This window comes from Streptococcus cristatus (assembly GCF_003943505.1).
GTDB lineage: Bacteria > Bacillota > Bacilli > Lactobacillales > Streptococcaceae > Streptococcus > Streptococcus cristatus_E.
Window position 1 is genome coordinate 1 of record NZ_RJPS01000011.1, and the last position, 53,900, is coordinate 53,900.

At 43.1% G+C, this 53,900-nt stretch carries 54 protein-coding genes, 1 tRNA gene and 6 pseudogenes; 49 read left to right on the forward strand and 12 right to left on the reverse strand.

The genetic code is table 11. The annotated features are described in order from the left end of the window. From D8792_RS09070 to D8792_RS09195, 25 genes and pseudogenes are all read left to right on the forward strand, one after another. Positions 1 to 289 (forward strand): annotated as a pseudogene (locus tag D8792_RS09070) (ABC transporter ATP-binding protein); the annotation flags it as partial. Beyond that, complete coding sequence (locus D8792_RS09075) at positions 282 to 2,270, forward strand: ABC transporter permease (protein WP_125373748.1); 1,989 nt, start codon at positions 282 to 284, stop codon at positions 2,268 to 2,270. The pseudogene D8792_RS09070 and the gene D8792_RS09075, both read left to right, overlap by 8 nt. Positions 2,271 to 2,401: 131 nt before the next feature. After that, the gene (locus D8792_RS09080) at positions 2,402 to 3,802 is read left to right on the forward strand and encodes an APC family permease (protein ID WP_125373749.1); all 1,401 of its coding nucleotides are present in this window, start codon (positions 2,402 to 2,404) and stop codon (positions 3,800 to 3,802) included. Positions 3,803 to 3,843: 41 nt separating this feature from the next. Further along, the gene (locus D8792_RS09085) at positions 3,844 to 4,113 is read left to right on the forward strand and encodes a hypothetical protein (protein ID WP_125373750.1); all 270 of its coding nucleotides are present in this window, start codon (positions 3,844 to 3,846) and stop codon (positions 4,111 to 4,113) included. Between the two features lie 157 nt (positions 4,114 to 4,270). Beyond that, entirely contained in the window at positions 4,271 to 4,696 is a 426-nt protein-coding gene (locus tag D8792_RS09090) for a GNAT family N-acetyltransferase (RefSeq protein ID WP_125373751.1), read from the forward strand. 15 nt (positions 4,697 to 4,711) lie between these two features. Then, positions 4,712 to 5,170 carry a GNAT family N-acetyltransferase gene (locus D8792_RS09095; RefSeq protein WP_125373752.1) on the forward strand — a complete coding sequence of 153 codons (459 nt, stop codon included), beginning with the start codon at positions 4,712 to 4,714 and terminating at the stop codon, positions 5,168 to 5,170. A 62-nt stretch (positions 5,171 to 5,232) separates the two neighbouring features. After that, positions 5,233 to 5,469 carry a DUF2829 domain-containing protein gene (locus D8792_RS09100; RefSeq protein WP_002899859.1) on the forward strand — a complete coding sequence of 79 codons (237 nt, stop codon included), beginning with the start codon at positions 5,233 to 5,235 and terminating at the stop codon, positions 5,467 to 5,469. Then, the gene (locus tag D8792_RS09105) at positions 5,462 to 6,160 is read left to right on the forward strand and encodes a 3-oxoacyl-ACP reductase (RefSeq protein WP_125373754.1); all 699 of its coding nucleotides are present in this window, start codon (positions 5,462 to 5,464) and stop codon (positions 6,158 to 6,160) included. The genes D8792_RS09100 and D8792_RS09105 overlap by 8 nt, the downstream gene beginning before the upstream one ends. Positions 6,161 to 6,366: 206 nt before the next feature. Further along, entirely contained in the window at positions 6,367 to 7,752 is a 1,386-nt protein-coding gene (locus D8792_RS09110) for an amino acid permease (protein WP_185758435.1), read from the forward strand. 148 nt (positions 7,753 to 7,900) lie between these two features. Then, the gene (locus D8792_RS09115; protein WP_125373755.1) at positions 7,901 to 8,434 is read left to right on the forward strand and encodes a YceD family protein; all 534 of its coding nucleotides are present in this window, start codon (positions 7,901 to 7,903) and stop codon (positions 8,432 to 8,434) included. 112 nt (positions 8,435 to 8,546) lie between these two features. Further along, complete coding sequence (gene gmk / locus D8792_RS09120; protein WP_185758436.1) at positions 8,547 to 9,182, forward strand: guanylate kinase; 636 nt, start codon at positions 8,547 to 8,549, stop codon at positions 9,180 to 9,182. Between the two features lie 23 nt (positions 9,183 to 9,205). Further along, entirely contained in the window at positions 9,206 to 9,520 is a 315-nt protein-coding gene (gene rpoZ / locus D8792_RS09125) for a DNA-directed RNA polymerase subunit omega (RefSeq protein WP_005590937.1), read from the forward strand. A gap of 65 nt (positions 9,521 to 9,585) precedes the next feature. Beyond that, the gene (locus tag D8792_RS09130) at positions 9,586 to 11,991 is read left to right on the forward strand and encodes a primosomal protein N' (RefSeq protein WP_125373756.1); all 2,406 of its coding nucleotides are present in this window, start codon (positions 9,586 to 9,588) and stop codon (positions 11,989 to 11,991) included. A 100-nt stretch (positions 11,992 to 12,091) separates the two neighbouring features. Further along, entirely contained in the window at positions 12,092 to 13,030 is a 939-nt protein-coding gene (fmt, locus tag D8792_RS09135) for a methionyl-tRNA formyltransferase (protein ID WP_125373757.1), read from the forward strand. Beyond that, positions 13,020 to 14,336 (forward strand): 16S rRNA (cytosine(967)-C(5))-methyltransferase RsmB, encoded by a 1,317-nt coding sequence (gene rsmB, locus D8792_RS09140; RefSeq protein ID WP_185758437.1) that lies wholly within the window; start codon positions 13,020 to 13,022, stop codon positions 14,334 to 14,336. Before fmt ends, rsmB begins: the two co-directional genes overlap by 11 nt. A gap of 18 nt (positions 14,337 to 14,354) precedes the next feature. After that, complete coding sequence (locus tag D8792_RS09145; protein ID WP_125373759.1) at positions 14,355 to 15,095, forward strand: Stp1/IreP family PP2C-type Ser/Thr phosphatase; 741 nt, start codon at positions 14,355 to 14,357, stop codon at positions 15,093 to 15,095. After that, positions 15,092 to 16,969, forward strand: a complete 1,878-nt coding sequence (gene pknB / locus D8792_RS09150; RefSeq protein WP_125373760.1) for a Stk1 family PASTA domain-containing Ser/Thr kinase — start codon at positions 15,092 to 15,094, stop codon at positions 16,967 to 16,969. The genes D8792_RS09145 and pknB overlap by 4 nt, the downstream gene beginning before the upstream one ends. Before the next feature lie 146 nt (positions 16,970 to 17,115). Further along, complete coding sequence (gene rimP, locus D8792_RS09155) at positions 17,116 to 17,604, forward strand: ribosome maturation factor RimP (RefSeq protein WP_185758438.1); 489 nt, start codon at positions 17,116 to 17,118, stop codon at positions 17,602 to 17,604. 63 nt (positions 17,605 to 17,667) lie between these two features. Beyond that, the gene (nusA, locus tag D8792_RS09160; RefSeq protein ID WP_312023820.1) at positions 17,668 to 18,906 is read left to right on the forward strand and encodes a transcription termination factor NusA; all 1,239 of its coding nucleotides are present in this window, start codon (positions 17,668 to 17,670) and stop codon (positions 18,904 to 18,906) included. Positions 18,907 to 18,917: 11 nt separating this feature from the next. Continuing rightward, positions 18,918 to 19,214, forward strand: a complete 297-nt coding sequence (gene rnpM / locus D8792_RS09165; RefSeq protein WP_045498837.1) for an RNase P modulator RnpM — start codon at positions 18,918 to 18,920, stop codon at positions 19,212 to 19,214. Beyond that, positions 19,207 to 19,506, forward strand: coding sequence for a YlxQ-related RNA-binding protein (locus D8792_RS09170; protein ID WP_125373763.1), 300 nt, complete (start codon positions 19,207 to 19,209; stop codon positions 19,504 to 19,506). The genes rnpM and D8792_RS09170 overlap by 8 nt, the downstream gene beginning before the upstream one ends. A gap of 16 nt (positions 19,507 to 19,522) precedes the next feature. Further along, entirely contained in the window at positions 19,523 to 22,324 is a 2,802-nt protein-coding gene (gene infB, locus D8792_RS09175; RefSeq protein ID WP_125373764.1) for a translation initiation factor IF-2, read from the forward strand. 328 nt (positions 22,325 to 22,652) lie between these two features. Beyond that, positions 22,653 to 23,003: a 30S ribosome-binding factor RbfA gene (rbfA, locus tag D8792_RS09185; RefSeq protein ID WP_125373765.1), complete on the forward strand. Its 351-nt coding sequence runs from the start codon at positions 22,653 to 22,655 to the stop codon at positions 23,001 to 23,003. Positions 23,004 to 23,133: 130 nt separating this feature from the next. After that, a tRNA-Leu gene (locus tag D8792_RS09190) sits at positions 23,134 to 23,219 on the forward strand. A 182-nt stretch (positions 23,220 to 23,401) separates the two neighbouring features. After that, positions 23,402 to 24,283 (forward strand): class II fructose-bisphosphate aldolase, encoded by an 882-nt coding sequence (locus D8792_RS09195; protein ID WP_125373766.1) that lies wholly within the window; start codon positions 23,402 to 23,404, stop codon positions 24,281 to 24,283. A gap of 83 nt (positions 24,284 to 24,366) precedes the next feature. Here D8792_RS09195 and D8792_RS09200 read toward each other — a convergent pair whose 3' ends face one another. Beyond that, positions 24,367 to 24,549: a tyrosine-type recombinase/integrase gene (locus D8792_RS09200; RefSeq protein ID WP_312023821.1), complete on the reverse strand. Its 183-nt coding sequence runs from the start codon at positions 24,547 to 24,549 to the stop codon at positions 24,367 to 24,369. 203 nt (positions 24,550 to 24,752) lie between these two features. Between D8792_RS09200 and D8792_RS09205 the strand changes: the two genes are divergently transcribed. The 3 genes from D8792_RS09205 (at position 24,753) to D8792_RS09215 (ending at position 26,415) form a co-directional block, all read left to right on the forward strand. After that, positions 24,753 to 25,517, forward strand: a complete 765-nt coding sequence (locus tag D8792_RS09205; RefSeq protein WP_125373767.1) for a class I SAM-dependent methyltransferase — start codon at positions 24,753 to 24,755, stop codon at positions 25,515 to 25,517. A gap of 141 nt (positions 25,518 to 25,658) precedes the next feature. Further along, a complete protein-coding gene (locus D8792_RS09210) occupies positions 25,659 to 25,877 on the forward strand; it encodes a transposon-encoded TnpW family protein (RefSeq protein WP_260470283.1) in 219 nt (72 codons plus the stop codon). A 199-nt stretch (positions 25,878 to 26,076) separates the two neighbouring features. Continuing rightward, positions 26,077 to 26,415 carry an inorganic diphosphatase gene (locus D8792_RS09215; RefSeq protein WP_125373794.1) on the forward strand — a complete coding sequence of 113 codons (339 nt, stop codon included), beginning with the start codon at positions 26,077 to 26,079 and terminating at the stop codon, positions 26,413 to 26,415. Positions 26,416 to 26,641: 226 nt separating this feature from the next. Here the strand turns inward: D8792_RS09215 and D8792_RS09220 are convergent. Beyond that, positions 26,642 to 27,091, reverse strand: a pseudogene (locus tag D8792_RS09220) (LPXTG cell wall anchor domain-containing protein); the annotation flags it as partial. A 227-nt stretch (positions 27,092 to 27,318) separates the two neighbouring features. On the opposite strand from D8792_RS09220, the gene D8792_RS09225 reads away from it, so the two are divergent. The 7 genes from D8792_RS09225 (at position 27,319) to D8792_RS09255 (ending at position 33,209) form a co-directional block, all read left to right on the forward strand. Next, the gene (locus D8792_RS09225) at positions 27,319 to 27,585 is read left to right on the forward strand and encodes an ACT domain-containing protein (protein WP_005590918.1); all 267 of its coding nucleotides are present in this window, start codon (positions 27,319 to 27,321) and stop codon (positions 27,583 to 27,585) included. An 11-nt stretch (positions 27,586 to 27,596) separates the two neighbouring features. Then, positions 27,597 to 28,934, forward strand: a complete 1,338-nt coding sequence (locus D8792_RS09230) for a PFL family protein (RefSeq protein WP_125373768.1) — start codon at positions 27,597 to 27,599, stop codon at positions 28,932 to 28,934. A 108-nt stretch (positions 28,935 to 29,042) separates the two neighbouring features. After that, the gene (locus D8792_RS09235; RefSeq protein ID WP_125373769.1) at positions 29,043 to 29,735 is read left to right on the forward strand and encodes a histidine phosphatase family protein; all 693 of its coding nucleotides are present in this window, start codon (positions 29,043 to 29,045) and stop codon (positions 29,733 to 29,735) included. A 117-nt stretch (positions 29,736 to 29,852) separates the two neighbouring features. Then, entirely contained in the window at positions 29,853 to 30,542 is a 690-nt protein-coding gene (locus D8792_RS09240) for a histidine phosphatase family protein (protein ID WP_125373770.1), read from the forward strand. 104 nt (positions 30,543 to 30,646) lie between these two features. Beyond that, entirely contained in the window at positions 30,647 to 31,279 is a 633-nt protein-coding gene (locus tag D8792_RS09245; RefSeq protein ID WP_376739444.1) for a M15 family metallopeptidase, read from the forward strand. Between the two features lie 264 nt (positions 31,280 to 31,543). After that, a complete protein-coding gene (locus D8792_RS09250) occupies positions 31,544 to 32,548 on the forward strand; it encodes an NADP-dependent oxidoreductase (RefSeq protein WP_125373771.1) in 1,005 nt (334 codons plus the stop codon). A gap of 16 nt (positions 32,549 to 32,564) precedes the next feature. After that, positions 32,565 to 33,209 carry a TetR/AcrR family transcriptional regulator gene (locus D8792_RS09255; RefSeq protein ID WP_125373772.1) on the forward strand — a complete coding sequence of 215 codons (645 nt, stop codon included), beginning with the start codon at positions 32,565 to 32,567 and terminating at the stop codon, positions 33,207 to 33,209. A 22-nt stretch (positions 33,210 to 33,231) separates the two neighbouring features. Here D8792_RS09255 and D8792_RS11470 read toward each other — a convergent pair whose 3' ends face one another. From D8792_RS11470 to gdhA, 3 genes are read right to left on the reverse strand one after another with little or no spacing between them, the layout of a single operon-like run. Next, a complete protein-coding gene (locus tag D8792_RS11470) occupies positions 33,232 to 33,414 on the reverse strand; it encodes a hypothetical protein (RefSeq protein ID WP_125373773.1) in 183 nt (60 codons plus the stop codon). After that, positions 33,415 to 33,900: a GNAT family N-acetyltransferase gene (locus D8792_RS09265; RefSeq protein ID WP_125373796.1), complete on the reverse strand. Its 486-nt coding sequence runs from the start codon at positions 33,898 to 33,900 to the stop codon at positions 33,415 to 33,417. It abuts the gene before it with no gap. Between the two features lie 31 nt (positions 33,901 to 33,931). Continuing rightward, a complete protein-coding gene (gene gdhA / locus D8792_RS09270; RefSeq protein ID WP_125373774.1) occupies positions 33,932 to 35,278 on the reverse strand; it encodes an NADP-specific glutamate dehydrogenase in 1,347 nt (448 codons plus the stop codon). Between the two features lie 223 nt (positions 35,279 to 35,501). Here gdhA and D8792_RS09275 point away from each other — a divergent pair, with 223 nt between their 5' ends. Continuing rightward, complete coding sequence (locus D8792_RS09275) at positions 35,502 to 36,437, forward strand: dihydroorotate oxidase (protein ID WP_125373775.1); 936 nt, start codon at positions 35,502 to 35,504, stop codon at positions 36,435 to 36,437. Positions 36,438 to 36,707: 270 nt separating this feature from the next. Here D8792_RS09275 and yidC read toward each other — a convergent pair whose 3' ends face one another. Continuing rightward, positions 36,708 to 37,628, reverse strand: a complete 921-nt coding sequence (gene yidC / locus D8792_RS09285; protein ID WP_125373776.1) for a membrane protein insertase YidC — start codon at positions 37,626 to 37,628, stop codon at positions 36,708 to 36,710. Positions 37,629 to 37,709: 81 nt separating this feature from the next. Next, positions 37,710 to 37,988 (reverse strand): acylphosphatase, encoded by a 279-nt coding sequence (locus D8792_RS09290; RefSeq protein WP_125373777.1) that lies wholly within the window; start codon positions 37,986 to 37,988, stop codon positions 37,710 to 37,712. 141 nt (positions 37,989 to 38,129) lie between these two features. Between D8792_RS09290 and D8792_RS09295 the strand changes: the two genes are divergently transcribed. From D8792_RS09295 to D8792_RS09320, 6 genes are all read left to right on the forward strand, one after another. Then, on the forward strand, positions 38,130 to 38,870 hold the full coding sequence (locus D8792_RS09295; RefSeq protein ID WP_125373778.1) for a TrmH family RNA methyltransferase: 741 nt from the start codon (positions 38,130 to 38,132) through the stop codon (positions 38,868 to 38,870). Between the two features lie 44 nt (positions 38,871 to 38,914). Continuing rightward, a complete protein-coding gene (locus D8792_RS09300; RefSeq protein WP_041826827.1) occupies positions 38,915 to 39,406 on the forward strand; it encodes an HDIG domain-containing metalloprotein in 492 nt (163 codons plus the stop codon). A 19-nt stretch (positions 39,407 to 39,425) separates the two neighbouring features. Then, positions 39,426 to 40,109: a Bax inhibitor-1/YccA family protein gene (locus D8792_RS09305; protein WP_125373779.1), complete on the forward strand. Its 684-nt coding sequence runs from the start codon at positions 39,426 to 39,428 to the stop codon at positions 40,107 to 40,109. Between the two features lie 181 nt (positions 40,110 to 40,290). After that, the gene (locus tag D8792_RS09310; protein WP_125373780.1) at positions 40,291 to 41,754 is read left to right on the forward strand and encodes a flotillin family protein; all 1,464 of its coding nucleotides are present in this window, start codon (positions 40,291 to 40,293) and stop codon (positions 41,752 to 41,754) included. Between the two features lie 162 nt (positions 41,755 to 41,916). After that, positions 41,917 to 43,341 (forward strand): NADP-dependent phosphogluconate dehydrogenase, encoded by a 1,425-nt coding sequence (gnd, locus tag D8792_RS09315; RefSeq protein WP_048766212.1) that lies wholly within the window; start codon positions 41,917 to 41,919, stop codon positions 43,339 to 43,341. A gap of 9 nt (positions 43,342 to 43,350) precedes the next feature. Next, positions 43,351 to 44,040, forward strand: coding sequence for a response regulator transcription factor (locus tag D8792_RS09320; RefSeq protein ID WP_125373781.1), 690 nt, complete (start codon positions 43,351 to 43,353; stop codon positions 44,038 to 44,040). Positions 44,041 to 44,135: 95 nt separating this feature from the next. Here D8792_RS09320 and D8792_RS09325 read toward each other — a convergent pair whose 3' ends face one another. Next, positions 44,136 to 44,618, reverse strand: coding sequence for an S-ribosylhomocysteine lyase (locus D8792_RS09325; protein WP_005590897.1), 483 nt, complete (start codon positions 44,616 to 44,618; stop codon positions 44,136 to 44,138). 276 nt (positions 44,619 to 44,894) lie between these two features. Here D8792_RS09325 and D8792_RS09335 point away from each other — a divergent pair, with 276 nt between their 5' ends. From D8792_RS09335 to D8792_RS09355, 5 genes and pseudogenes are all read left to right on the forward strand, one after another. Further along, on the forward strand, positions 44,895 to 46,508 hold the full coding sequence (locus D8792_RS09335; RefSeq protein ID WP_005590895.1) for a ribonuclease Y: 1,614 nt from the start codon (positions 44,895 to 44,897) through the stop codon (positions 46,506 to 46,508). Between the two features lie 98 nt (positions 46,509 to 46,606). Then, positions 46,607 to 46,717, forward strand: a pseudogene (locus tag D8792_RS09340) (SAM-dependent methyltransferase); the annotation flags it as partial. Positions 46,718 to 46,947: 230 nt separating this feature from the next. After that, positions 46,948 to 47,544, forward strand: a complete 597-nt coding sequence (locus D8792_RS09345; protein ID WP_125373783.1) for a TetR/AcrR family transcriptional regulator — start codon at positions 46,948 to 46,950, stop codon at positions 47,542 to 47,544. Continuing rightward, the gene (locus tag D8792_RS09350) at positions 47,544 to 48,497 is read left to right on the forward strand and encodes an ABC transporter ATP-binding protein (RefSeq protein ID WP_125373784.1); all 954 of its coding nucleotides are present in this window, start codon (positions 47,544 to 47,546) and stop codon (positions 48,495 to 48,497) included. Before D8792_RS09345 ends, D8792_RS09350 begins: the two co-directional genes overlap by 1 nt. Further along, a complete protein-coding gene (locus tag D8792_RS09355; RefSeq protein WP_125373785.1) occupies positions 48,484 to 49,260 on the forward strand; it encodes an ABC transporter permease in 777 nt (258 codons plus the stop codon). The genes D8792_RS09350 and D8792_RS09355 overlap by 14 nt, the downstream gene beginning before the upstream one ends. Positions 49,261 to 49,541: 281 nt before the next feature. Here D8792_RS09355 and D8792_RS09360 read toward each other — a convergent pair. Together D8792_RS09360 and D8792_RS09365 are read right to left on the reverse strand one after the other, a co-directional pair. Beyond that, a pseudogene (locus D8792_RS09360) lies at positions 49,542 to 49,748 on the reverse strand (hypothetical protein); the annotation flags it as partial. 50 nt (positions 49,749 to 49,798) lie between these two features. Beyond that, entirely contained in the window at positions 49,799 to 50,593 is a 795-nt protein-coding gene (locus D8792_RS09365; RefSeq protein ID WP_125373787.1) for an ABC transporter ATP-binding protein, read from the reverse strand. 151 nt (positions 50,594 to 50,744) lie between these two features. Here D8792_RS09365 and D8792_RS09370 point away from each other — a divergent pair. Continuing rightward, positions 50,745 to 50,924 (forward strand): annotated as a pseudogene (locus D8792_RS09370) (hypothetical protein); the annotation flags it as partial. 196 nt (positions 50,925 to 51,120) lie between these two features. After that, positions 51,121 to 51,501, forward strand: a pseudogene (tnpA, locus tag D8792_RS09375) (IS200/IS605 family transposase). A 48-nt stretch (positions 51,502 to 51,549) separates the two neighbouring features. Here the strand turns inward: tnpA and D8792_RS09380 are convergent. Together D8792_RS09380 and trkA are read right to left on the reverse strand one after the other, a co-directional pair. Further along, the gene (locus D8792_RS09380) at positions 51,550 to 52,989 is read right to left on the reverse strand and encodes a TrkH family potassium uptake protein (RefSeq protein WP_125373789.1); all 1,440 of its coding nucleotides are present in this window, start codon (positions 52,987 to 52,989) and stop codon (positions 51,550 to 51,552) included. A gap of 4 nt (positions 52,990 to 52,993) precedes the next feature. After that, positions 52,994 to 53,900 (reverse strand): Trk system potassium transporter TrkA (trkA, locus tag D8792_RS09385; protein ID WP_125373790.1); only part of this gene is annotated, 907 nt, incomplete at its 5' end.

Genomic DNA, 53,900 nt, shown 5'->3' on the forward strand with positions numbered 1-53,900 from the left:
TATCACCGAGCCTGAGATTTTGCTGGCAGATGAGCCGACAGGAGCCTTGGACTCTAAGTCCTCGGCAGCTCTCTTNGATGTCTTTGANGATATNAATGACCGGGGCCAGACCATTCTCATGGTAACCCACTCGACTTCGGCAGCTAGTCGGGCCAAGCGGGTGCTCTTTATCAAGGACGGGATTCTCTACAATCAAATCTTCCGCGGCAACAAGACTGAGCGGCAGATGTTCCAAGAGATTTCCGATACTCTGACAGTTATGGCAAGTGAGGTGGAAGCTCATGCTTAGATTAACTAGTAAGCTTGCGCTTTCTAACTTAATCAAAAATCGTAAGCTTTATTATCCTTTCGCACTGGCGACCTGTCTGGCTATCGCCATCTCCTATATCTTTTTCTCCCTGACTTTTAATCCCAATTTAGTAAAAATGACCGGTGCAAGTGCTGTTTCTATGGTGCTATCTTTTGGGATGGTGATTGTCAGCATCACGACCAGCATTATCGTCTTTTATGCTAATAGCTTTGTTTTCAAGAATCGCTCCAAAGAGCTGGGGCTCTACAGTGTGCTAGGACTCAATAAATTCCACCTCTTTGTCATGGTGGTAATTGAATTACTAGTATTTGGTCTAGTCACCCTTATCCTTGGACTAGGGATTGGGCTCTTATTTGACCAGTTGATCTATGCTCTCTTGCTCAAAATCATGGCGATAAAGGTCGTCTTGGTGTCAACTTTTCAGCTTGCTGTCGTTATCGCGGTTGCTGTTTTCTACGCTTTTGTCTTTTTCTGCTTGATGATTAGCAATGGTCTGCGCCTGAGAAAGCTTGATGCGCTGCAATTGGTCAAAGAAAAGAATAGCGGAGAAAAGAAAAGTCGCTTTTTATTCCTGCAGACACTACTTGGGCTTGCAGCCTTGGCTTATGGTTACTTTCTTGCACTAGGAGTGACCAATCCTCTATCAGCAATTTTTACATTCTTTGTCGCGGTACTTTTTGTGATTCTGGGAACCTACCTGCTCTTTAATGCTGGAATTACGGTCTTTCTGCAATTTTTGAAAAAGAGGAAGTCCTATTATTACCAACCCAATAATATGATTTCCGTTTCCAACCTGATTTTCCGCATGAAGAAAAATGCGGTGGGTCTTGCGACAATTGCTATCCTATCAACCATGGTCTTGGTGACCTTATCTGGCGGGGCTAATATCTATGCCGGTGGTGACTACATGCAGAAAGCTATGTTTCCTCATGATTTTAGCATTCAAGGAAAAGGAACCACAGGTGAGCAGATGGACCAAGTGCTGACAGAGTTTGTGAATGAGCAGCAGTTACCAGTCACAAAGAAAGGTGTCTATCCATACTATACGATGGGAGTGACAAGTCGTGCTGGCAACCAGCTTGATATCAACGCTGCTGCTCAAAAATTTGTCACACCGAAAACGTATATTTTGGCTATTTCAGAAGCGGATTATCAGAGTATGACGGGGAAAACTCTTGATCTTGGAGATGATGAAGTGGCACTCTACCAGCAAGGTGTGAAGTTAGATTCCAAGCAAGACTTGCAGCTGGCTGGTCAGACCTTTAAAATCAAGGAAGAACTCAAAGAAGACTTTATCTTTGGTCATTTACCTGATCAGATGAACATGATCGTTCCAGAGAAAATCTACATGGTTCTTAAAAATCCTGACCAAATATTCTCTACACTGATGGACAAATACGCTGTGAACCTTAATTATTATGGCTGGCTTGATACAAAGTTATCAGCAGAAGAACAGAGCAATCTGAGGGATGCTTACCAAGAAAAATTGCAGCAGTTTAATCAGACCTTGCCTGAAAATCAGGCGGTCTATGGTTCGGTAACAGCTTTTGATAAGCAAGAAATCAAAGGCATGCTGGGTGGCATGTTCTTCATCGGCATCTTCCTGTCAATTGTCTTTATGCTGGGAACCATCCTCATCATCTACTACAAGCAGATTTCAGAAGGGTACGAGGATCGGGATCGCTTTGTGATTCTACAAAAGGTTGGTCTGGATGAGAAGCAAATCAGACAAACCATTCGGAAACAGATCTTGATTGTTTTCTTCCTGCCGCTGGCCTTTGCCTTTATCCATCTGACCTTTGCCTATCATATGCTGAGCTTGATCCTGTCTGCCCTCGGTGTTCTTAATTCAGTTCTCATGCTGGCTGTGACGCTAGGTGTCTGTGCGATCTTCTTTATCAGTTATGTGATCGTCTTCATGATTACTTCCCGCAGTTATCGTAAAATTGTTTCTATGTAAGAAGTTGGGTTTTCCCAGCTTTTTATTTTGCTTTTCTTTGCCTGATGAAAAAGGGGCAGATAAAATGAGACTTTGGTAAATCCAACAATCTATGATATAATAAACCATCTATGCTTTGGAGGGAGATTGCTATGAATATTTTTCGAAAAAAAGATGCCAGTAAAAACAGGACGGGAATGCGGCGGCATCTGAAACTGATGGATTTGATTCTTTTGGGAATCGGGGCCATGGTTGGTACAGGGATTTTCACGGTTACGGGAATTGGTGCAGCGACTTATGCTGGTCCAGCTCTGATTGTGTCGATTGTGATTTCTGCCCTATGTGTCAGTATCTCTGCCCTATTTTATGCGGAGTTTGCCTCTCGAGTTCCGGCTAATGGCGGAGCTTACAGCTATATTTACGCTGTTTTAGGAGAATTTCCGGCTTGGCTGGCTGGTTGGCTGACCATCATGGAATTTATGACAGCTATATCAGGTGTAGCTTCTGGCTGGGCTTCTTACTTGAAAGGGCTTTTGAGCGGCTTTCATATCCAGCTACCGACAGCCTTGAATGGCACATTCAATCCAAAAGCAGGGACTTATGTGGATTTGTTACCTATTCTGGTTTTGGTCTTTGTGACAGGCGTGGTACTTCTAAACTCAAAAGCAGCCCTGCGCTTTAATTCAGCCTTGGTTGTCCTCAAATTCTCAGCCTTGGCTCTCTTTATTCTCGTTGGGCTTTTCCATCTCCGACCTGAGAATTGGTCCAACTTTGCACCTTTCGGCTTTGGTCAGATCTATGGCGGACAGACGGGGATTATGGCTGGAGCTTCTCTGATGTTCTTTGCTTTTCTAGGCTTTGAGTCGATTTCCATGTCTGTGGATGAGATTAAAGAGCCACAAAAAAATGTGCCGCGCGGAATTGTCCTTTCTCTTGGTATCGTGACCATTCTCTATATCTTGGTAACCTTGGTCTTGACAGGCTTGGTCCACTACACCAAGCTAAATGTCCCAGATGCAGTAGCCTTCTCCCTTCGCAGTATTGGGCTGGATTGGGCGGCTAATTATGTCTCTATCGTCGCTATTTTGACCCTGATCACGGTCTGTATCTCCATGACCTATGCCTTGTCTCGGATGATTTACAGCATAGCGCGTGATGGACTTTTACCGCGGTCTTTCAAGGAATTGACTGCTACTAGCCGCGTGCCTCAAAATGCTACTGTCTTGGTGGGGATTGCCTCGGCTATCTGTGCGGGTATCTTCCCTCTTGCCAGCATCGCTTCTTTCCTCAACATCTGTACTCTGGCTTATCTGATTATGCTGGCCTTTGCCATTTTGAAGTTGCGCAAGGAAAAGGGGCAGCCCAAGGCAGGAGAGTTTAAAACTCCGCTGGTGCCTCTAACTCCGATTTTGTCCATTGTCATCTGCCTTTCCTTTATGACTCAGTACACCTGGGACACTTGGTTGGCCTTTGGAATCGCTCTTCTTTTAGGAATTTTGATTTACTTTGGCTATGGCTATCGTCATTCAGAAATAGAAGTGAAAGAAAAGTAGTGTAAAGAGTTGTTTTAAACAGAAAGTAGAAGGAGAAAAGAATGAAGAATGTTAACCTAACCAAAAAGAAGAAAGTTTGGCTGATTGCGCTTGCTTTACTTGCCCTTATCTTACTAGCCATTGTGATTAATATTCAGATGAATCAACCCGAACATATGGGCGCTGACTATGTTGGCCTTTGGAAGTCAAGATGGCATGAGGAAAATAAAGACTGGCTCTATCCCCTGAAAAATATCTGTCTTGTCATTTTAGCGGTTCTAGCTGGTTCTGGTCTCATGATTGCGTTTTCCAAGAGTGAAAGATGGAAATGAGCTTTTGAAAATGAGGCAATTCAGCCCGATGTCCTAACAGATCAGCCTTTTAGAAGAGGCGGAATCTTGGTTGAAGGGACAGATAGGAGAATAGTTCATTGAAAGCAGTCAAAGAGACTGCTTTTCTGCTATAATAAAGAATAGAACGAGGTGACAGATGATTCGTAAAGTAAAACTAAGTGACGCCGCAGCCATTCAGCGACTTAATGCTGAGTGTCTGGGCTATGACTTTGATGGGGAAGCGACGAAGGCTCAACTGAAGAGGCTGCTAGAGAATGACCAGCATTTGATTTTGGTAGTTGAAGAAGACGGTCAGGTCATAGGCTACGCTCATGCGGCTAGCTACGACTGTCTCTATTTCCCGTCCTTGCTCAATCTCTTGGCTTTGGCCGTCGCTCAGGATTTTCAAGGGCAGGGACATGGCAGAGCGCTGATGCAAGCTTTGCGTGAAGAGGGAAAAGCAGCAGGCTACACAGGGATTCGAATTAATTCAGGCATTTCCCGCTCATCAGCCCATGAATTTTATCGCAGCCTTGGCTGCAGCAAAAAAGCAGACCAGAAACGATTTTATTGGGGATTTTAGAGAAAAGAGGACTAGATGATGATTGAACCACTAACTCAGCGGCATGCTTTGGAAATTGCTAAGGACTGGCATTACGAGGCGCCTTATGATTTTTATGATATGAAAAATGACCTGGAAGATTATGAAGAAATAGTTTCCCCTGAAGCGCGTGGGGATCGTTATTATCAAGTCCTGCGAGAGGGGAAGCTCTATGGATTTTTCTGTTTGGAGCAGAAAGGAGAGCAAACTTTGGAGCTTGGTTTGGGGATGAAGCCGGAGCATTGCGGAAAGAGTCAGGGTGCTTCATTTCTGCAGGAAATTCTGGACTTTATCATGGAAAATTTTGCGCCCCAAGTCATAAGGCTATCCGTAGCTGACTTCAATCATCGAGCCCAGCAGCTTTATCTCAACATGGGCTTTGAAGTGGTGAGACGCATTCCGCAGGAAAGCAATGGCGATATTCACCTCTTTGTGGAGATGGAGAAGAAGCCTTAACTTAGCTATGACTGCTAACAGCAAATTTGTAAATGAATACTAATAAACAAAAGGAGAAAACCATGACATTTGAAGAAATTTTACCAGGCCTTAAGGCCAAGAAAAAATATGTTCGTACAGGCTGGGGCGGGGCGGAAAACTACGTCCAGCTCTTTGACACGATTGAGCAGAATGGGGTGGCTCTTGAAGTGACACCATATTTTCTCATCAATGTTTCAGGTGAGGGGGAGGGTTTCTCCATGTGGAGTCCGACTCCTTGTGATGTGCTCGCGACAGATTGGGTAGAAGTGGATGACTAAGACAGTACTGGTGACGGGAGCCAGCTCGGGCATCGGCCGAGCTCAGGCTCTGACCTTTTTGGAAAATGGCTACCGGGTTTATGGGGTGGACAAGGCTGAAAATCCGAGGTTTCTAAATGAACTACGTTTTTTTAAAATGGATTTGACGGAGGATTTGACACCACTTTTCACTAGCTTGCCTGAGGTGGACATTCTCTGTAATACGGCCGGTATTTTGGACGATTATCGTCCCTTGCACGAGACCAGTGACGAGGACTGGGAGCAGATTTTTGCTCTCAATCTGACCGCTACCATGAAAATCACCCGCTTTTACCTGCAGAAAATGCTGGAAAAAAAGTCTGGAATCATCATTAATATGTGCTCGATTGCTAGCTTTTTGGCTGGTGGCGGTGGTGCTACCTATACAGCCTCTAAGCATGCTCTGGCTGGTCTGACCAAGCAGATAGCCCTGGACTATGCGGATCAAAATATCCAAGTCTTTGGCCTGGCACCAGGCGCTGTCAAGACAGCCATGACTGCTGCGGATTTTGAGCCAGGCGGGCTGGCAGACTGGGTTGCTGAGGAAACGCCGATCAAGCGCTGGCTGGATCCTCAGGAAGTGGCTGATGTCAGCCTCTTTCTAGCCAGTGGTAAGGCAGCTGCTATGCAGGGCGAGATTATCAAAATCGACGGTGGTTGGAGTTTGAAGTAGGGATTTGCTGATTTTTAAATTCCTTTGGCAGTCAAATCTAAAAGAGGGAAGACGATTTTAAGGGTGTGGGCTGGAGACTAGAGAAGTTGACCATTGTTTAATAAATGAAAATTTTTTCTAACTTTTATAGATAAAAATAAAAGAATTTCTAGCAGAATTGTCTGAATTATGATACAATAAAGCGATTTGCGAAAGGAAATGATCGAATGAGTGAAAATGAATTGAAAAATAATGAAAAAACAGAAAAGAATGGGATGGAACGCGGCTTACAAAATCGGCATGTTCAGATTATAGCCATTGCTGGAACCATCGGCACGGGTCTTTTCTTGGGGGCGGGGCGCTCGATTAGTCTGACTGGTCCGTCTATCATCTTGATTTACATGCTGACGGGCCTTTTCATGTATCTGATGATGCGGGCGATTGGGGAAATGCTTTACTACGACCCTGACCAGCATACCTTTATCAACTTTATTACCAAATATTTGGGAACTGGCTGGGGGTATTTTTCTGGTTGGTCCTACTGGATTTCTCTGATTTTTATCGGAATGGCTGAGATTACGGCTGTTGCCCAGTATGTGCAGTACTGGTTTCCTGACTGGCCAGCTTGGATGATTCAGCTTGTCTTTCTAGCCCTTCTTAGCTTGGTCAATCTGATAGCGGTTCGAGTCTTCGGCGAGGTCGAATTTTGGTTTGCGATGATAAAGATTGTAGCCATCATTGCTTTGATTGCAACGGCTGTCTTTATGGTATTGACAGGCTTTAAAACGCCTCACGGAGTAGCTAGTCTTGGGAATATTGGCCGAGGTTTTCAGCTTTTCCCTAATGGCTTTGTAAGTTTTGTCATGGCTTTCCAGATGGTCTTCTTTGCCTATCAGGCCATTGAATTTATCGGGATTACCACTTCTGAAACGGCTAATCCACGGGCGGTCTTGCCAAAGGCCATCAAAGAAATTCCTTTGCGGATTGTCTTATTTTACGGGGGTTCTCTCCTTGCCATTATGGCTATCATTCCTTGGGAAAAACTAGCAACGGCTGACTCTCCCTTTGTTATCGTTTTTAAGTTAGCTGGGCTCAAATGGGCGGCAGCCTTGATTAACTTCGTGGTTCTGACCTCAGCGGCCTCCGCACTGAACTCGACCCTTTACTCAACGGGTCGCCATTTGTATCAGATTGCCCATGATACGCCAAATCCTTTTCTTGAGGCAATAGGAGCTGGGAAGCTGTCTCGGCAAAACGTTCCGCAGAATGCGATTTTGACTTCGGCGGCTGTCATTGCCTTTGCGGCCTTCATCAAGATTCTGCCGGGAGTATCAGATTCCTTTGCTCTGATTACGGCTTCCTCGTCTGGTGTCTACATCGCCATCTATGGTTTGACCATGCTGGCCCACCTCAAATATCGTAAGTCACCAGATTTTATGGCAGATGGTTACCTTATGCCAGCTTACAAGTTTCTCAATCCTTTGACCATGCTCTTCTTTGCCTTTGTCTTTGTTACTCTTTTCTTACAAAAGTCAACGGTAGTGGGAGCAATCGGATCAGCTGTTTGGATCATCGTCTTTGGTCTTTACAGCCAGTTCAAATTCCGAAAATAAACAAAGCTTTTTAGGAAGCAGCATATTTTCTCTCAGTCTAAGTGGCTGAGAGATTTTCTTTTTCTTGTCTCATTGGCTGTTTGGGGTATAGGTATTTGGTCGAGAAAATGGTATAATGAAGAAAGAAATAATGTAAAACGAGGCTGAAATGTTAAATATTCAAGAAATTAAGAAGAATGCTGGCGGCTTGCAGTTTGACCAAGAATTTGATTTGGCGCAAGAGCTAAAAGAACGTAATCGTGAAGTGCTAGATATCCAGAAGATCGTGGCTAGAGGTCAGGCTCAGTATGAAAATGGGCTTTATTTTTTGGATTACACCTTGACCTACCAGATTACCCTGGCTTCTAGTCGCAGTATGGCTCCAGTTGATAGGGAGGAAGCTTATACGGTTCATGAAGTCTTTGCTTCCGTCGAAGATGGCTCTGTGCAAAAAGATTTGCTGGAAGATGATTTGGTTCTGCCATTTGAGGGGGATACGATCGATTTGGCAGCCAGTGTGGCGGACAATATTTTACTTCATATTCCGCTGAAAGTTTTGACTCCTGCAGAGGAAGCCGGCGAGACCATGCCTATGGGAATTGACTGGCAGGTGCTGACGGAGGAAGACTATCAAAAGCAGCAAATGGAAAAGAAAGAAGCCAACAGTCCTTTTGCCAGCCTTCAAGGTTTATTTGATGAATAAAAGTGTCTGAAATCTAGCAGGATTCAGGAGGATTATCAAGGAAATCTCTGTGAATCTTCTTGAAATATAAGCGCAATTTTGTTACACTAGATAGAAAGATTGTGAAGGAGATATGATGGCAGAACGAGGCTTGTTAATTGTCTTTTCTGGCCCCTCAGGCGTTGGAAAAGGAACAGTAAGACGGGAAATTTTTGAGAGTACGGACAATCAGTTTCAGTATTCTGTATCTATGACGACTCGTCCGCAGCGTCCTGGAGAAGTTGATGGTGTTGATTATTTCTTTCGCACTCGTGAAGAGTTTGAGGAGTTGATCCGTCAAGGGCAGATGCTCGAGTATGCAGAGTATGTCGGCAATTATTACGGGACTCCGCTCACTTATGTCAACGAGACCTTGGATAAGGGGATAGATGTTTTCTTGGAAATCGAAGTCCAAGGAGCACTCCAAGTCAAGAAAAAAGTGCCCGATGCTGTGTTTATCTTTCTGACTCCGCCAGACTTGGAAGAGCTGAAAGACCGTTTGGTTGGCCGTGGTACAGACAGTGCAGACGTTATTGCTCAGCGGATTGAGAAAGCAAAAGAAGAAATTGCCTTGATGCGTGAGTATGACTATGCTGTTGTCAATGACCAAGTACCTTTGGCAGCTGAACGTGTGAAACGTGTGATTGAAGCCGAGCATTTTCGTGTGGACCGTGTCATCGGTCACTATCAAGACATGCTTCCTAAGGATGAAGCAGTCGTCCGTCAATAAAGTTAGAAATTAGGTAAATAATTATGATGTTAAAACCGTCTATTGACACCTTGTTGGACAAGGTACCGTCAAAATATTCTTTGGTTATCTTAGAAGCTAAGCGTGCCCATGAGCTAGAAGCTGGCGCTAAGCCAACTCAGGACTTCAAGTCAGTGAAGTCAACGCTACGTGCTTTGGAAGAAATTGAATCTGGTAATGTTGTGATTCACCCAGATCCAGAAGGAAAACGCGAAGCAGTTCGCCGACGTGCGGAAGAAGAACGCCTGCGCAAAGAAGAAGAAGAGCGCAAGATCAAAGAACAAATTGCCAAAGAAAAAGAAGAGGGTGAGAAAATTTAAGGTTGGGGCTACTCAATCTTATTTTTTTCTATGAATATGGCGTTTAGGGAAAGCGGGGTGAGAGTGTGAAAATTGCCAAGATTATTGTCGATGTTCCTCTGATGCAGACGGATAAACCATACAGCTATGCGGTTCCAGAGGAGTTTTCTGGGATGCTACAAGCTGGGATGCGGGTGCATGTGCCTTTTGGTAAGGGCGGTCGATTGATTCAGGGGCTGATTGTTGGCTTGTCTGATGAGAAAGCTGAAGATTTGGCGGGGCATATCGGAGAATTGAAAGATATTGCAGAAGTTCTGGACTTTAGGCCGGTTCTCAATGCCGAGCAGCTCTGGTTGGCTTACCAGTTGCGCCAGTCTGTCTTTTCCTATAAAATTTCCATCCTGAAGGCTATGTTACCAAGTCTTCTTAATTCCAGCTATGACAAGTTGCTTTATCCAACGGAGCAGCTTTCAGCTGAGGAGCGGCAGGCCATTTTTGGTCAGGAAGCTAGTCTTCGTTTTTCTGATTTGGACAAGAAAAGTCAGTCTAAGCTCATGCGGTTGACTCAGGCTGGTAAGATTCGCTTGGAATACCAAGCGACGGACCGTAAGCATATCAAGACAGAAACCTGGTATCAAGTTGATAGAGAGCAATTGGCTCAGTTTCTGCCTTCTGCCCGAGCGAAAAAGCAGCAGGAGCTTCAGACATTTCTGCTGGAGAATCCGCAATTAGGTCTTCTCAAAGACTTACGCAAACTCTTTTCACCTGCAGTAGTCAACATTTTCTTAGAAAAGGAGCTTCTTCATACAGAGGAGAGAGAGGTCAGCCGGTCTGCAGCGCATTTCCAAAAGGAGCGACAGGATAAAAAGCTGGTTCTCAATGAGGAGCAGGCAGCCGCGGTCGCTGCGATTTGTGAAAAAATCGGCCAAGCTGACGCTCAGCCTGTTTTGCTAGAAGGAGTGACGGGGAGTGGCAAGACCGAAGTTTATCTCAAGGTGATTGAGGAGGCTCTAATCCAAGGAAAGACCGCGATTATGCTGGTTCCGGAAATTTCTTTGACTCCTCAGGTGACCGACCGTTTTATCTCGCGCTTTGGCGACAAGGTGGCTATTTTGCATTCAGGCCTATCTGACGGTGAGAAGTACGATGAATGGCGCAAGGTGGAGCGGGGAGAGGCTCAGGTCGTTGTTGGTGCGCGTTCAGCCATCTTTGCTCCGCTGACAAATATCGGAGCTATCATCATTGATGAGGAGCATGAGTCCTCCTACAAGCAGGATTCCAATCCTCGCTACCATGCCAGAGAGGTGGCTCTTTTGCGAGCTCGTTACAATCAAGCTGTCTTGGTGCTGGGTTCGGCGACTCCGAGTTTGGAGAGCAGGGCCAGAGCCAGCCGTGGCGTTTATGACTTTTTGCAGCTGACCAAGCGGGCTAATCCGCTGGCGCAGATTCCTCAGGTTCAAGTGGTGGACTTCCGAGATTATATCGGGCAAAATGAAGCTAGTAATTTCACTCCAGTCCTGCTAGAAGCTATTCAGGATCGTCTGAATAAGGGTGAGCAGACGGTTCTCATGCTCAACAGGCGAGGTTATTCCAGCTTTGTCATGTGTCGGGAATGCGGCACGGTGGACACCTGTCCCAACTGTGATATTTCTCTGACCCTACATATGGATACCAAAACCATGAACTGCCACTACTGTGGCTTTACCAAAGAAATTCCACCAACCTGTCCTAATTGTGCCAGTCGCAGCATTCGCTACTATGGTACAGGAACGCAGAAAGCCTATGATGAGCTGGCGACTCTCTTTCCAGAAGCTCGTATTCTGCGGATGGATGTGGATACGACTCGTAAGAAAGGCAGTCACGAAGAAATCCTAGAGGCTTTTGGTCAGGGACAGGCAGACATTCTGCTGGGAACTCAGATGATTGCCAAGGGCTTGGATTTCCCTAATGTGACCTTGGTCGGTGTCCTTAATGCAGACACAGCGTTGAATTTGCCAGATTTTCGCTCTTCAGAACGAACCTTTCAGCTGCTGACTCAGGTAGCAGGTCGGGCAGGTCGGGCTGAAAAAGCTGGGCAAGTCTTTATCCAGTCTTACAACCCGCATCACTATGCCATTGACTTTGCTAGAAAGCAGGATTACGAAGGCTTCTACGCCTATGAAATGGGAATTCGTCGGCAGTTGGGCTATCCGCCTTATTACTATACAGTCGGGCTGACCCTATCACACAAGGATGAGGAAACGGTAGTCAAGAAATCTTATCAGGTCATGGATATTTTACGGAGTGGCCTGTCGGACAAGGTGCAAATTTTGGGTCCCACACCCAAACCCATTGCTCGAACCCACAATCTCTACCACTATCAGATTTTACTGAAGTATCGCTTTGAGGATGACCTACAAACTACGCTCAATCAGGTCTTGGAACTAACGCAGCAAGCGGAAAACAAGGACCTGCGGCTCAGTATTGATAATGAACCCCAGAATTTTATCTGATGGCAAAAGTGAGCGAGAGCTATCAGCTTTGCTCGCTTTTTTGATATAATAGAAAGAAAAATAGTCGTAGGGGACAGGATCCTGCGACAGATTTGAGGAAATGACAGTGAAATTAATTTTTATGGGAACGCCTGACTTTTCAGCAACGGTCTTAAAAGGCCTGCTGGAAAGCGAACAATATGAAATTTTAGCAGTGGTCACTCAACCAGACCGAGCGGTGGGCCGCAAGAAGGAAATCCGCATGACACCGGTCAAGGAAGTGGCTTTAGCTAATGGCTTGCCAGTTTATCAACCAGAAAAGTTAGCTAAAAGCGCTGAGTTGGAAGAGATGATGAACTTGGGCGCTGACGGAATCGTGACAGCAGCCTTTGGCCAATTTCTGCCTAGCCGTTTGCTGGACAGTGTTAACTTCGCAGTGAATGTCCATGCGTCTCTCTTGCCAAAATACCGTGGAGGAGCGCCTATTCATTATGCCTTAATAAATGGTGACCAAGAAGCAGGTGTGACCATTATGGAAATGGTCAAGGAGATGGACGCTGGTGATATGATTGCCAGTCGAGCGACAGCTATTGAAGAGTCTGATAACGTGGGAACTCTCTTTGAAAAACTAGCTGTGATTGGTCGCGATCTTCTTTTAGAAGTCTTGCCAGCCTATGTAGCGGGAGAGATTCAAGTTCAGCCTCAAAATCCAGAGCTGGTGACTTTTTCACCGAATATCAGCCCAGAGCAAGAGCGGATTGATTGGACAAAGACCAGTCGTCAGATTTTCAATCAGGTTCGGGGCATGAATCCTTGGCCGGTAGCCCATACCCTGCTAGCTGGCCAGCGCTTCAAGATTTATGAAGTTAGCCAAGTGGAAGGCAGCGGTCGTCCAGGTGAAATCTTGACAATCAGCAAGAAAGAATTAGTGGTCGCAGCGGGGGAGGGAGCTCTTTCTCTAAAGACGGTGCAGCCATTCGGCAAGCCCAAGATGGACATCAAGGACTTTCTTAACGGTCTGGGCCGGAACTTAGCGGTAGGTGATGAATTTGGAAAGTAAGCAAAAAAGAGCCCGCGAGCTTGCTCTGGAAATTCTGGAAGAAGTCTTTGAAGAGGGAGCTTATTCCAATATTGCCCTCAATAAGGCTCTGAAACAGAGTGCCCTCAGTTCAGCTGATAAAAGCTTGGTTACGGAGCTGGTCTACGGGACGGTCGCTCGCAAAATTAGTCTGGAATGGCAATTGGCTCATTTTGTGGAGGATAGAGACAAGCTGGATGCTTGGCTTTACATCCTGCTTGAGCTCAGCCTCTATCAGATGCTCTATCTGGATAAAATCCCCCAGCATGCTGTCGTCAATGAAGCTGTTGAGATTGCCAAAGGCCGCAAGCGTGGCAGTGAAAAATATGTCAATGCGATTCTGCGGAAGATCGAGCGGGAAGGCGCAGCCGATCCGACCAGTATAAACCGCAAGAATAAGCGCTACTCAGTCCAGTATTCTCTACCAGTCTGGCTGGTCAAGGTGTTGATTGACGAATACGGGGAAGAACGCGCGGAAGCTATCTTTGCTAGTCTCTTTGAGCGCAACAAGGCCAGCATCCGAGTGACGGATTTGGCTCGAAAGGAAGAAGTTAAAGCGGTTTTGGGTGCGGACGATTCGCTCTTGGCTTCTTCAGCTTTGGTCAAGAAGCAAGGCCATTTTGCTGGTCATGAGTTCTTTGAAAAAGGTTTGATTACTATTCAAGACGAGTCTAGCCAGCTGGTTGCTCCGACCTTGCAGATTGAAGGGCATGAGCAGATTTTGGATGCTTGCAGTGCGCCGGGTGGCAAGGCTGTGCACATGGCTTCCTATTTGACGAGTGGTCAGATTACAGCCTTAGATCTTTACGATCACAAGCTGAACTTGATTCGGCAAAATGCGGAACGTCTAGGCTTGGCAGATAAAATTACCACTAAAAAACTGGATGCGACCAAGGTATTTGAGACTTTTGGTCCAAATGCTTTTGATAAAATCCTAGTGGACGCTCCCTGCTCTGGCATCGGCTTAATTCGCCGCAAACCAGACATTAAGTACAATAAGGAAAACGCCGATTTTGAAAATTTACAAAAAATTCAGCTGGATATATTAGACAGCGTTTGTCAAAGTCTATGTAAAGGTGGTATAATAACTTATAGTACTTGCACGATTGTGTCTGCAGAGAATTTTGAAGTGGTTAAGAAATTCTTAGAAAGGCATCCAAACTTTGAGCAAGTTAGACTAGAACATGAAAGAGAAGATATCGTGAAAGACGGCTGTATCTTGATTACGCCGGAATTATACGGAAGCGATGGATTTTTTATCAGTCAATTTAGGAAGATATCGGACTAAGAGGAGGAAACTGACAGTATGGAAATTTCAATATTAACAGATGTTGGTCAAAAGCGGACAAATAATCAAGATTATGCCAATCTTTTTGTAAATCGGGCTGGCAAGACCATGATTATCTTGGCCGATGGTATGGGTGGCCACAGAGCTGGTAACATTGCCAGCGAAATGGCTGTAACAGACCTGGGTGCTGCATGGGTTGATACTCAGATTGACTCAGTGAACCAAGTCCGTGAATGGTTTGCAGAGCATTTGGAACAAGAAAATCAGCGCATCCACCAATTTGGTCAGGACGAGGAATACAAGGGTATGGGCACGACGCTAGAAGCCTTAGCCATTATTGATAATCAAGCTATCTATGCTCATATTGGTGATTCTCGAATTGGCTTGATTCGCGGTGAGGAATATAGCCAATTAACCAGTGACCATTCACTTGTTAATGCTTTGCTCAAGGCTGGACAGATTACACAAGAAGAGGCAGAACGCCATCCGCAGAAGAATATTATCACTCAATCTATCGGTCAAAAAGACGAAGTGCAGCCTGATTACGGCATGATCACATTAGAAGCTGGTGATTACCTTCTGCTCAATAGTGACGGTCTGACTAATATGATTTCAGACAGCGAAATTTATGATATTGTCACCAGCGATATCAGCCTATCTGAAAAAACTGAAACCTTAATTCGCTTTGCCAACAATGCTGGAGGGCTGGATAATATCACAGTTGCTCTGGTTCGTTTTGACAAGGAGGAACAGGAATGATTCAAATCGGCAAGATCTTTGCCGGGCGATATAAAATCATCAAACAGATTGGCCGTGGAGGCATGGCAGATGTCTATCTGGCGCGAGATCTGATACTTGATGGTGAGGAAGTTGCTGTAAAGGTTCTTAGAACCAATTATCAGACAGATCCTATTGCAGTTGCCCGCTTCCAAAGAGAAGCCAAAGCAATGGCGGACTTGGATCATCCTTACATTGTCCGGATTTCCGATATTGGAGAAGAAGATGGTCAGCAATATCTGGCCATGGAATATGTGTCTGGGCTTGACCTCAAACGCTACATCAAAGAAAATTCTCCACTTTCAAACGAAGAAGCAGTCAGAATCATGGGGCAAATCCTACTGGCTATGCGCCTGGCGCATACACGCGGGATTGTCCACCGTGATCTGAAACCACAAAATGTCCTCTTGACACCAGATGGCGATGCTAAGGTAACAGACTTTGGAATTGCCGTGGCTTTCGCAGAGACCAGCCTAACCCAGACCAATTCGATGCTGGGCTCGGTGCATTATCTCTCGCCAGAGCAGGCACGGGGCTCCAAAGCCACTGTTCAGAGCGATATTTATGCCATGGGGATTATTTTCTATGAGATGCTGACAGGGCATATCCCTTATGATGGAGATAGTGCTGTGACGATTGCTTTGCAGCATTTCCAAAAGCCCCTGCCTTCAATAATCGCAGAAAATCCGAATGTTCCTCAGGCCTTGGAAAATGTGGTCATTAAGGCAACGGCTAAAAAGCTGAGTGATCGCTATCAATCCGTTGCAGAGATGTATGTTGATTTGTCCAGTAGCTTATCTTATGACCGTCGAAATGAAAAGAAACTGGTCTTTGATGATGGGGCAAAGGCAGATACTAAAACTTTGCCAAAAGTTCCTCCAATTCCTCAATCAGCTCCAAGTCCTGTCGCAGAAGCAGTGGCTCCTAAAGCTACGGCTGATGTGAAGAGAGAGGCCCCTGTTTTAAAAGCTCCAGTCAAAAAGCCGAAGAAACGTCATTTAAGAGCTAGATACAAAGTTCTGTTCTTAGCTATTCTCTTAGTTTTTGCAGCTTTCTTCTTTCTGATTTACAAGAATCCTGCCAATACTACAGTTCCAGATGTAGCAGGTCAAACAGTGGCGGAAGCTCGTTCGACCATTACTGCTAAGGGCCTTGAGGTAGGAGAAATCAAGGAGGACTACAGTGATAAAGTGGCGGAAGGTAAGATCATCAAGACAGATCCACCAGCTAATAGTCAACGTCGTGAAAACAGTAAAGTGAATTTGATTGTCTCCAAAGGAACAAAAACCTTTACGGTAGAAAATTACGTCGGTAAAAAGTCCTCAGAGGCGATTGAAGATCTGAAAAGCACTTACAATATTCCTGAGAAGCTGATCAAGATTGTAGAAGAAGAAAGTTCTGATGCTGAAGAAGGAGTGGTCATCAGCCAAACCCCAGCTGCAGGCTCTTCTTATGATGTGACGTCAAATAAACAGATTACTCTGACCGTTGCTAAAACAGTGACTACTGTTCCAATGCCGGACTTTGGTCATCTCCAAGTTTCGTATGCCTATGCGCGGTCCTATCTGATAGAGATGGGAATCGCTTCGTCTCGTATTGAGCGAGTGATTGATCGCTCCGTGGAGTCCAGTCAAGCTGATTTGGTGACAGCCCAGTCTCCAGCAGCTGGTCAAGGTATTAAATTGAAATCAAATACCAAGATTACTTTCTACGTGACAGACGGTACGGTGACAAGTTCTTCTAGTACAAGCGAACGTTCATCGTCTTCATCGCCTTCCAGCAGCACCACGAGTGAGAGTGAAAGTCATTCTAGCTCTTCTAGCAGCTCTACAACGGCATCGACGGACCATCAATAAGGCGGCTAGCTACAGTTATCCTATCTAGTCTATTTTAGACTTTGTAGAGAAATAGAAGTATATCCCTTGATTTTCAAGGCAGACTATGCTATAATCATTTTAGTGAATATAAAAGAGAGGCGAGGAAGTATCTTCGCCTCTTGTCTGTGAGGAGGTGCAGTCTTATCGCAACAATTGTTGAATTAGTAAGAGAAGTCATTGAGCCAGCCATACAAGAACCCTATGAATTGGTGGATATTGAGTATGGCAAGATGGGCGGTGACTATGTTCTCAGTGTTTTTGTAGACAAGCCCGAGGGAATTTCGGTCAACGATACAGCAGATTTGACCGATATTATCAGTCCTCTGTTGGACTCTATCAAGCCCGATCCTTTTCCTGACCAGTATTTTCTGGAAGTGACTAGCCCAGGCTTGGAGCGCCCGCTGAAGACCAAGAAAGCTGTGGCAGCTGCAGTTGGAAGCTATATCCATGTCAGTCTTTATAAGGCACTGGATAAAAACAAGGTTTTCGAAGGAACTTTACTTGGATTTGAAGATGATGTCTTGCTCATGGAATATATGGATAAAACACGCAAAAAAGAAGTTGAAATTCCATATAATCTAGTGTCAAAAGCAAGACTGGCCGTTAAATTTTAGTAACAGATCGCAATAATATAATGAAGAAAGGAATACTTTTGCTTCAGCAAAAGTTACATGAAGATGAGTAAAGAAATGCTAGAGGCCTTCCGTATTTTGGAAGAGGACAAAGGTATTAAAAAAGAAGATATTATCGAAGCAGTGACAGAATCCCTTCGCTCTGCTTATCGTCGTCGTTACGGTCAGGCAGACAGCGCAGCCATTGAGTTTAATGAAAAAACAGGTGATTTCCATGTCTATACTGTCCGTGAAGTCGTGGACGAGGTCTTTGACAGCCGCTTAGAAATCAGCCTCAAGGACGCCTTAGCTATCAGCTCTGCCTATGAGTTGGGAGATAAGATCAAGTTTGAAGAAGCGCCAGCTGAATTTGGCCGCGTAGCAGCTCAATCTGCTAAGCAGACCATCATGGAAAAGATGCGCAAACAAACTCGTGCCATCACTTACAATACCTACAAAGAACATGAAAATGAAATCATGTCAGGAACAGTGGAGCGCTTTGATAATCGCTTTATCTATGTCAATCTAGGCACGATTGAAGCACAATTATCTAAACAAGACCAGATTCCTGGTGAGGTCTTTGCATCTCACGATCGCATCGAGGTTTTTGTCTACAAGGTAGAAGATAATCCGCGTGGTGTCAATGTTTTTGTTAGCCGTAGCCATCCAGAGATGATCAAGCGCTTGATGGAGCAGGAAATTCCTGAAGTTTACGACGGAACTGTTGAAATCATGAGCGTGTCTCGTGAAGCGGGCGATCGGACCAAGGTAGCGGTTCGCAGCCACAATCCAAACGTGGATGCGATCGGAACCATCGTCGGACGTGGTGGTGCCAATATCAAGAAGATTACCAGCAAATTCCACCCAGCCAAATACGATGCCAAAAGTGGCCGTATGATTCCGACTGAGGAAAATATCGATGTTATTGAGTGGGTCGCTGATCCAGCCGAGTACATCTACAATGCCATTGCTCCAGCAGAGGTCGATCAAGTTATCTTCCATGCAGAAGACAACAAGCGAGCTTTGGTTGTCGTACCGGATAATAAGCTTTCACTGGCTATCGGCCGTCGTGGTCAAAACGTTCGCTTGGCAGCACATTTGACTGGCTTTAGAATTGATATCAAGTCAGCTAGCGAATTTGAAGCAATGGAAGCAGCCAACGAGCTTGGTGGATTTGGCCAAGATTACGTACCAGCCGAAGTAGATGCTCCTTCAGCAGAATTTGAAGCAGAAGAGCTGGCAGATGGTACAGAAGTGGCAACTGAAATCGAACTCGAAGAAAGTGAAGCAGTAGCCACAGAATAAGGGAGGCAGATATGGCAAAAACAAGAAAAATCCCTTTAAGAAAATCAGTTGTATCAAATGAAGTGATTGACAAGCGTGATCTGTTGCGCATCGTCAAGAATAAAGAAGGTCAGGTATTCATTGATCCGACAGGCAAGGCCAATGGGCGGGGCGCTTATATCAAGCTAGATAATGAAGAAGCTCAGCAAGCCAAGAAAAAACGGGTATTTAACCGTAGTTTCAGTATGGAAGTAGAAGAAAGCTTCTACGACGAGCTGATTGCCTATGTCGATCACAAGGTCAAGAGAAGAGAGTTGGGTCTTGAATAAAGAAAAACTAGCAAACTTGCTGGGTTTGGCCCAGCGGGCTGGCCGCGTCATTTCAGGAGAAGAATTGGTCATCAAAGCCATCCAAGAAGGCAAGGCTCATCTGATCTTTCTAGCTGAAGATGCAGGACCAAATCTGACGAAAAAAATGACTGATAAAAGCCATTATTACAAGATAGAAGTGTCAACCGTGTTTTCAACACTGGAATTAAGCACTGCGATTGGCAAAGCTCGTAAAGTAGCTGTCGTCACAGATGCTGGTTTTACAAAGAAAATGAGGTCTCTTATGCAATAGAAGAGGAGGACAAGAATTGTCTAGAATTAGATTGTACGAAATCGCAAAAGAACTGGGGAAGGAAAGTAAAGAGGTAGTAGCTCGGGCTAAGGAATTAGGCCTAGAAGTCAAAAGCCATTCTTCCAGCGTAGAAGAAGAAGCGGGTCAGCGCATCAAGGCTAGCTTCGCGACTAAAGAAGTCGCTAAGCCCCTTCCAGAGAAAGAAGCGGCTGTCCAGCCCGCACCAAATAAAGTAGCTGAAAAACCAACTGCTCCAGTCCAAAAGAAAATGGCCTCTGCTAAAAAAGAAGAGCCAAAAGTTGCCGACGCACCAGCAGCTGAGGCTCCAGCTAAACCGGCTCCAGCTCGGCCACAAAGTCGAAATTTTAAGGCAGAGCGTGAAGCACGTGCTAAGGAACAAGCAGAGCGTCGTAAGCAGCAACAAAATCGGAAACCACAAAATTCTGACCAGAAGGAAGGCAGTGAGCGTGATCGTCGTGACCGCAAGGCCAACAATGATCGCCAAGAGCGTCGCAATGACCGTCGTGATAATCGTGGTCAAGATGGTCGTCGGAATGGTCAGAATCATCAAGGATTCAACGGTCAAAACCGCCAACAGCCTCAAGGGCCGAAAATTGACTTTAAGGCTCGGGCAGCAGCTCTGAAAGCAGAGCAAAATGCGGAGTATGCACGTTCTAGTGAGGAGCGTTTCAAACAGGCTCAAGTAGCCAAAGAAGCGCAGGAACGCCAGAATAGACGGAAAGAGTCGGTTCAAGCAGAGGCGACAGTTGCTGAAGTAGTCAAGCCTGCTCCAGCTGAAGCTGTCCAAACGGCCGCTCCTACGCCAGCACAAGCTGCAGTAGACACTCGTCGTAAAAAACAAGCTCGACCAGATAAGAAGCGTGACGAATTTGATCACGAAGAAGATGGTCCAAGAAAACAACAAAAGAATCGAAGCAGTCAAAATCAAGTGAGAAATCAAAGAAACAGTAACTGGAATAACAATAAGAAAAATAAAAAAGGAAAAGGTAACCAGAATCAGGTTCCAAAACCTGTTACAGAACGAAAGTTCCATGAGTTGCCAAGCGAATTCGAATATACGGATGGCATGACCGTTGCGGAAATCGCAAAACGGATCAAGCGCGAGCCAGCTGAAATCGTTAAGAAGCTCTTTATGATGGGCGTGATGGCAACGCAAAACCAATCTCTTGACGGTGATACTATTGAGCTCCTCATGGTGGATTACGGTATCGAAGCTAAGAAGAAGGTGGAAGTTGACACAGCTGACATTGAGCGCTTCTTCGTAGAAGAAGGTTATATCAACCAAGATGCCTTGGTAGAGCGTCCGCCGGTTGTCACTATCATGGGACACGTTGACCATGGTAAAACAACCCTCTTGGATACTCTACGTAACTCTCGTGTTGCGACAGGTGAAGCGGGTGGTATCACTCAGCATATCGGTGCCTACCAGATTGAGGAAAATGGCAAGAAGATTACCTTCTTGGATACGCCTGGACACGCGGCCTTTACATCGATGCGTGCGCGTGGTGCTTCTGTTACCGATATTACCATCTTGGTCGTAGCAGCTGATGACGGTGTTATGCCTCAGACTATTGAAGCGATCAACCACTCTAAAGCCGCTAATGTGCCAATTATTGTGGCTATCAACAAGATCGATAAGCCAGGTGCCAATCCTGAGCGCGTAATTGGTGAATTGGCTGAGCATGGTGTTATGTCAACTGCTTGGGGTGGAGATTCTGAGTTTGTTGAAATCTCAGCTAAGTTCAACCAAAACATTGATGAACTCTTGGAGACGGTCCTTCTTGTAGCTGAAATTCAAGAACTCAAGGCAGATCCGACTGTTCGTGCTATCGGTACTGTTATCGAAGCCCGTTTGGATAAAGGAAAAGGTGCAGTTGCAACCCTTCTTGTCCAACAAGGTACGCTGAATGTCCAAGATCCAATCGTTGTCGGAAATACCTTCGGACGTGTCCGTGCTATGACCAATGACTTAGGTCGTCGTGTCAAAGTGGCAGGTCCATCTACGCCGGTTTCTATCACAGGTCTTAATGAAACTCCGATGGCAGGTGACCACTTTGCCGTCTATGAAGATGAAAAAGCTGCGCGTGCAGCTGGTGAAGAACGTGCTAAACGTGCCCTTCTTAAACAACGTCAAGCTACTCATCGTGTCAGTCTAGAAAATCTCTTTGATACCCTCAAAGCTGGTGAAGTGAAGTCTGTTAACGTCATTATCAAAGCCGACGTACAAGGTTCTGTAGAAGCCTTAGCTGCTTCCTTGCAGAAGATTGAAGTGGAAGGCGTTAAGATTACCATTGTCCACTCAGCGGTTGGTGCTATCAATGAATCCGATGTAACTTTGGCAGAAGCTTCAAATGCCTTTATCATTGGATTTAACGTTCGCCCTACACCGCAAGCTCGCCAGCAAGCAGAAGCTGATGATGTAGAAATCCGTCTTCACAGCATTATCTATAAGGTTATCGAAGAAATGGAAGATGCCATGAAAGGAATGCTGGACCCAGAATACCAAGAAAAAATCATCGGGGAAGCCCTTATCCGCGAAACTTTCAAAGTTTCCAAGGTTGGTACTATCGGTGGATTTATGGTTATCAATGGTAAAGTTACTCGTGATTCCAAGGTTCGTGTCATCCGTGATGGCGTCGTGATTTACGACGGTCAATTGGCTAGCTTGAAGCACTTCAAGGATGATGTGAAAGAAGTTACTAACGGCCGCGAAGGTGGTCTCATGATTGACGGCTATAACGATATCCAAGTGGATGATACGATTGAAGCCTATATCATGGAAGAAATTAAGAAATAAGAGAAATACGTCGAAAACTCTCAGTGAAAAGCATATTGGGTGGAAGTCGATACTTCTATCCCAAGCACCTTTTCACAAAGAGTTTAGAGCGAATTTCATTCAACTAAAACTAAAAATATGAGAGTGGGACAGAAATCGGTAATTCGTTAGAATTCGATTTCGTCGTCCCACCTCCGCACAGTTGAGCAGGGCTGTAAAAGCTGATGAAATCAGCGTAATAGAGCCCACTCAACTACTGCGTCTTACTCGATAATCCAAAGACAATTGAGAGGCTAGGACTTTTGTCCCAGCCTCATATTGCAGAAGAAAAAATTAGAAAGGAAATCCTATGGCAAATCATTTTCGTACCGACCGTGTAGGAATGGAAATCAAACGTGAAGTCAATGAGATTTTGCAAAAGAGAGTCCGTGATCCACGTGTTCAAGGTGTGACCATTACCGATGTCCAAATGCTGGGCGATCTGTCTATGGCCAAGGTCTACTATAGTATCATGAGTGACTTGGCTTCGGACAATCAAAAGGCGCAGCTGGGCTTGGAAAAGGCAACCGGCACCATTAAGCGTGAATTGGGTCGAAACCTCAAGATGTATAAGATTCCAGATTTGACCTTCGTCAAAGACGAGTCTATTGAGTACGGTAACAAGATTGACCAGATGCTACGCAATCTGGAAAAACATTAATGAAAAGAGTGAGATGGGACAGTGTTTACGAGTTCTGTCTCACTTTTATTTTTGAAAATACTTTTTAAAAGTTTTGAAAAAGGTGTTGACAAGTGGAGATTATCCTGTTATACTAGTAAAGTACTCAATCGCGGGGATGGCGGAATTGGCAGACGCGCAGGACTAAGGATCCTGTGACCGCTTTAGGTCGTGAGGGTTCAAGTCCCTCTCTCCGCATAGGATTAGCTGACTTCGGTCAGTTTTTTTGTTTTCTCAAAGAAGCTGAAGATGCCTGAATTCAAAAATTGCTTGGGAATTACTTAAAATTTCAGGAAAAACTAGCAATTTTAGTGAAAAAGTGATAAAATAAACAATGTAAGTGGTTCATTCCACAAAAAATAAGAGGAGGCCTATTACAAATGGCAATCGTTTCAGCAGAAAAATTTGTCCAAGCAGCTCGTGACCATGGTTATGCAGTTGGTGGATTTAACACAAACAACCTTGAGTGGACTCAAGCAATCCTGCGTGCGGCAGAAGCTAAAAAAGCACCAGTTTTGATCCAAACTTCAATGGGTGCTGCTAAATACATGGGTGGTTACAAAGTTGCTCGCAACTTGATCGCTAACCTTGTTGAATCAATGGGTATCACTGTACCAGTAGCGATCCACCTTGACCACGGTCACTACGAAGATGCACTTGAGTGTATTCAAGTTGGTTATACTTCAGTTATGTTTGACGGTTCACACCTTCCAGTTGAAGAAAACCTTGAAAAAGCTCGTAAAGTTGTAGAATTTGCTCACGCAAATGGTGTATCAGTAGAAGCTGAAGTTGGAACTATCGGTGGTGAAGAAGACGGAATCATCGGTGATGGTGAATTGGCTCCAATCGAAGATGCTAAAGCAATGGTTGCAACTGGTATCGACTTCTTGGCAGCTGGTATCGGTAATATCCACGGTCCATACCCTGCAAACTGGAAAGGTCTTCATCTTGACCACTTGCAAAAATTGACTGAAGCTGTACCAGGATTCCCAATCGTATTGCACGGTGGTTCAGGTATCCCTGATGACCAAATCCAAGCAGCTATCAAACTTGGTGTTGCAAAAGTTAACGTTAATACTGAATGCCAAATCGCATTCGCTAACGCAACTCGTAAATTTGCTCGTGACTACGAAGCAAACGAAGCAGAATACGACAAGAAGAAACTCTTCGACCCACGTAAATTCTTGGCTGACGGTGTAAAAGCTATCCAAGCATCAGTTGAAGAGCGTATCGATGTATTCGGTTCAGAAGGTAAAGCATAAGAAGCTTGTAAAAGCTTAATATAACAGGGTTTATCCGATTTGGATAAACCTTTTTTCTTTGTTTTGCCACAAATTTGCCACACTTATTTAGTTAACGAATCTAATACAGGAATAATGAGATCTTTTGTTTTTTGTGTAAGGTGCAAATAGATATCTGTAACACGACTTCCTCGTGTGTACCCAACACGATCTTGAATTGCTTCGAGTGGAATTCCTTGCTCAGCTAAAAAACTGATACGTGTGTGACGAAAAATGTGAGTTGAAATAGATCATCATTAGTACGAGAGTTTGAGCGCCGACGTTTAACGTTTGAATTAGAATGACAGGAATAGCTAGTACAAAAGCTTCAAATATTTTAAAGATGGCATAAAAATAGTAATTGAACATATGGTATAATATAATGAAATCAAGTAATGGCAACACATCTAACTTAAATCGAAATAGTATAAAATTACGAGGAGATTATAAGATGAACGATTATATAAAATTCAATGAAGATAGATGGAATAATATAAAAAATGACTATACTGAACCATTGACACATGAAGAATTAGAAGAAGTTAGAAAACATCCAATTTCTGTTGCCTTAACTGTTGGAAAAAAAGTTCCGAAAGAATGGTTTGAAAAAGCCAACGGAAAAAAGATATTAGGTTTAGCTTGTGGTGGTGGACAGCAGGGACCCGTTTTTGCTGCAAAAGGTTATGATGTAACCATCATGGATTTTTCTAAATCACAATTAGAAAGAGATGAGTTGGTTACTAAAAGAGAAGGTTTAAAGATCAATACAGTTCAAGGCGATATGACAAAACCATTTCCATTTGAAAATGAAACGTTTGATATTATTTTTAATCCAGTTTCAAATGTATATATAGAAGATTTAGAAAACATGTATAAAGAAGCCTCTCGAGTATTGAAAAAGGGCGGATTGTTAATGGTCGGGTTTATGAACCCTTGGATATACATGTATGATGCTGACATTGTATGGGACAAACCCGATGAGGAATTACTTTTAAAGTTTTCACTACCTTTTAATTCAAGAGAGCTTGAAGAGAAAGGCAAAATAACTATAAATCCGGAATATGGATATGAATTTAGCCATACCTTAGAAACTCAGATTAGAGGACAACTTAAAAATGGTCTCGCTATGATAGATTTTTATGAATCGTGTGACAAAAGAAATCGATTATCACGTTATGGAAATGACTATATAGCTACACTCTGCATTAAACTATAATCTTATAGAGCATACTTTAGGAGAATAGCCCGTTTTGTTTTCCGTAAGGGTTAAAATCTAAATCTCAGTTTGTCAAAGTAAAACAATTAAATAAAATTAAAGAGAGGAAGTAAAAGCAAATAGTCGCTACTTCCTTTTTTGGTGTCAAAAATTCAAAAACGGAAAGGAAAATTTATAGAAGAACTGAAAAATACAGATAAAAAAGGCATTAGCACAAAGAGAAAGATTGGAAAGACCAGCGATGAGGTTGTTGTCCATTTCAATGAAAATGCAACTGAAACAATGCAAGATAAACTTACAAGAATAATGCTGAGGGAGCTTAGGAGAAAATTGGACGAAAAAAATGATGATTTTGATTAAAAAGTCCTTGACAAGTAGCAACAGGAAAAACAGCGAAGTTTATTCTAATTTCATGTAGTGCAAGGCTTGAATAATATAGGAAATATAAACGAATAATCAGGCTATAGATAGAAAATCTCGCTCCGGCGGGATTTTTCTTGTATAATGAAGCTAGAAAGTAGCTGATGGAGGTAAAGAAAGGGTGAAATACAAGGAAAAAATGTTTAGTGCTATTATTGATCGGCCGGTCGGTTTTGAAGATTCTTTTGGGAATGTCTATCCGATTAATTATGGTTATATCCCTGAGATGATCGGTGGAGATGGCGAAGAGCAGGATGTGTATATTATTTCCCATGACCCGCAGCAGCCTCTGGAAAATTTTACAGGAAAGTTGGTTGCTATCATTCATCGGCGTGATGATATAGAAGACAAGTGGATCTTGGCTCCTGTTAATGAGGAGATTAATAAAACTTTGATAGCGGAGCAAACTCATTTTATGGAGCAGTATTTTGATTCTTGGATTGAGATGGTGGAAGAGAGCAATGATTCAAGGCTCTAAAATCCCTGATAAAGATCAGAAAACGGCTCTTGTGATCGCTATTCTAACTGATTTAGGTTAATAATGAAAGTCTATATTCGATTGAGCTTTCTTCAATATCAGATCAAATTGCGAGATCATAAGTTACGAAAAAATCGCATGGGTGAATCTGAAATGATTTGTCCATGCGATTTTTGTATTTAAGAGGCTATCGTAAGCAAAGGTTTATCTAGCAGAATAGAAATGTTTACGCTTCTTTCTTTTTAAGTAAGAAGAGACCACCGCTTGTAGCTAGAAGAATCGTTGCAACTGTAAAGAGAGCAGAGTTTTCTTTGCTTCCTGTTTGTGGGAGCTGGGCCTGCTGAGTATTTGTTGCTTTTTGAGCTGTAGCGGTAGGCTGTGCTTCGCTTGTTTTCTGAGCTAGGCTTTCTAATTGCTCTTCTTTTGCTTTCGGAGCTGTCGGTTTGTCGACTGTTTTGCCTGCTTGTTTTGGCTGAGGTTTTTGGTTCAAAATTTCTACAATTTCGACACTTGGTTTGTGAGTGATAGGCATATCTTTAAGCTCAGCCAATTGATTGCCAAAGACAGCGTTCGATACCCAACGGTAGAAGTGGATGGTGTGCAGACGATTGGTTGGATTTCCAGCGTAAACGAAGAGCGGATGTTCCTTGTAATTACCAGAAATAGCAACGATTTTAATGTGTTCTTAAATTTAGTATAACAGAGTTTGAAACCGTTTATAAATAAAAATATAGATAAAAAACAAACTTCTAACAAAAAAGAGAGATGTGTGTAATTTCTGAAGAGTATTTGAGTCTGATATTTAAACAGCCCGCAAGATTCGCAGCTTGGATTTCTGCAAATTCATGCAAAAACCAAGCATTTATGCTACAATATTAGCAATAAAGATGATTGGAGCAAACGATGAAAGCGATTATTACGGTTGTTGGAAAAGATAAGGCAGGGATTGTGGCTGGTGTAGCTAGTAAAATTGCCGAGCTGGGACTGAATATTGACGATATTTCACAAACGGTTTTGGATGAGTTTTTTACCATGATGGCTGTCGTGTCTAGCGACGAAAAGCAGGATTTTGCAGCACTTCGTAGTGAATTTGAGGCCTTTGGTCAGACCCTCAATGTCAAAATCAATATTCAAAGCGCAGCCATTTTTGACGCGATGTACAATATCTAAGGAGAGGTCGCATGGATATTAGACAAGTTACAGAAACTATTGCCATGATTGAGGAGCAGAATTTTGATATTCGGACCATCACCATGGGCATTTCACTTTTAGACTGTATTGACTCGGATATTGAGCGGGCAGCGGATAAGGTGTACCAAAAGATTGCGACCAAGGCTAAAGATTTAGTTTCAGTCGGGAATGAGATTGCAGCCGAGCTGGGGATTCCTATCGTCAACAAGCGGGTCTCAGTGACTCCGATTTCTCTGATTGGGGCAGCGACGGATGCTACGGACTATCTGCCTCTGGCTCATGCTCTGGATCGGGCAGCAAAAGAAATCGGTGTGGACTTTATCGGTGGCTTTTCTGCCTTGGTACAAAAAGGCTATCAAAAAGGCGATGAAATTCTCATTAATTCTATTCCACACGCTTTGGCTGAGACGGACAAGGTCTGCTCCTCTGTCAATATCGGCTCAACTAAGACTGGCATCAATATGACGGCAGTTGCGGATATGGGACGGATTATCAAGGAAACAGCCCAACTTTCTGACATGGGGGCAGCCAAGCTGGTCGTCTTTGCCAATGCAGTCGAGGACAATCCTTTCATGGCGGGTGCCTTTCATGGTGTCGGTGAAGCAGATGTGGTCATCAATGTCGGTGTTTCTGGGCCGGGTGTTGTCAAGCGGGCTCTGGAAAAGGTCCGTGGTGAGAGCTTTGACGTGGTCGCTGAAACAGTCAAGAAAACGGCCTTCAAAATCACTCGTATCGGTCAGTTGGTCGGTCAGATGACCAGCGAGCGTCTAGGCGTCAAGTTTGGGATTGTTGACTTGAGTCTGGCTCCAACACCGGCAGTCGGGGATTCAGTGGCCCGTGTCTTGGAAGAAATGGGCTTGGAGACAGTCGGCACTCATGGTACGACAGCAGCGCTTGCTCTGCTCAATGACCAAGTCAAAAAAGGCGGTGTCATGGCCTGCAATCAAGTGGGCGGTCTGTCTGGTGCTTTTATTCCTGTGTCAGAAGATGAGGGCATGATTGCGGCTGTGCAAAATGGCTCGCTTAATCTAGAAAAGCTAGAAGCTATGACAGCTATCTGTTCGGTCGGTTTAGATATGATTGCCATTCCAGAGGCGACGCCAGCTGAGACCATCGCAGCCATGATTGCAGATGAAGCAGCGATTGGCGTTATCAATCAAAAGACGACAGCTGTGCGGATTATTCCAAAGGGCAAGGAAGGCGATATGATTGAATTTGGCGGGCTCTTGGGAACAGCTCCTGTCATGAAGGTCAATCAGGCTTCGTCAGCTGCCTTTATCGCACGAGGTGGTCAGATTCCAGCACCGATTCACAGTTTTAAAAACTAAGTATATAGGGGGTCTGTTTAACAGACCCTTTCCCTCTGTCTTGCTCAGTCAAGTGTGAGACAAATAAGCCACTCTTAGACAAGTGGCCTTAATTAAAAGGAGACATTCATGGCAAAAACGAAATTATACATTATCCGGCATGGCAAGACCATGTTTAATACCATTGGTCGAGCTCAAGGCTGGTCGGACACTCCCTTAACTGAAGAAGGGGAACGTGGCATCCGTGAGCTAGGGATTGGGCTGAGAGAGTCTGGCTTGGAATTTACCAAGGCTTTCTCGAGCGACTCTGGTCGAACTATTCAGACCATGGGGATTATCCTAGAAGAGCTGGATTTGGTCGGGAAGATTCCTTATAAATTTGACAAGCGCATCCGAGAGTGGTGCTTTGGCAGCTTTGACGGGGCTTATGGTGGCGATCTTTTCCGTGGAGTGATTCCAAGGGTACGTGATACCGATAATTATAAAGAGCTGACTTTCCCAGAATTGGCAGACGGCTTGGTTGAAGTGGATACGGCTGGCTGGGCTGAGCCATGGGAGCAACTCAGTGGGCGGATTTTAGCTGGATTTACAGCTATTGCTCAAGAAGTGGAGGCCGCTGGTGGAGGCAATGCTTTGGTCGTCAGCCATAGTATGACCATCGGGACTTTTGCTTATCTGATTGATAAAGCCATTAGCAAAAATCCTGAGGTTGATAACGGCAGTGTGACAGTCGTCGAATATGAAAAGGGACAATTTACGATTCAGATTTTGGGGGATGTATCCTACCGTAAGGTTGGTGCTAAAATGCTGGACGCTAAATAAACCGTTAAAAGAAAGCAGGGCAATGATGGAGGATTGTTACGCTGTTTTCTTGCTATCTTATAGACCGCTTTTTTTCAGAAACGTGATATAATGAGAGGAGAATAAGGGGGGAAGTGTATGGCAAAAACAAGATTATACCTCATCCGGCATGGCAAAACGATGTTTAATACAATCGGACGAGCTCAGGGCTGGAGTGATAGTCCATTGACGGCAGAAGGCGAACGTGGCATCCATGAATTAGGGATTGGTTTGCGAAAAGCGGGTATTGATTTTAAACTAGCTAGATCCAGTGATTCGGGTCGAACCATTCAGACCATGGGAATTATTCTGGAAGAGCTGGGCTTGACTGGAAAGATTCCTTATAGGTTTGACAAGCGCATTCGAGAGTGGTGTTTTGGCAGCTTTGATGGTGGCTATGATGGCGAGCTCTTTATGGGGGTCATGCCTAGGGTCTTTAATATCGACCATGTCCATCAACTCAGCTATGCCGAGCTGGCAGAAGGCTTAGTAGAAGTCGACACGGCTGGCTGGGCTGAGAATTGGGAAAAACTCAGTGGCCGAATTTGGCAAGGCTTCTCAGAGATTGCTGAAGAGTTGGAGGCTGCGGGTGGTGGCAATGCCTTGGTGGTTAGTCATGGAATGACCATCGGAACCTTTGTCTACCTGATTAATCGCATGCAACCTCATGGTCTAGGCAATGGTAGTGTGACCATCGTAGACTATGAAGATGGTCAATTTTCAGTTGTTTCCATCGGTGATATGTCCTATCGTGAAGTTGGAGCGAAAGAGCTGGAGGACAAGGCTTGAGAAGACGTCGTCGCGAAAGAAGGAGAAAACTCTCCCTATTTCGACTGATAAATAGGCTCTTATTTCTAGGAATTGCCATTAGCTTGTTTTTTGCTCTATTGCGAGTGCAAGATATGGATGAAGACTTGCCAACTTTCATTAATCATGGTTTTGGAGTCCAGAGTTCTGACTTACCCAAGGTGTCAGTTGATGATTGGGAATTGATTTTGGTCAATCGTAGTCATTTACAGGAAGAATCTCATCCTAGGTTGAGCCAAATTGATGATATTCAGGTAGATAGTCGGATTGCTGAAAACACTAGACAATTTTTAGCTGCAGCTCGAACTATTGCACCGGGAGAAACCTTGATTTCGGGCTATCGTAGCCGAGCAGAGCAGACAGAGCTCTATGAAGAAGCCCTAGCCTTGGCCGAAGAAGAAGGCTTGTCTCGGCAAGAAGCAGAGCAAGAAGTGCAAAAACGGATCCAGCTACCAGGTGCCAGCGAGCATCAGACAGGCTTGGCGATTGATATGAGCGAGCCAGAAGGTCAGAATGATGAAGTGGCACATAAGATTGCGGAAATTGCCCCTAAATACGGCTTTATTCTGCGCTATCCTGAAGGGAAAAGCGATATTACTGGTGTTAATTTTGAAAATTGGCACTATCGTTATGTTGGCGTAGAGTCGGCACAATATATGCAAAAACATCACCTAGTTTTAGAGGAATATCTGGCCCTTTTGAAAGAGTCGGCTCGGTAAGCATTTACAGTCGATGAATAGACAAAAAATCAGCTGCTCAAATGAACAAGCTGATTTTTAAATAAACAATAGTTCTGGAGTTGCGGCTGCTGCTTTTAATACATGTTAAGAGATAGAAAGTAATATCGCTTTATTAAGAACCTGATTATTTAAGCAATCTATAGAAATACAAGTTCGTAGATTGACATATTTGGGAAATGAGCGTATAATCGCAATGTGATTGAGCGCTCACTCAATTTGTAGACGAAAAAAGGAGTTCATAAAATGGTTGTTCAAGCAATACAATATAGTCGTTTCGGTGATGAAGAAGTGTTAGATTTGGTGAATATTAAATCTGATTCTTTAGAAGCGAATCAAGTCAGGGTAGAAGTTCATGCTGTTGGTTTAAATCCTATTGATTACAAGACTTTTGAGGGTGCAAAACCACTTAGATTTCTATCTTTTACGGCGAAACTAAGGAATCCCAGTCGTTGGTTTGAGTCGAAATCATCTCTTTTTCCAAGAGGTGTTGGTAGGGATTTTGCTGGAGTCATCACAGAAATTGGTGAAGGAGTAAATACCTTTGCAGTAGGGGACAAGGTTTTTGGAACAATGATCAGTGACCCTGGATTGGGAACCAAGAGGGGAGCTTTGGCAACAGAAATTTGTGTCAATGAATCGGAAGTCGTATTGAAACCAGATATGATTGATATGAATCATGCTGCTACTATGGGAGTAGCCTCTCTAACAGTGGGAGGTGCTTTTAGAAAAATTGAGTTAAGTTCTAAGGATATTGTAGTTATTTCAGCAGCGGCAGGTGGTATTGGAAGTATTGCAGTACAGTATGCAGTTGCTAAGGGTGCAACGGTTATCGGAATTGCAAGTAAGAAGAATTCAGAATATCTGAAGTCCTTAGGTGCCATACCAGTAGCTTACGAAGAGAATATTCAAAATGCTCTTCTATCAGCAAGTCCAAAGCCGATTACAAAATTCTTGGATTGCTATGGAAGTGATTATGTTAAATTGGCTTTCAGTTTGGGATTGAAGGGCACGGATATTGGAACGCTAGTACCTTCACCATATGTTATGATAAGAGGAGCTCAGTTCACGGGTCCGAGACATTCCACATATGATGATTTGAACACTCTAGCGGAAATGGTCTCAGATGGGAAGGTTCGGCTGAATATTGATCAGGTGTATGATTTTTCTCTAAAGTCAGTTAGAGAGGCATATCGTAGTCTGAAGTTGGGGCACACTCGAGGTAAAAAAGTCGTAAAAGTAAGAGAGTAGAAGAGAGGTGCTAGCAATGGATAGTTTAGAACAAAAGTATGCACAGACATTAGAAAATAGCAACTTGAGTATAAAACAACGTCAAGTATTATTATCAAGTCTAAAGTTATTTTCAGAAAATGGTTTTGAGAATACAACAGCAAGCCTTATTGCTGAGGAGGCTGGAGTTTCAGAAGGAACCGTTTTTAGTTACTTTAAAACCAAGGAAGGAATACTAGAAGCTATTCTGTCGACTTTTCTCGAACAAGTTATTCCAGATGTGATTGCTGATTTTTCTGAGAAGAAATTTACAGCAAATCAAGAGTCTTTTCCACTATTTTTAAGAAGTATTGTCCGAGATAGACTAGTTTTTATTCAGGAGAATCAAATGCAAGTTAAAATTCTCTTGAGTCGTTCTTTTATTGATAAAAATATTTCTGACCAGTTAGGGAATGTTATTATTCACTCTATCATTAAGCCAATTAGTCCAGTTCTGAATCAGTTTAAAGAAAATGGTGTTATCCGAGATTGGTCAAACGAAAGAATCGTTCGTTATATTCTAGCCTTGAGTCTTTCTTATGCTCTTCCAATGATGTTGAATGATAATGAGGACCTAGACATAGATGAAGCAGTAAACGAAATAGTTGAATGCCTGTCTTTTGCCTTAGTAGAAGTAAAGTGAATTTTGATTTTTAAGCTTACTATTAAAAATAGTGAGCTTTTTTAAAACCAATATAAAAATCCCCAATCAGAGCGATTGAGGATTGAAAAATAAATTGAAACAATACCTTAACTATCATAGCCTTGGCTACATTTTTAAAAGTTGTTTTAGCTGTGTTGAGGAGCTTGGTACTGATGCCCTCGATTCGACCATAGTATATTACCATCTATTCATCTGATGAGAGGGATTTTATCATCCAGATATTCATAGCTGGGTGGCCAACGGCGTTAGTAAGTGGTTGTTGCAATGCTGTGAAACTATAGTGTTGATAGATGGCCACGGCCGTAGCCAGTTCAGTAGAGGTTTCTAGATAAAGCTGTTCATAACCTGCTAGGCGGGCTTCCTGGAATATCCGCTTTATCAACCTGCTGGAATAACCTTTGCCACGGCTATTTTTAGTGACATACAGTTTTTGTAATTCAGCAATTTTATCGGACACAGGTGCAAAGCCACCACAGCCAACCAGCTGTCCTTCATCTTCCAGAACAAAGTAAGCCGCCCTCTCTTGATGTTGATAATAGTCGGCCAAATGATCTAGATGAGAATCAAAGTAGACAGTTCCTGGTTTGTCAAGCCCGAATTCTTCTAGGCTGGCTCGAATGAGCTGCGCTACAGCTGGATTGTCTCTCACTTCCATTGGCCGTAAGTTCATCATTTGTCCTCCGATAGGATGTATCGACTAGTTAAACAATACCTTGGGCAATCATAGCGTTTGCTACGTTTTCGAAGGCAGCGATGTTTGCTCCTGCAAGGTAGTCTGTACCAAGTCCGTATGTTTCAGCAGTTGTTTTAGCTGTGTTGAAGATATTGGTCATGATGTCTTTGAGACGGCCGTCAACTTCTTCACGTGTCCAAGAGAGGCGAAGGCTGTTTTGGCTCATTTCAAGTGCAGATACAGCTACACCACCAGCGTTGGCAGCTTTGGCAGGTCCGTAAAGGATTCCGTTTTCTTTGTAAACTTTAATCGCATCAAGGTCGCTCGGCATGTTGGCACCTTCTGATACGCAGATAACACCTTGGGCAACCAAGCGTTTAGCTGCGTCACCATTGATTTCGTTTTGAGTCGCACATGGCAGAGCGATGTCGTAGTTACCAGCGTAAGTCCATACAGAACCTTCATGGTAAGTAGCAGTTGCTTTCTCAGCTGCATACTCAGTCAAACGAGCACGGCGTTTTTCTTTGACATCTGTAAGAAGATTGAAGTCGATACCATTTTCGTCGATGACATAACCGTTTGAGTCAGATACTGAGATAACAGTTGCACCAAGTTCAGTCGCTTTTTGAAGAGCGTATTGAGCAACATTACCAGAACCTGAAATCACCACTTTCTTACCAGCAAAGCTGTTACCATTAGCTTTGAGCATTTCTTCAGTATAGTAAACTAAACCGTAACCAGTTGCTTCTGGACGAATCAAGCTACCACCAAATCCAAGAGGTTTACCAGTCAAGACACCAGCATCAAATTGGTTCAGGCGTTTGTATTGACCGTAGAGGTAGCCAATTTCACGTCCACCAACACCGATATCACCGGCTGGAACGTCAAGAGATGGTCCGATGTATTTTTGCAATTCAGTCATGAAGCTTTGGCAGAAGCGCATGACTTCAGCATCAGTCTTTCCTTTAGGATCGAAGTCTGATCCACCTTTACCTCCACCAATTGGAAGTCCGGTCAAGACGTTTTTAAAGATTTGTTCAAATCCGAGGAATTTCAAGATCCCTTGGTTTACAGTTGGGTGGAAACGAAGTCCGCCTTTATATGGTCCAACAGCTGAGTTGAATTGAACACGGTAACCACGGTTGACTTGCACTTTTCCATCACGGTCAACCCAAGGAACACGGAAAGAAATCACGCGCTCAGGCTCGGTGATACGTGCCAAGATGTTTTCTTCGATATACTCAGGGTGTTTTTCAAATACAGGTTCTAGAGTGCTGAAGAATTCTTCAACCGCCTGGAGGAACTCAGCCTCATGCCCGTTACGAGCTTTTACAGTTTCAAACACGCTTTGGATATATTCTTTAGCAGATGTCATATCGTTCTCCTTTTTGTTGTTATATTTTATTACACGAGCCATTATAGCAGAATTTTTTTTGGGTGTAAAGAAAAAAGTTGAATTTTCTGAAAATTTCCATAATATCTTTTTGAAGATTCTAGGTGCAAATACCGAACCTTTTATTGGAAAAATGGGATAACCTTTTTATAGGAAGAACTTTAATGCTATAATAGAAGAAAATAAGGAATATGAGGTCAAGATAATGACGACAACCAAGACAAAAATTGCAGGTTTTGATTTTGATAACTGTCTGATGAATGCAGCAGGAGTGGCTTGTATGACAGTGGAAGAGTTAGAAGAGGTCAAAAACTCTGCTGCAGGAACTTTTGTGACTAAGACGGCAACGCTGGACTTTCGTCAAGGTAATCCAGAACCTCGCTATCAGGATGTGCCATTGGGTTCTATCAACTCCATGGGCCTGCCCAATAATGGTTTAGATTATTATCTTGATTACTTGCTAGAGCTGCAAGAAAGTGAACCAAATCGGACTTTCTTCCTCTCTTTGGTCGGTATGTCACCAGAAGAAACCCACACCATTCTTCAGAAAGTGCAGGCAAGTGACTTTAAAGGGATTACTGAGCTCAATCTTTCTTGTCCAAATGTTCCAGGTAAGCCACAGATTGCTTATGACTTTGAAACGACAGAAAAGATTTTGTCAGAGGTTTTTGCTTATTTCACGAATCCATTGGGAATCAAGCTGCCGCCTTACTTTGATATTGTACATTTTGATCAGGCTGCTGCGATTTTTAACAAATATCCGCTCAAGTTTGTCAATTGTGTCAACTCTATCGGAAACGGTCTTTATATAAAAGATGAGTCAGTGGTCATTCGTCCTAAAAATGGTTTTGGCGGTATTGGCGGCCAGTACATCAAACCGACGGCTCTGGCTAATGTCCACGCCTTTTACCAACGCCTGAAACCAGAAATCCAAATCATTGGAACTGGTGGTGTCCTGACTGGCCGCGATGCCTTTGAGCATATTCTCTGTGGTGCCAGCATGGTGCAGGTAGGAACAACCCTTCATAAAGAAGGAGTGGTAGCCTTTGAGCGTATCACCGCCGAACTCAAGGCGATTATGGAAGAAAAAGGCTATGAAAGTCTAGAAGATTTCCGTGGAAAGCTGAAGTATATTGATTAAACGTTTAAGAAAGAGAGAGTGGGACAGAAATCGGTCATTCGTTAGAGTTCGATTTCGTCGTCCCACCTCCGCACAGTTGAGTAGGACTGTAGAAGTTGATGAAATCAGCGTAGTAGAGCCCACTCAACCACTGCGTCTTGCTCGACAATCCAAAGACAATTGAGATGCTAGGACTTTTGTCCCAGCCTCTCTTTTAGTATTATTAGGGCGAGTAGAAAAAAAGCCCTCCAAGATTAGATAGGAAATCTCAGAGGGAAATGGATAGTTTATTTATCTAGAACGTTGTTTACCAGCGTTGCGATTCTTTTTCTTTTTATTGTTTTGAGTGATTGCTTGGCTCGCTTTTGGTGTCACATCTTTGATGCGGCCTGCATTGCTCATGGCTTTCGGAGGATTCTTTTTGTATTCTTCTGCTACTTGCTTTCTGATCCGAGGACGCATTAAGTAGTTAATGATGAATTGTTGGATGATTTGGATGAAACCACCGACTACCCAGTAGAGGGTCACAGCCGCTGGTGACATGAAGGAGAAGACAACAATCATAATCGGACTCATGTAAGTTGCACTCTTCATCTGCGCTTTTTGGGTTTCATCTTCGATCCCATGTAGGGAGAGAATTGACTGGATGTAGTAGAGTACACCGACAATGAGAGTCAAGGCCAGACTAGGTTTTCCAAGATTGATGCCAAGGAAAGTACTGCTGGCTACACCGTCTGTGTATTGGGCAGCAAAGAAGAGAGCTGAGAAGAAAGGCATTTGAATGAGTAGAGGGAGGCATCCGATACCGCCAAACATACTCAGACCATTTTCTCTTTGAGCAGCCATAAGTTCTTGCTGGGCCTCTAGTTTTTCTTCTTGAGTTTCGGCATTATTGATTCGTTCTTGAATAGGGGCAAAGATGGGCTTGAAGTAGTTCATCTTTTCTGACTGAAGAGTAGCCTTCCAAGATTGATAGATTCCCAATGGGAAAATAATCAGCCGCACGATGAGTGTAACGATAATAATCGCTAGACCATAACCAAGACCTGAATTCTTGGCAAAGAACTGGATGCTATCTGCCATAGGACGACCAAGTACATCCCAAATGATACCAGAAGGATTGCCAGCCTTGTCTCGTCCGACACACCCTGTCAATAATAGAAGGAGGGACAAGCTCATTCCAGAGAATAAAATACGTTTAAATGTTTTCACGAGTTCATTTCCTTTGTTTCTAAAAAATAATACCTATCTATTCTACTGTTTTTTAAGGAAATATACAATAGTTCTCCAGACCTAATTTGCAATTTTAAAGTCAGTATAGGACTCAAAATTGGCCATGGTGACATCTAAATAGCTGACTTTTGAAAAAGGAGTTGGTCCCTTGCGGATTTCTTGAATGAACTTGGCCATGAGGGCAGAGCTTTCGGCTTGAGCTAAAATTTCGACTGTACCGTCGTCATTATTCCAGACGCGACCGGTAATCCCGCCGATTTGCAGAGCGAGGGAGTAAACGCCCCAACGAAAGCCGACGCCTTGGACTCTTCCTTGCGCAATCATTCTTACTTTTTGCATAGATACCTCCTTTTGTAGCGGTTTGAAACTCGCTTCTCAGCCCATAGCGCAGCGAGCAGTTGCTTGCTGGAGATAAGATTTTCTCTGAGGATAAGTCTAGAGGATGAGTTCAAAACTGCTAGATTGTGTTATAATGTATTTATGAATATTATAACCTCAAAAGCCAATAATGTGGTAAAAAAAGCTAAAAAGCTGCAGCAAAAAAAATATCGTAGCGAGTCGTATTTGATTGAGGGCTGGCATCTTTTTGAGGAGGCTCTGGCCAGTCAGGCACGGATTCTTCGAATTTTTGCCTTGGCAGAGTACGAAGAGCGNTTGGCAGCATTTTCNCAGACGATTTTTGTCAGTCCNGAGNTTCTNAGTGATTTGGCAGATAGNAAGACNCCTCAGGGAATCGTTGCAGAATTAGCCTTTGAGGAGCAGAATATTCCAGAAAAGCTGGAAGGTACCTACCTCTTTTTAGAAGATGTGCAGGATCCGGGCAATGTCGGAACCATCATCCGAACAGCGGATGCGGCAGGTTATCAGGGAGTATTCATTTCTAGCCACTCCGCTGATATTTACAATCTAAAAACCTTGCGTTCTATGCAGGGTAGCCATTTTCATCTGCCCATTTATCGCGTGAGCAGAGAGGATATGCTGGCCCTAGCTCGTCAAAGTGACCTGCAAATTCTGGCTTCGACCTTATCAGAAGATTCTGTTGATTATCAAAAAGTCGAAAAAAATGAGAATTTCCTCCTAGTTATGGGCAATGAAGGTCAGGGAATCAGCCAAGAAATGACGGATGCGGCTGATGTTTTGGTTCATATTTCCATGAAGGGTCAGGCTGAAAGTCTGAACGTAGCTGTGGCAGCCGGCATCCTGATGTTTGCTTTAAGCTAACTTTTAGAAATTTCTCTATAATAAAACTAAATGGAGGTGATGACATGCCTTACAGAGAAGATGATGAATTTATGGCTTATGTGGGGCATTTGATTGAGAAGCCCAGCGTTCAACGCTTAAAAGGGATTACCCATCATATTCATTCCAATCGGCTTGAACATTCGATCAATGTCAGTTATACTAGTTATAAGATTGCTAAAAAATTTGGCTGGAATGCCCGCAGTACAGCACGGGGCGCTCTATTGCATGATTTATTTTATTATGACTGGCGTGAAACTAAGTTTAAAAAGAGTCATGCATGGGTACATCCCCGCCTAGCAGTCCGAAATGCCCGTAAGATTACCAAGCTCAATCGAGTTGAGGAAGATATTATCATCAAGCACATGTGGGGAGCTACCTTAGCACCGCCACGCTACAAGGAGTCCTTCGTTGTGACCATGGTGGACAAGTATTGGGCAGTCAAAGAAGCGACAGCACCTTGGCGACAAAAGCTGAGCGGGCGTAAGAAGTATCATCGAAAGATGATGAAAAGTTAAAATGTAAAAAGGAGACATTATGAACAATACAATTATTCAAGAAAACAGTGGACTTTCTAGTTTTTATTCTAAGGTCTACGGATTTGTCGGGATGGGAATTGCCATCTCTGCTCTGGTTTCAGGCTTAATGCTGACGACCTTCCAGACAGCTCTAGTAGATATTCTGCTCCATTACCGCTGGATATACTACGGTGCGATTTTCCTTGAGGTGGCCTTGGTTTGGTCAGCTTCCAGTATGGGACTTCGCAATAGTCCAGCTGCTCTTCCGCTTTTTTTGAGCTACTCAGCCCTAAACGGATTTACCATGAGTTTCATTGTGGCCATGTACACAGGAGGCGTGGTCTTCAAAGCATTTGCAGTTAGTGCGGCTGTTTTCCTTGTTATGGCAGCCATGGGCGCCATCATTAAAAAAGATTTGTCTGGTATGGGCCGTGCTATGTTTGCAGGTCTGATTGGGATTGTTATTGCGAGTTTTGTCAATATTTTCCTGGGTAGCGACATGATAGACTATATTGTCAGCTATGTCAGTGTCGTCATTTTTGCAGGGTTGATTGCTTGGGACAATCAAAAAATCCGCTATGTCTATGAGCAGACAGGGGGACAAGCTGGACTTGGTTGGGCCCTTTCTCTGGCTTTGAGCCTTTATCTCGACTTTATCAATCTCTTCCTCAGCATCCTTCGTATCTTTGGAAGAAATGACTAATAAAAGATGGATAGCTTCCTCGATAAATGAGGAGCTATCTTTTTGTTTTAAGGGGCATTTTGGAAGTTGAATAGGATTAGCAGTAAAAGTTTTGCAAAATGTTAATTTTTTGATATACTAACTAAAAATATATTTGGGCAATGCATTCGTCTATTGCTCTGGAAAAAGAAAGGAAGTTTCTATGGATATGTTATTTATCCCAGGCTGGTTGATTTTTGCAATCGTTGCAGCCATCGTGCTTATTATTCTTTTGGCTAAGGGGTATGTCAATGCTAAGCCAAATGAAGTAGTCGTTATTACTGGTCTGCGTAAGCAGCGCCATTTGAGAGGTAAGGCTGGCTTCATGATTCCTTTTGTAGAGCAGCGCTCTTATCTGGATATTGAGCAGTTTTCTACAGACGTCCGTACTTCTGAGTCTGTGCCAACACTTGATTTTATCAACGTTCGTGCTGATGCGGCTGTTAAGTTGAAGATTGGTACTACAGATGAAATGATTGACCGTGCGGCAGAAAACTTCCTTAATTGGAATACAACAGATATTTCCAACTCTGTCCAAGATGTACTAGAAGGAAATCTTCGTGAAGTAATCGGTCAGATGGAATTGCGCAAGATGGTCAATGACCGTCAGGAATTTGCTTCTAAAGTGCAAGATAACGTAGCGCCAGATTTGGCTAAGATGGGTCTGGAAGTCATTGCCTTTACCGTTCAATCCTTCTCTGATGAAGGTGGCGTTATTGACAACCTCGGTATTGAAAATGTCGAAACGATCAAGAAAGACGCCCTTATTGCCAAGGCTAAGGCTGAACGTGAGCGCAAGGAAGTTGAGGCTGAGCAGGACAAGTTGGCTAACGACAAGCGCGTGGCAGCTGACTTGGAAATTGCTCAAAAGCAAAATGAACTCAGACTGAAACAAGCTGCCCTCAAGCAGGAAGCAGATATTGCGCAAGCTAAAGCTGACGCGGCTAAAGGGATTGAGGCTGAAATTCAGCGTCGTGAACAAGAACGTGTGGCCGCAGAAGCCAACATCATGAAGCAGGAAAAAGAAGCGGAAGTCAAAGAACGGGAAGTTAAGGTTCGTGAGCAGGAATTGGATGCCAATATCCGCAAGCAAGCCGAAGCTGAAAAATATGCTCGTCAACAGGCCGCAGAAGCGCAATTGATTGAACGTCAACGTCAGGCCGAAGCGGAACTCTTTGAAACGCAGAAAGAAGCGGAAGCCCGCAAGGCTCAAGCCGAGGCTGAGAAATTTGCGCAACTGCAAGAAGCTGAAGCTATTGAAGCCAAGGGACGTGCGGAGGCGGAAGCCATTCGTCTTAAACTAGAAGCGGAAGCAGAAGGTTTGGACAAGAAAGCCGAAGCCATGAAGAAGATGCAGGAAGCTGCGATTACGGAAATGATTGTCGATAAATTGCCAGAAATCGCTCGTGCGGTGGCAGAGCCATTGACCAAGGTAGACAAGATTACCATGTATGGTGAAGGCAATGCTTCTAAAATGGTTGGTGACATCATGCAGAGCATTGACCAAGTTTCCCAAGGAGCAGGCTTTGACATTCGTCAACTGTTAGCTGGAGCACTTGGTGTCAACATGACTGTTAACAAGCTTAAACAAGATGAACAAGCTGTCATCGAAGTTGATGAGAAATAAATCTAAATGTGTCTAAGCTATCCAAACAGCTGGGAGTTGAAACTTCTGGCTGTTTGCGTATCCTCCCACAGAAAAGCATTTCTATCAGCTAAATACTTTTCATTACCATGTAAAAATGTTAAAATATAACAGATTAAACAACTAAGATTATAGGAGTAGAAAATGACAAAAGCTAACTTTGGTGTCGTAGGTATGGCCGTAATGGGTCGTAACCTTGCCCTAAATATCGAATCTCGTGGTTATACAGTTGCCATTTACAACCGTAGTAAAGAAAAAACAGAAGACGTAATCGCTTGCCACCCTGAAAAGAAGTTCGTACCTAGCTACGATGTAGAGTCTTTCGTTCAATCTATCGAAAAACCTCGCCGTATCATGCTCATGGTTCAAGCTGGACCTGGTACAGATGCAACTATCCAAGCCCTTCTTCCCCACCTCGATAAGGGTGATATCTTGATCGATGGAGGAAACACTTTCTACAAAGATACCATCCGTCGTAATGAAGAATTGGCAAACTCAGGTATCAACTTTATCGGTACAGGGGTTTCTGGTGGTGAAAAAGGTGCCCTTGAAGGTCCTTCTATCATGCCTGGTGGACAAAAAGAAGCCTATGAATTGGTTGCTGACGTTCTCGAAGAAATCTCAGCTAAAGCACCAGAAGATGGCAAACCATGTGTGACTTACATCGGTCCTGATGGAGCTGGTCACTATGTGAAAATGGTCCACAACGGTATCGAGTACGGTGACATGCAATTGATCGCAGAAAGCTATGACCTCATGCAACACTTGCTCGGTCTTTCTGCAGAAGATATGGCTGAAATCTTTACTGAGTGGAACAAGGGTGAATTGGATAGCTACTTGATCGAAATCACAGCTGATATCTTGAGCCGCAAAGACGATGAAGGTCAAGACGGCCCAATCGTAGACTACATCCTTGATGCTGCAGGTAATAAGGGAACTGGTAAATGGACCAGCCAATCAGCGCTTGACCTTGGTGTGCCATTGTCACTAATCACTGAGTCCGTATTTGCTCGCTACATCTCTACTTACAAAGAAGAGCGTGTACATGCTAGCAAGGTTCTTCCAAAACCAGCTGCCTTCAAGTTTGAAGGTGACAAGGCTGAGTTGATTGAAAAGATCCGTCAAGCTCTTTACTTCTCAAAAATCATTTCTTACGCACAAGGTTTTGCCCAATTGCGTGTAGCTTCTAAAGAAAATAACTGGAACTTGCCATTTGCGGACATCGCATCTATCTGGCGTGATGGCTGTATCATCCGTTCACGTTTCTTGCAAAAGATCACAGATGCCTACAACCGCGATGCAGATCTTGCTAACCTTCTTTTGGACGAATACTTCTTGGATGTTACTGCTAAATACCAACAAGCAGTGCGTGATATCGTAGCTCTTGCTGTTCAAGCTGGTGTACCAGTACCAACCTTCTCAGCTGCCATTACTTATTTTGACAGCTACCGTTCAGCGGATCTCCCAGCTAACTTGATCCAAGCACAACGTGACTACTTCGGTGCTCACACTTATCAACGTAAAGACAAAGAAGGAACCTTCCACTACTCTTGGTATGACGAAAAATAGGATAGGCCTATGGCAAAGCGAATTTTATTAGTAGAAAATGAAAAGAATCTTGCACGATTTGTGAGTTTGGAACTGCAAAAGGAAGCATTTCTTTTGGATGTAGTTGAGACAGGCAGTCAAGGTTTGGCACTAGCTAGAGAAAATGACTACGATCTGCTCTTGCTTAATTATGACCTGCAGGATATGACTGCTAGTGACTTTGCCAAGCAACTGAGCTTGCTCAAACCGGCTTCGGTCATTATCGTCTTAGCCAGCCGTGAAGAAATCAAAGAACATGCAGATGAGATTCAGCGCTTTGCTGTTTCCTATACCGTCAAGCCTTTTATTATCAGCGATTTGGTTGAGAAAGTTTCCGATATTTTTCGAGGTCGGGACTTTATCGACCAGCATTGTAGCAAGCTGAAAACACCGACTGCTTACCGCAATCTACGAGTTGATTTGAAAAATCATATCGTCTATCGTGGAGAGGAAGTGATTGCTTTGACACGACGAGAATATGATCTGCTAGTGACGCTGATGAGCAACCAAAAGGTCATGAGCCGTGAGCAGCTTCTGGAACGTGTCTGGAAGTATGAAGGCGCCACTGAAACCAACGTAGTCGATGTCTATATTCGCTATCTACGTAGTAAGATTGATATTGCTGGTCAGACTAGCTATATCAAAACTGTCCGTGGTATCGGCTATGCTATGCAGGAATAATAAGAACAAACCCGCCCTCTGTTTCCAGAAGGACGGGTTAATTTTTTTATTTTTAGCGCAAATAATAAAATCCTAGAAGATAAAAATCCCTCTGCTTAGAGGACATGGCGCTCGAAAGCATTGTCAGAGATTCCTTGGCTGAGAATGAGTTTCGCCCATTCTTTGGCAGAAAAGAGGCTGTGATCCTTGTAATTGCCACAGGATTCGATGGTGGTGCCAGGGACATCCTCCCAAGTAGTTGTCTCAGCAATTTCTTCTAAGCAAGATTTGATGACTTGGGCAATCTCGGTTGCTGAGTGCTGTCCCCACATAATCATATGGAAGCCTGTGCGGCAACCGAAAGGTGAGCAGTCAATCATACCGTCAATCCGCTTGCGAATGAGCATAGCTAGTAAATGCTCGATGGTATGCAGGCCAGCCGTCGGAATAGAGTCTTCATTTGGCTGCACCAAGCGAATATCAAAGTTAGAGATAATATCTCCTTTGGGACCAGTTTCCTCTCCAATGAGGCGAACATAGGGTGCTTTTACGATTGTATGGTCAAGCTCAAAACTTTCAACGATAACTTCTTTAGACATGGTTTCTCCTTTAAAATCTAAAATTGGAACCTGAAAATGAGATCAGGTTTCAAAAGCGACATTTCAAACACTTCCTTTTGATTATAGCATAAAAAAATAAGAGTTAGGAAATAAAAAAATTTTATATATTAAATTCTTTGATTTAGCGCCTTTTCGCCCAATAATAGGCAAAAAACGGCCTTCTTTTTCAAAAAATTGATTTGTGAATTTTTGCTATTTATGATAGAATAAAAAGGAATTTTGAATTCAATAATTAAATAGATTTGGAGTAAAAACATGGGCTTATATACGATAGCTGCTTTTGTTTTTGCTGCCATCATTGGTTTAGTGATTGGGTATGTAGGAATCGTGGTTAAGATGAAAGCATCTAAAGAAGCCGCGGAACTTACTCTTTTAAATGCTGAACAAGAAGCAACCAATTTACGCGGTCAGGCGGAACGTGAAGCTGATTTGATTGTCAAAGAAGCGATGCGCGAAACCAGTTCGCTTAAAAAAGAAGCACTTTTGGAGGCAAAAGAAGAAGCCAGAAAATATCGTGAAGAGGTTGATGCAGAATTTAAGTCTGAGCGTCAGGAGTTAAAACAAATTGAAAGCCGCTTGACAGAGCGCGCAAGTAGTCTTGACCGCAAAGATGACAATTTAACCAACAAGGAAAAGACTTTGGAGCACAAAGAACAAAGTCTGACTGATAAAGCTAAACACATTGATGCGCGTGAAGCACAAGTAGCTGAGCTAGAGCAGCAAAAAGAAGCTGAGCTTGAGCGGGTAGCATCCCTGACTCAGACGGAAGCGCGTGAGATTATCTTGACCAAGACCGAGGACAAGCTGTCTAAGGAAATCGCGACTCGTATTCGGGAAGCGGAGCAGGATATCAAAGAGCGCTCGGACAAGGTGGCCAAGGATATCTTGGTTCAAGCTATGCAGCGGATTGCTGGTGACTATGTTGCTGAGCAGACCAATTCAACGGTTCATCTTCCTGATGACAGCATGAAGGGACGGATTATCGGACGGGAAGGTCGTAATATTCGAACCTTTGAAAGCTTGACAGGGATTGATGTTATCATTGATGATACGCCTGAAGTGGTTACTCTTTCAGGTTTCGATCCAGTTCGCCGTGAGATTGCTCGGATGACCATGGAAGCTCTTCTCAAGGATGGTCGAATTCATCCGGCTCGTATCGAGGAATTGGTCGAAAAGAATCGCTTAGAGATTGATAACCGTATCCGAGAGTATGGTGAAGCCGCAGCCTATGAAATCGGAGCGCCAAACTTGCATCCTGATTTGATGAAAATCATGGGTCGCTTGCAGTTCCGTACATCCTACGGGCAAAATGTTCTTCGCCACTCGATTGAGGTTGCCAAACTGGCTGGAGTTATCGCTGGAGAGTTGGGTGAAAATGCGAACTTGGCTCGTCGTGCTGGTTTCCTCCATGATATTGGTAAGGCCATCGATCGAGAAGTAGAAGGCAGCCACGTGGAAATTGGAACTGAGTTGGCTCGCAAGTATAAGGAGCATCCAGTTGTTATCAATACGATTGCTAGCCACCACGGAGATGTGGAACCTGAGAGCGTTATTGCAGTCATCGTTGCAGCAGCTGACGCCCTAAGTGCAGCTCGTCCAGGAGCTCGCAGTGAATCGCTGGAAAGCTACATCAAGCGATTGCAAGATTTGGAAGAAATTGCGAACAGTTTTGAAGGAGTTAAGACAAGCTTTGCCCTTCAGGCAGGTCGTGAAATCCGAATCATGGTCAGTCCAGAGAAAATCAAGGATGATAAGATTACAATCTTGGCGCATGACGTGCGTGAAAAGATTGAAAACAACTTGGAATATCCAGGAAATATCAAGGTCACTGTCATTCGCGAAATGCGAGCAGTTGATTATGCAAAATAAAAGGTTGAGACATTTGTCTCGACCTTTTTGTTTGTTTTTAATGAAGTGTTAAACTGTCAGCGTTTGGCAGAAGCTGGCTTGAACAATGCTCGACTAATCTTAGCTACCTGTCTCAGCAGGACTTCACCGTTGCCCTCTACAAGACCATCAATCAGATTAACAACCCGCCTTTCTTAGTCATGATTGAGAAATTGAGAGAAGAAACTTGAGACACAATAAGGATACAGAGAGAAAAGCCAGATAATAGGAGCTTTCAGCACTGTATTTTTAATCGTGAAAATCAAATAAGTAGCTCTAAAAGAAGAGAATTAAGGTGTTTGTTAATTTAAAGCTTTATATTTTCTTACAAAGAAGATATAAGACTTTTGACATTTTTCATTTTATATGATAGTCTATGACTGCGAAACCAAAAACGTCACAAAGTTTTTAGGAGGAAGTTATGGCTACTGCTTTTACTGCTGAAGAAAAAGAAGTAATTAGAAAGAAATTACATAAAGTTGCAAAGGAATGTCTTCAAAGATATGGGGTTAAGAAAACCACAGTTGACCAGATGGCAGCAATGGTAGATATTTCTAAAGGTTCTTTTTATAATTTTTATTCTTCAAAAGAAATGTTATTTTTTACGGTCTTAGAAGAATATCAAATAGATGTTATGAATCGCCTGACAGAACAATTAGGTATGGAAACCAAGATAGATACAAATCGTCTGGTAGAGTTACTTTATGATTTTTATCAAGATTTTCGCTATTCATTTATGTATACCATATTTAAAAATCATGAAATGGAATTACTCGTAAGAAAATTACCAAAAGATGTGATAACAAATCATCATCTGATAGATGATAGGATGGTTAAAAAAATTGTATCCCGAATCAATATTAGAGAAAATATATCGGTAGAAATCGTCTCTGCTTTATTTAGAACGATTGCTATGACTATATTACACATCGAGGAAATCGGTGAAAAACAATTTGATACCACATTGAAGTTAGTCATACAAGGAATTGTGGAGCAAATTACTGAGGAGGATAGGTAATGGTGAAAGAAGCAATTAGAACCGCAAACCTTTCTAAAAAATATGGAACAAAAAATGTTGTCGACAACTTGAATCTTTCAATAAAACCTGGTGAAATAGTAGGTTTTTTAGGACTGAATGGTGCAGGGAAAACAACGACGATGAGAATGATGCTAGGATTGATAAAATCCACATCAGGGGAATGTTATATCCAAGGAAAAAAGTTAGATCTGAATAATTTAGAACTTCGAAATGAAATAGGTTATATTATTGAGACACCTTATTCTTATCCAGACTTAACTGTGAGAGAAAATTTAGAAATAGTTAGTAAATTAAGAGGGGTTAATAAAGATAATATTGACTGGGTAGTTGAGAAATTAAAACTAAAGCAATATGAACATAAACAGGAGAAGCATCTTTCTTTAGGAAATGTTGCGCGTTTAGGAATTGCAAAAGCGATTATTCATAAACCTAAAATCCTAATTCTTGATGAGCCAACAAATGGATTAGATCCTTTTGGAGTTATTGAAGTGAGAGAACTATTAAAGGAATTGGCAAATAATCTAGGTACAACTGTTCTTATTTCAAGTCATAATCTGGAAGAAATATCTAAAATTGCTACTAGGATAGTTATTGTACATGAGGGCAGACTTATAAGAGAAGTTGAAAGCAATGAATTAGAACAGTACTTAGAAAAGAAGTTACTAGTAACTGGATCTAATAATAAGGCCATGAAAGAAGTGTTATCTAACCATGGCTATCAGGTAAACATTCAATCAGACACAGAAAATAATATCCATTTCTTAGAATTAACTGATAGAAAATCTGTGGAATATCCGGAAGATATTGCTACATTGCTAGTTCATGAAGGTTATCCACCCAAATCGTTGGCTGTTGAGAAAGAAGATTTAGAACATTATTTCTTAAGAATACTGAATGACTATCATGGAGGAATCTCGAATGAAAAAGCTTAGTTCCTGTATTTTAATTGAATGGAGAAAGTTAATAAAATCAAAACTTTCCATCGTAACTGCTTGTTCTATCTGTTTAGTTCCTTTTATTGTTGGGTTGTTTGCAACTATGATGAAATATCCAGAGAATTTCAAAAATCTTGGTTTGATTTCTGCAAAAATGGAAATGATGAGGATAACAGACTGGTCATCATACTTAATGACCATATCACAAGTCATTTCTGTTGGGGGATTGCTCATTTTTGGATTTACAGCATCTTGGGTTTTTGGTAGAGAATATTCTGATAAAACGATGATAGACCTATTAGCGCTTCCGATAAAAAGAGATACAATCGTATTATCCAAGTTTATCGTTATCGCTCTATGGAGCTATATTTTATCAATTTTTGCACTTTTATTGGGATTGTTGGCTGGCAATTTGATTGGACTTGATGGTGGGAACTTAACGGTGATTTTCAAAGGTATACTTACTTTTGTTCTTTGTACTACTCTTACGATCATACTCTCTACTCCGGTGGCTTTTTTTGCTTGTTTAGGCCGGGGCTATTTGTCTCCATTGGCATTTATTATTTTTACAATTATTTTTTATCAACTTGGTTCTGCTCTTAACTTTGGAAGATACATTCCATGGGCGATTCCTGCACTCGCCAGTGGTATTGCAGGAAAAGCAACATTGAATTTTGGGAGCATTGTCAGTTTATTTGGGGTAAGTATTCTAGGTCTTATCGCAACAATAGCTTGGTGGAGGTACGCTGATTACGATTAAAATGAAGTGATGAAAATGCTAATAACACAAAGCTAAGTCTTATTCATTTAAATTCAAAACAACCCCTCCTGTTCAGATTGAAGAACAAGAGGGGTTATTTTATGACAATTGATTGGGTGAGAAGGAACTATGTGAGTATCGTTGGCCTAAATGAAAAGAGAGTTTCTAATATACGTGATTGGGAAAAAATGACCTTGCCTTTGATAAGTTAAATGTCAAAGCGTTCTTGGATGGTAGTTTTAGAACAAGGTAAAATCTCGTTGTTATGGCATTAGTCAGGTGAGGGACAAAATCCGAAAAAAATACTTGGGCTGAACTCTTTCTAGCAGGGGCCGGATTAAAAAGAGGCTGAGGAGAAAGAGCAGGAGGATAGGGTAGAAATACCAAGGGTTACTGACGAATTGGACCCCCTCAGCAATCCTCAAAGGGATGTAAGTATGGGACAGCAGAATCTGCCCAGACAGGAAAAGCAAGACAATCGCAGCCATGGTCAGAATCAGAAAGTAGCCCAGTTTGAAGATGGCGCTAGAAAATTACTTCATAAGGACCTGTTCTCCACCTTGATGAAATAGCGGTCTTCTCCCAGCTCAATCAACTCGACTTGATGAGGATAAAAATGATCCATGACCTCTTTTTGAAGTATGTCTTCTTTAGGACCTTGGGCTATGATTTCACCTTCTTTTAGGAGCAGGACATGATCCATAGCAGCAGTGATTTCCTCTACATGGTGGGTGACATAGAGGATGGTTGGAGCCTGGTCCATCTGCGTAATCATACCAATTTGATCTAGCAGGCGCTCGCGGGCAAAGAGATCCAGACCGCTGGTCGCTTCATCTAAGATAAGCAGTTCTGGCTTTTCCATGAGACTGCGCGCAATCAGCAAGAGCTGCTTTTCGCCTTGAGAGAGACTAATGTAGCTCCGGCCAATCAATTCTTGTCCGCCAATGGAGGCCAGCATTTCCCTAGCTTGGTTCAGCTCAGTTTGCCCGTAAGGAGCGTAGAGAATACTGCTTTTATACTTACCTGTCAGGACGATTTCTTCGGCAGTGAGATGGCTAGGCAGGCGTTCAGCAATGAAGGAGCCAACTACTCCAATCTTAGTTCGCAGCTGAGGAATGTCGCCGGCGCCAAATTCCGTACCGAGAACCGTCACCTTGCCCTGGGTCTTCCAATGCTCAGCCATGAGCAGGCGCAGAAGAGTAGACTTTCCAGAACCGTTGAGACCGAGGATGGCCCAATGCTCCCCCTTTTTCACCTGCCAGTTGAGATCTTTTAAGATGGTTCGGCCTTGTTTAGCCAAGCTTGCATTTTCTAGTTTGATAATCTTTTCCATTTTTACTCTTTCTTTCGTTAAATCTTCTTTATTATAACAAAATTTAGGATAAAATAACCGATAGGAGGAGTCAGATGTTTTATAAAAGTAAGCTGATGTAGGTCCTTTTGCTAATGATTATCTTCTTTATCTGGTGTCAGATGAGGATCTTCCTATTATCATCATGGTACTCTTGCTCTTATCCAGCAATATCTATGGTGTACTAGAGATGATCGAGGCAATCCCGACTTATTCTATCCTCAAAGAAATCGCCAAGTTCTTGGTTAATCGCTATGATAATCACAAGGAAACCCAGCAGCAGAAGAAGAACGAAGAGCTTGGAATCGATTGATTCCAGAGTTTCGAGACCAGAAATAAGACGGAAGAAGGGTCTTCCGTCTTATTTCATTATGTCTTCAAGTCAGTTTTTCTCGTAGAGAAAAACAAGAAAACCACCAGCTAAGCTGCTAGCTGCTAAGGATTTGACCTTTCATTTCTTTTTTCTGGTAGAATCTATTTGTTCAGGTAAGACAAAGGAGGAAAAGGAAATGGCTAAAACCAGTTGCAGTTTATTACATACCGAATGGATGTGCAAATATCATATCATCTTTACTCCCCAAGTATCGCAGAAAAATCATTTACTATAAAATAAGACGAGATCCCATTGAGATTTTTTGTCATCTATATCAATACAAAGGTGTGGAAATTACTGAGAGACATATGATATCAGATCATGTTCACATGCTTGTCTTTATCCCTCCAAAACTTACGATTTTTGATTTCACGGGGGATTTGATAAATATGTAAGTATCGTTGGCCTAGACGGAAAGGCAGTTGCCAAATATGTTCGCGAGCAAGAGAAAAATGGAATTGTCCCTGAAAGGTTAAGTGCTAAAGTATTCTTAGATGGCGATTTTAGAACAAGATAAAAGCCCGTTGTTACGGGCATTAGTCAAGTAACTATAACTATTTTCCTGCTATCTATTAGACCAGGTTCTTGGTAGGAATAGAAGTAGGATTGGATAGATTTCTAAACGTCCTGCAATCATGGCAAGGGAAAGGAGGAATTTAGAAAATGGGCTATAGATAGAGAAGGTATCGGTTGTCCCAATCATTGGTCCGATATTATTGAAACAGCTGATGACAGCACTGGTAACAGTCATTAGATTGTTATTGTCCAGACTGATGATGAAAATCAAAGCTGCGATAATCAAAATATAAACTGCCAAATATTTAAGAACCTTGTGTTGGGTATCTTTATCCAAAACAGCACCGTTGATATGCATGGTTAGAACGCGGTTTGGCGAAAGCGTGGAAAGGATTTGGTTTTTAGCGATGCGACCGATGATAATGGCACGGATCACTTTGAAACCGCCAGCGGTGGAGCCAGCAGAACCACCTAGACACATGAGCAGCAGCAGAATGACTTGTGAGAAGAGGGGCCACTTTACGGTATCTCCATAGCCGAATCCTGTCGTAGTAATGATGTTGGAAACTTGGAAAAATGAAATTTCTAAGCTTTTAGCAAATTCCCCGTAAATATGGAGAACATTGAAGCTAATCAAAATAGTGGCAGTGAGGACAATCCAGAGATAGCCTTTCAACTCCTCATCATGAAAACAGGCTTTAAATCTTCGAATCAAGAGATAATAGTAGAGATTGAAGTTTACCCCAAAGGTCAGAACGCCGAAGCTGACAAGGTAGGTGATTAGAGAACTATCGTAGTGGGCAATTCCGTCGTTAAAGACAGTGAAGCCTCCCGTACCAGCCGTTCCCATTGCGATGACGATACTATCAAAGAGTGGCATGCCAGCGAGGAAATAAAGAAAAGTAAAAAGGGCAAAGAGTGCTAGATAGATAATATAAAGAATCTGGGCAGTGTTTCTTAATTTCGACACAACCTTACCAAAGACTGGTCCAGGAACTTCCGCTTTCATAACCTCTAAGTGGCCATTTTTGGCATTGTCCATGATAGCCAAGGCAAAGACCAGCACCCCCATTCCTCCAATCAAGTGGGTGAAACTACGCCAAAAGAGGAGAGAGTGGGAAAGGACAGATACATCGTTTAAGATTGTGGCACCAGTAGTGGTAAAGCCAGAGCTGACTTCAAAGAAAGCATCAATTAGATTCGGAATCTGGCCAGAAAAGACAAAAGGCAGAGCGCCAAAGAAGGACCAGAGAATCCAGCAAAGGGCAACAATCAGGACCCCTTCCTTGGTGTAAATGTGGGCATCCTTAGGCTTAAAGGCTGAACCTAATCCACCTAAAATCACTAAAATAATCATTGTTGCGCCGATAGAAAGGAAGACTTCAAGATCTTCACGGTAGATCAGGGCAACGATTGTTGGAACCAACAAGAGAGCTGCTTCGATGAGCAGGAGTTTGGAGAGGAGAAAGCGAATCATAGGTCTATTCATGGGGCTACCTCTCTAACAAATCGTAAATCTTATCGATGTTTTGAATCAAGGTTGTCACGATGATCTTATCACCGACTTCCAAATAGTCATCTCCACTTGGGAAGATGGCTACACCTTGACGAATGATAGCAGCAATCAGGACCCCGCTCCTCAATTTGAGCTGAGAAAGAGGCTGTTCGATCATTTTATTTCCTTCATTGATCTGGAATTGGAGCGTTTCAATCTGGCCATTTGCTACATGGTGCAAGGCTTCTAGGCTAGAGAATTGCGCATTATTCCGCCCGCGGATGAAGTGCATAATGGTATCAACTGCGATCCCTTTTGGCGTGACAATACTTGCGAAGTCTTGATTGTCAATAATCTCAAGCAGACTGGTCCGATTCACTTTGGTGATGTTTTTCTGAACTCCCAGGTTATTGAGGAACATGGAAGTGATGATATTTTCTTCATCGACCCCTGTCAGTGTGGCGATCGCATCGTAGTGCGCAGCTCTTTCCTCCAGTAGGATGTCTTTGGCTGTTCCATCCCCATTGACCACATAGAGTTCTGGAAATTCTTGGCTGAAGAACTCTGCACGCTGGCGATTGATCTCGACGACCTTGAGCTCAATCTTGCTATTTTTGAGAATGTTTAAGAGATAATAGGCAATCTTACCTGCCCCAATAATCATGAGGCTCTTGATGACTCTTGGTCGGATTTTATTGTGGAAGCGGACAATTTCTGAACGATTTCCAGTCAGGAAGATTTTATCAGATGGCTGCAAGATGAAATCACCATCTGGAATGCTGAGTTTTCCTTCTCTCTCAATAGCACAGATGATAACGTGAGGGAAATGCTTCCTAAATTGCGAGAGACTCATTTGGCAGAGATGACTTTCTGGCTTGATTTTAAACTCCATCAAGGTCACTCGA

Excerpts from the sequence above, each read along its gene's own strand:
- D8792_RS09250 (WP_125373771.1), top strand. The coding sequence starts at position 31,544 with ATGGTTGTTCAAGCAATACAATATAGTCGTTTCGGTGATGAAGAAGTG.
- rpoZ (WP_005590937.1), top strand. The coding sequence starts at position 9,206 with ATGATGTTAAAACCGTCTATTGACACCTTGTTGGACAAGGTACCGTCA.
- D8792_RS09225 (WP_005590918.1), top strand. The coding sequence starts at position 27,319 with ATGAAAGCGATTATTACGGTTGTTGGAAAAGATAAGGCAGGGATTGTG.
- D8792_RS09310 (WP_125373780.1), top strand. The coding sequence starts at position 40,291 with ATGGATATGTTATTTATCCCAGGCTGGTTGATTTTTGCAATCGTTGCA.
- D8792_RS09195 (WP_125373766.1), top strand. The coding sequence starts at position 23,402 with ATGGCAATCGTTTCAGCAGAAAAATTTGTCCAAGCAGCTCGTGACCAT.
- D8792_RS09255 (WP_125373772.1), top strand. The coding sequence starts at position 32,565 with ATGGATAGTTTAGAACAAAAGTATGCACAGACATTAGAAAATAGCAAC.
- D8792_RS09085 (WP_125373750.1), top strand. The coding sequence starts at position 3,844 with ATGAAGAATGTTAACCTAACCAAAAAGAAGAAAGTTTGGCTGATTGCG.
- D8792_RS09380 (WP_125373789.1), bottom strand. The coding sequence starts at position 52,989 with ATGAATAGACCTATGATTCGCTTTCTCCTCTCCAAACTCCTGCTCATC.
- D8792_RS09145 (WP_125373759.1), top strand. The coding sequence starts at position 14,355 with ATGGAAATTTCAATATTAACAGATGTTGGTCAAAAGCGGACAAATAAT.
- gmk (WP_185758436.1), top strand. The coding sequence starts at position 8,547 with ATGATGGCAGAACGAGGCTTGTTAATTGTCTTTTCTGGCCCCTCAGGC.
- D8792_RS09115 (WP_125373755.1), top strand. The coding sequence starts at position 7,901 with ATGTTAAATATTCAAGAAATTAAGAAGAATGCTGGCGGCTTGCAGTTT.
- D8792_RS09325 (WP_005590897.1), bottom strand. The coding sequence starts at position 44,618 with ATGTCTAAAGAAGTTATCGTTGAAAGTTTTGAGCTTGACCATACAATC.
- D8792_RS09075 (WP_125373748.1), top strand. The coding sequence starts at position 282 with ATGCTTAGATTAACTAGTAAGCTTGCGCTTTCTAACTTAATCAAAAAT.
- D8792_RS09095 (WP_125373752.1), top strand. The coding sequence starts at position 4,712 with ATGATGATTGAACCACTAACTCAGCGGCATGCTTTGGAAATTGCTAAG.
- pknB (WP_125373760.1), top strand. The coding sequence starts at position 15,092 with ATGATTCAAATCGGCAAGATCTTTGCCGGGCGATATAAAATCATCAAA.
- nusA (WP_312023820.1), top strand. The coding sequence starts at position 17,668 with ATGAGTAAAGAAATGCTAGAGGCCTTCCGTATTTTGGAAGAGGACAAA.
- D8792_RS09350 (WP_125373784.1), top strand. The coding sequence starts at position 47,544 with ATGGTGAAAGAAGCAATTAGAACCGCAAACCTTTCTAAAAAATATGGA.
- D8792_RS09205 (WP_125373767.1), top strand. The coding sequence starts at position 24,753 with ATGAACGATTATATAAAATTCAATGAAGATAGATGGAATAATATAAAA.
- D8792_RS09300 (WP_041826827.1), top strand. The coding sequence starts at position 38,915 with ATGCCTTACAGAGAAGATGATGAATTTATGGCTTATGTGGGGCATTTG.
- D8792_RS09290 (WP_125373777.1), bottom strand. The coding sequence starts at position 37,988 with ATGCAAAAAGTAAGAATGATTGCGCAAGGAAGAGTCCAAGGCGTCGGC.
- gnd (WP_048766212.1), top strand. The coding sequence starts at position 41,917 with ATGACAAAAGCTAACTTTGGTGTCGTAGGTATGGCCGTAATGGGTCGT.
- D8792_RS11470 (WP_125373773.1), bottom strand. The coding sequence starts at position 33,414 with ATGGTAATATACTATGGTCGAATCGAGGGCATCAGTACCAAGCTCCTC.
- gdhA (WP_125373774.1), bottom strand. The coding sequence starts at position 35,278 with ATGACATCTGCTAAAGAATATATCCAAAGCGTGTTTGAAACTGTAAAA.
- D8792_RS09230 (WP_125373768.1), top strand. The coding sequence starts at position 27,597 with ATGGATATTAGACAAGTTACAGAAACTATTGCCATGATTGAGGAGCAG.
- D8792_RS09080 (WP_125373749.1), top strand. The coding sequence starts at position 2,402 with ATGAATATTTTTCGAAAAAAAGATGCCAGTAAAAACAGGACGGGAATG.
- D8792_RS09365 (WP_125373787.1), bottom strand. The coding sequence starts at position 50,593 with ATGGAAAAGATTATCAAACTAGAAAATGCAAGCTTGGCTAAACAAGGC.
- rnpM (WP_045498837.1), top strand. The coding sequence starts at position 18,918 with ATGGCAAAAACAAGAAAAATCCCTTTAAGAAAATCAGTTGTATCAAAT.
- rbfA (WP_125373765.1), top strand. The coding sequence starts at position 22,653 with ATGGCAAATCATTTTCGTACCGACCGTGTAGGAATGGAAATCAAACGT.
- D8792_RS09110 (WP_185758435.1), top strand. The coding sequence starts at position 6,367 with ATGAGTGAAAATGAATTGAAAAATAATGAAAAAACAGAAAAGAATGGG.
- D8792_RS09240 (WP_125373770.1), top strand. The coding sequence starts at position 29,853 with ATGGCAAAAACAAGATTATACCTCATCCGGCATGGCAAAACGATGTTT.
- D8792_RS09320 (WP_125373781.1), top strand. The coding sequence starts at position 43,351 with ATGGCAAAGCGAATTTTATTAGTAGAAAATGAAAAGAATCTTGCACGA.
- D8792_RS09345 (WP_125373783.1), top strand. The coding sequence starts at position 46,948 with ATGGCTACTGCTTTTACTGCTGAAGAAAAAGAAGTAATTAGAAAGAAA.
- D8792_RS09100 (WP_002899859.1), top strand. The coding sequence starts at position 5,233 with ATGACATTTGAAGAAATTTTACCAGGCCTTAAGGCCAAGAAAAAATAT.
- D8792_RS09215 (WP_125373794.1), top strand. The coding sequence starts at position 26,077 with ATGTTTAGTGCTATTATTGATCGGCCGGTCGGTTTTGAAGATTCTTTT.
- D8792_RS09275 (WP_125373775.1), top strand. The coding sequence starts at position 35,502 with ATGACGACAACCAAGACAAAAATTGCAGGTTTTGATTTTGATAACTGT.
- D8792_RS09105 (WP_125373754.1), top strand. The coding sequence starts at position 5,462 with ATGACTAAGACAGTACTGGTGACGGGAGCCAGCTCGGGCATCGGCCGA.
- fmt (WP_125373757.1), top strand. The coding sequence starts at position 12,092 with ATGACAGTGAAATTAATTTTTATGGGAACGCCTGACTTTTCAGCAACG.
- D8792_RS09335 (WP_005590895.1), top strand. The coding sequence starts at position 44,895 with ATGGGCTTATATACGATAGCTGCTTTTGTTTTTGCTGCCATCATTGGT.
- D8792_RS09090 (WP_125373751.1), top strand. The coding sequence starts at position 4,271 with ATGATTCGTAAAGTAAAACTAAGTGACGCCGCAGCCATTCAGCGACTT.
- D8792_RS09305 (WP_125373779.1), top strand. The coding sequence starts at position 39,426 with ATGAACAATACAATTATTCAAGAAAACAGTGGACTTTCTAGTTTTTAT.
- D8792_RS09265 (WP_125373796.1), bottom strand. The coding sequence starts at position 33,900 with ATGAACTTACGGCCAATGGAAGTGAGAGACAATCCAGCTGTAGCGCAG.
- D8792_RS09235 (WP_125373769.1), top strand. The coding sequence starts at position 29,043 with ATGGCAAAAACGAAATTATACATTATCCGGCATGGCAAGACCATGTTT.
- D8792_RS09355 (WP_125373785.1), top strand. The coding sequence starts at position 48,484 with ATGAAAAAGCTTAGTTCCTGTATTTTAATTGAATGGAGAAAGTTAATA.